General features: G+C 63.1%; 46 protein-coding genes, 1 tRNA gene and 2 pseudogenes. 27 read left to right on the top strand and 22 right to left on the bottom strand.

What is annotated here, in order from left to right; all coding sequences use genetic code 11:
• Nucleotides 1-102 precede the first annotated feature (102 nt).
• A pseudogene (locus tag NKJ13_RS28205) lies at nt 103-1,182 on the bottom strand (transaminase); the annotation flags it as partial.
• Nucleotides 1,183-1,340: 158 nt separating this feature from the next.
• Here NKJ13_RS28205 and NKJ13_RS28210 point away from each other — a divergent pair.
• A complete protein-coding gene (locus NKJ13_RS28210) occupies nt 1,341-1,796 on the top strand; it encodes a hypothetical protein (protein WP_352505894.1) in 456 nt (151 codons plus the stop codon).
• 8 nt (nt 1,797-1,804) lie between these two features.
• Here NKJ13_RS28210 and NKJ13_RS28215 read toward each other — a convergent pair whose 3' ends face one another.
• Both NKJ13_RS28215 and NKJ13_RS28220 read right to left on the bottom strand, forming a co-directional pair.
• Nucleotides 1,805-2,779 carry a WD40 repeat domain-containing protein gene (locus NKJ13_RS28215; protein ID WP_352740482.1) on the bottom strand — a complete coding sequence of 325 codons (975 nt, stop codon included), beginning with the start codon at nt 2,777-2,779 and terminating at the stop codon, nt 1,805-1,807.
• Nucleotides 2,780-2,930: 151 nt separating this feature from the next.
• On the bottom strand, nt 2,931-3,998 hold the full coding sequence (locus NKJ13_RS28220) for a CobW family GTP-binding protein (protein ID WP_352740484.1): 1,068 nt from the start codon (nt 3,996-3,998) through the stop codon (nt 2,931-2,933).
• A 199-nt stretch (nt 3,999-4,197) separates the two neighbouring features.
• On the opposite strand from NKJ13_RS28220, the gene NKJ13_RS28225 reads away from it, so the two are divergent.
• Entirely contained in the window at nt 4,198-4,920 is a 723-nt protein-coding gene (locus NKJ13_RS28225; protein WP_352686615.1) for an intradiol ring-cleavage dioxygenase, read from the top strand.
• A 202-nt stretch (nt 4,921-5,122) separates the two neighbouring features.
• Nucleotides 5,123-5,605 (top strand): MarR family winged helix-turn-helix transcriptional regulator, encoded by a 483-nt coding sequence (locus tag NKJ13_RS28230; RefSeq protein ID WP_352686618.1) that lies wholly within the window; start codon nt 5,123-5,125, stop codon nt 5,603-5,605.
• A 1-nt stretch (nt 5,606) separates the two neighbouring features.
• On the opposite strand, the gene NKJ13_RS28235 is transcribed toward NKJ13_RS28230, so the two are convergent.
• Complete coding sequence (locus NKJ13_RS28235) at nt 5,607-6,467, bottom strand: AraC family transcriptional regulator (RefSeq protein WP_352740486.1); 861 nt, start codon at nt 6,465-6,467, stop codon at nt 5,607-5,609.
• A gap of 49 nt (nt 6,468-6,516) precedes the next feature.
• On the opposite strand from NKJ13_RS28235, the gene NKJ13_RS28240 reads away from it, so the two are divergent.
• The 5 genes from NKJ13_RS28240 (at nt 6,517) to NKJ13_RS28260 (ending at nt 10,601) form a co-directional block, all read left to right on the top strand.
• The gene (locus NKJ13_RS28240) at nt 6,517-6,924 is read left to right on the top strand and encodes a DUF2000 family protein (RefSeq protein WP_254816031.1); all 408 of its coding nucleotides are present in this window, start codon (nt 6,517-6,519) and stop codon (nt 6,922-6,924) included.
• A gap of 176 nt (nt 6,925-7,100) precedes the next feature.
• Nucleotides 7,101-7,985, top strand: a complete 885-nt coding sequence (locus tag NKJ13_RS28245) for a DMT family transporter (RefSeq protein ID WP_352740488.1) — start codon at nt 7,101-7,103, stop codon at nt 7,983-7,985.
• Nucleotides 7,986-8,053: 68 nt separating this feature from the next.
• Entirely contained in the window at nt 8,054-9,076 is a 1,023-nt protein-coding gene (locus tag NKJ13_RS28250) for a LacI family DNA-binding transcriptional regulator (RefSeq protein ID WP_023676245.1), read from the top strand.
• Complete coding sequence (locus NKJ13_RS28255) at nt 9,073-10,053, top strand: 2-hydroxyacid dehydrogenase (RefSeq protein ID WP_352740490.1); 981 nt, start codon at nt 9,073-9,075, stop codon at nt 10,051-10,053. The genes NKJ13_RS28250 and NKJ13_RS28255 overlap by 4 nt, the downstream gene beginning before the upstream one ends.
• Before the next feature lie 152 nt (nt 10,054-10,205).
• Entirely contained in the window at nt 10,206-10,601 is a 396-nt protein-coding gene (locus NKJ13_RS28260; protein WP_352740492.1) for a hypothetical protein, read from the top strand.
• A gap of 6 nt (nt 10,602-10,607) precedes the next feature.
• On the opposite strand, the gene NKJ13_RS28265 is transcribed toward NKJ13_RS28260, so the two are convergent.
• On the bottom strand, nt 10,608-11,381 hold the full coding sequence (locus tag NKJ13_RS28265) for a gamma-glutamyl-gamma-aminobutyrate hydrolase family protein (RefSeq protein ID WP_352480083.1): 774 nt from the start codon (nt 11,379-11,381) through the stop codon (nt 10,608-10,610).
• 284 nt (nt 11,382-11,665) lie between these two features.
• On the opposite strand from NKJ13_RS28265, the gene NKJ13_RS28270 reads away from it, so the two are divergent.
• A complete protein-coding gene (locus NKJ13_RS28270) occupies nt 11,666-12,775 on the top strand; it encodes a TRAP transporter substrate-binding protein (RefSeq protein WP_352740494.1) in 1,110 nt (369 codons plus the stop codon).
• 66 nt (nt 12,776-12,841) lie between these two features.
• On the opposite strand, the gene NKJ13_RS28275 is transcribed toward NKJ13_RS28270, so the two are convergent.
• The 4 genes and pseudogenes from NKJ13_RS28275 to NKJ13_RS28290 all read right to left on the bottom strand — a co-directional run.
• Nucleotides 12,842-13,864, bottom strand: a complete 1,023-nt coding sequence (locus NKJ13_RS28275) for a zinc-dependent alcohol dehydrogenase family protein (RefSeq protein ID WP_352740496.1) — start codon at nt 13,862-13,864, stop codon at nt 12,842-12,844.
• A 32-nt stretch (nt 13,865-13,896) separates the two neighbouring features.
• A complete protein-coding gene (locus NKJ13_RS28280; RefSeq protein ID WP_352506052.1) occupies nt 13,897-15,675 on the bottom strand; it encodes a TRAP transporter large permease in 1,779 nt (592 codons plus the stop codon).
• Complete coding sequence (locus NKJ13_RS28285) at nt 15,675-16,259, bottom strand: TRAP transporter small permease subunit (RefSeq protein WP_352700890.1); 585 nt, start codon at nt 16,257-16,259, stop codon at nt 15,675-15,677. The genes NKJ13_RS28280 and NKJ13_RS28285 overlap by 1 nt, the downstream gene beginning before the upstream one ends.
• A gap of 42 nt (nt 16,260-16,301) precedes the next feature.
• Nucleotides 16,302-16,868, bottom strand: a pseudogene (locus tag NKJ13_RS28290) (ABC transporter permease subunit); the annotation flags it as partial.
• A 138-nt stretch (nt 16,869-17,006) separates the two neighbouring features.
• On the opposite strand from NKJ13_RS28290, the gene NKJ13_RS28295 reads away from it, so the two are divergent.
• The 11 genes from NKJ13_RS28295 to NKJ13_RS28345 all read left to right on the top strand — a co-directional run bounded on the left by NKJ13_RS28295 (nt 17,007) and on the right by NKJ13_RS28345 (nt 30,707).
• Nucleotides 17,007-17,615: a CGNR zinc finger domain-containing protein gene (locus tag NKJ13_RS28295; protein WP_254816039.1), complete on the top strand. Its 609-nt coding sequence runs from the start codon at nt 17,007-17,009 to the stop codon at nt 17,613-17,615.
• Nucleotides 17,608-18,138: a hypothetical protein gene (locus tag NKJ13_RS28300; RefSeq protein ID WP_352700888.1), complete on the top strand. Its 531-nt coding sequence runs from the start codon at nt 17,608-17,610 to the stop codon at nt 18,136-18,138. Before NKJ13_RS28295 ends, NKJ13_RS28300 begins: the two co-directional genes overlap by 8 nt.
• 224 nt (nt 18,139-18,362) lie before the next feature.
• Nucleotides 18,363-21,842, top strand: coding sequence for an indolepyruvate ferredoxin oxidoreductase family protein (locus tag NKJ13_RS28305; RefSeq protein ID WP_352740499.1), 3,480 nt, complete (start codon nt 18,363-18,365; stop codon nt 21,840-21,842).
• Nucleotides 21,843-21,994: 152 nt separating this feature from the next.
• Nucleotides 21,995-24,316, top strand: a complete 2,322-nt coding sequence (locus NKJ13_RS28310) for a putative bifunctional diguanylate cyclase/phosphodiesterase (protein WP_352505881.1) — start codon at nt 21,995-21,997, stop codon at nt 24,314-24,316.
• Between the two features lie 149 nt (nt 24,317-24,465).
• The gene (locus NKJ13_RS28315; RefSeq protein WP_352480090.1) at nt 24,466-25,248 is read left to right on the top strand and encodes an N-acyl amino acid synthase FeeM domain-containing protein; all 783 of its coding nucleotides are present in this window, start codon (nt 24,466-24,468) and stop codon (nt 25,246-25,248) included.
• 116 nt (nt 25,249-25,364) lie between these two features.
• Nucleotides 25,365-25,514, top strand: a complete 150-nt coding sequence (locus tag NKJ13_RS28320) for a DUF3096 domain-containing protein (protein WP_352480107.1) — start codon at nt 25,365-25,367, stop codon at nt 25,512-25,514.
• Nucleotides 25,515-25,687: 173 nt separating this feature from the next.
• Entirely contained in the window at nt 25,688-25,912 is a 225-nt protein-coding gene (locus tag NKJ13_RS28325) for an aa3-type cytochrome c oxidase subunit IV (protein ID WP_254816044.1), read from the top strand.
• Between the two features lie 81 nt (nt 25,913-25,993).
• Nucleotides 25,994-27,268, top strand: coding sequence for a Re/Si-specific NAD(P)(+) transhydrogenase subunit alpha (locus tag NKJ13_RS28330; protein ID WP_352686627.1), 1,275 nt, complete (start codon nt 25,994-25,996; stop codon nt 27,266-27,268).
• Complete coding sequence (locus tag NKJ13_RS28335) at nt 27,268-27,690, top strand: NAD(P) transhydrogenase subunit alpha part 2 (RefSeq protein ID WP_302893582.1); 423 nt, start codon at nt 27,268-27,270, stop codon at nt 27,688-27,690. Before NKJ13_RS28330 ends, NKJ13_RS28335 begins: the two co-directional genes overlap by 1 nt.
• Before the next feature lie 6 nt (nt 27,691-27,696).
• Nucleotides 27,697-29,094 carry an NAD(P)(+) transhydrogenase (Re/Si-specific) subunit beta gene (locus NKJ13_RS28340; RefSeq protein WP_352480092.1) on the top strand — a complete coding sequence of 466 codons (1,398 nt, stop codon included), beginning with the start codon at nt 27,697-27,699 and terminating at the stop codon, nt 29,092-29,094.
• Between the two features lie 92 nt (nt 29,095-29,186).
• Entirely contained in the window at nt 29,187-30,707 is a 1,521-nt protein-coding gene (locus NKJ13_RS28345) for a hypothetical protein (RefSeq protein WP_352505879.1), read from the top strand.
• Between the two features lie 95 nt (nt 30,708-30,802).
• Here NKJ13_RS28345 and NKJ13_RS28350 read toward each other — a convergent pair whose 3' ends face one another.
• The 4 genes from NKJ13_RS28350 to NKJ13_RS28365 all read right to left on the bottom strand — a co-directional run bounded on the left by NKJ13_RS28350 (nt 30,803) and on the right by NKJ13_RS28365 (nt 37,878).
• Nucleotides 30,803-31,720, bottom strand: coding sequence for a hypothetical protein (locus NKJ13_RS28350; RefSeq protein WP_352480094.1), 918 nt, complete (start codon nt 31,718-31,720; stop codon nt 30,803-30,805).
• Between the two features lie 245 nt (nt 31,721-31,965).
• Nucleotides 31,966-34,437, bottom strand: a complete 2,472-nt coding sequence (gyrB, locus tag NKJ13_RS28355) for a DNA topoisomerase (ATP-hydrolyzing) subunit B (protein ID WP_352740501.1) — start codon at nt 34,435-34,437, stop codon at nt 31,966-31,968.
• A 146-nt stretch (nt 34,438-34,583) separates the two neighbouring features.
• The gene (locus tag NKJ13_RS28360; RefSeq protein ID WP_352740503.1) at nt 34,584-37,250 is read right to left on the bottom strand and encodes a caspase family protein; all 2,667 of its coding nucleotides are present in this window, start codon (nt 37,248-37,250) and stop codon (nt 34,584-34,586) included.
• A 58-nt stretch (nt 37,251-37,308) separates the two neighbouring features.
• Nucleotides 37,309-37,878 (bottom strand): NADPH-dependent FMN reductase, encoded by a 570-nt coding sequence (locus tag NKJ13_RS28365; protein ID WP_352740505.1) that lies wholly within the window; start codon nt 37,876-37,878, stop codon nt 37,309-37,311.
• Between the two features lie 185 nt (nt 37,879-38,063).
• On the opposite strand from NKJ13_RS28365, the gene NKJ13_RS28370 reads away from it, so the two are divergent.
• Nucleotides 38,064-39,437, top strand: coding sequence for a cytochrome P450 (locus NKJ13_RS28370; protein ID WP_352740507.1), 1,374 nt, complete (start codon nt 38,064-38,066; stop codon nt 39,435-39,437).
• A 21-nt stretch (nt 39,438-39,458) separates the two neighbouring features.
• Here NKJ13_RS28370 and NKJ13_RS28375 read toward each other — a convergent pair whose 3' ends face one another.
• The gene (locus tag NKJ13_RS28375; protein WP_352700878.1) at nt 39,459-40,433 is read right to left on the bottom strand and encodes a complex I NDUFA9 subunit family protein; all 975 of its coding nucleotides are present in this window, start codon (nt 40,431-40,433) and stop codon (nt 39,459-39,461) included.
• Between the two features lie 243 nt (nt 40,434-40,676).
• Between NKJ13_RS28375 and NKJ13_RS28380 the strand changes: the two genes are divergently transcribed.
• Complete coding sequence (locus NKJ13_RS28380; RefSeq protein ID WP_352505873.1) at nt 40,677-40,946, top strand: hypothetical protein; 270 nt, start codon at nt 40,677-40,679, stop codon at nt 40,944-40,946.
• Nucleotides 40,947-41,000: 54 nt separating this feature from the next.
• On the opposite strand, the gene NKJ13_RS28385 is transcribed toward NKJ13_RS28380, so the two are convergent.
• The 5 genes from NKJ13_RS28385 to NKJ13_RS28405 all read right to left on the bottom strand — a co-directional run bounded on the left by NKJ13_RS28385 (nt 41,001) and on the right by NKJ13_RS28405 (nt 45,362).
• A complete protein-coding gene (locus NKJ13_RS28385; protein WP_352686637.1) occupies nt 41,001-42,002 on the bottom strand; it encodes an Ldh family oxidoreductase in 1,002 nt (333 codons plus the stop codon).
• A 33-nt stretch (nt 42,003-42,035) separates the two neighbouring features.
• Complete coding sequence (locus tag NKJ13_RS28390; protein WP_352778977.1) at nt 42,036-42,845, bottom strand: ABC transporter permease; 810 nt, start codon at nt 42,843-42,845, stop codon at nt 42,036-42,038.
• On the bottom strand, nt 42,845-43,576 hold the full coding sequence (locus tag NKJ13_RS28395) for an ABC transporter permease (protein WP_254816058.1): 732 nt from the start codon (nt 43,574-43,576) through the stop codon (nt 42,845-42,847). The genes NKJ13_RS28390 and NKJ13_RS28395 overlap by 1 nt, the downstream gene beginning before the upstream one ends.
• A 126-nt stretch (nt 43,577-43,702) precedes the next feature.
• Entirely contained in the window at nt 43,703-44,497 is a 795-nt protein-coding gene (locus tag NKJ13_RS28400; RefSeq protein ID WP_352741072.1) for a transporter substrate-binding domain-containing protein, read from the bottom strand.
• Between the two features lie 55 nt (nt 44,498-44,552).
• Nucleotides 44,553-45,362, bottom strand: a complete 810-nt coding sequence (locus NKJ13_RS28405; RefSeq protein ID WP_352741070.1) for an ABC transporter ATP-binding protein — start codon at nt 45,360-45,362, stop codon at nt 44,553-44,555.
• A gap of 218 nt (nt 45,363-45,580) precedes the next feature.
• On the opposite strand from NKJ13_RS28405, the gene NKJ13_RS28410 reads away from it, so the two are divergent.
• The 3 genes from NKJ13_RS28410 to NKJ13_RS28420 are packed head-to-tail and all read left to right on the top strand — an operon-like array spanning nt 45,581 to nt 48,771.
• Nucleotides 45,581-46,429 (top strand): dimethylarginine dimethylaminohydrolase family protein, encoded by an 849-nt coding sequence (locus tag NKJ13_RS28410; RefSeq protein ID WP_352741075.1) that lies wholly within the window; start codon nt 45,581-45,583, stop codon nt 46,427-46,429.
• Nucleotides 46,426-48,006, top strand: coding sequence for a 5-guanidino-2-oxopentanoate decarboxylase (locus tag NKJ13_RS28415; RefSeq protein WP_352741068.1), 1,581 nt, complete (start codon nt 46,426-46,428; stop codon nt 48,004-48,006). The genes NKJ13_RS28410 and NKJ13_RS28415 overlap by 4 nt, the downstream gene beginning before the upstream one ends.
• Nucleotides 48,007-48,063: 57 nt before the next feature.
• A complete protein-coding gene (locus tag NKJ13_RS28420) occupies nt 48,064-48,771 on the top strand; it encodes an SDR family NAD(P)-dependent oxidoreductase (RefSeq protein WP_352778980.1) in 708 nt (235 codons plus the stop codon).
• Nucleotides 48,772-48,877: 106 nt separating this feature from the next.
• On the opposite strand, the gene rpsA is transcribed toward NKJ13_RS28420, so the two are convergent.
• From rpsA to aroA, 3 genes are all read right to left on the bottom strand, one after another.
• Complete coding sequence (rpsA, locus tag NKJ13_RS28425; protein ID WP_023676278.1) at nt 48,878-50,575, bottom strand: 30S ribosomal protein S1; 1,698 nt, start codon at nt 50,573-50,575, stop codon at nt 48,878-48,880.
• Between the two features lie 203 nt (nt 50,576-50,778).
• Nucleotides 50,779-51,429, bottom strand: a complete 651-nt coding sequence (gene cmk / locus NKJ13_RS28430; RefSeq protein WP_352741064.1) for a (d)CMP kinase — start codon at nt 51,427-51,429, stop codon at nt 50,779-50,781.
• 260 nt (nt 51,430-51,689) lie between these two features.
• On the bottom strand, nt 51,690-53,048 hold the full coding sequence (gene aroA / locus NKJ13_RS28435) for a 3-phosphoshikimate 1-carboxyvinyltransferase (RefSeq protein ID WP_352741063.1): 1,359 nt from the start codon (nt 53,046-53,048) through the stop codon (nt 51,690-51,692).
• Nucleotides 53,049-53,242: 194 nt separating this feature from the next.
• On the opposite strand from aroA, the gene NKJ13_RS28440 reads away from it, so the two are divergent.
• Nucleotides 53,243-53,632: a TIGR02300 family protein gene (locus NKJ13_RS28440; protein ID WP_254816066.1), complete on the top strand. Its 390-nt coding sequence runs from the start codon at nt 53,243-53,245 to the stop codon at nt 53,630-53,632.
• A 163-nt stretch (nt 53,633-53,795) separates the two neighbouring features.
• Nucleotides 53,796-53,871 (top strand) — tRNA-Ala (locus tag NKJ13_RS28445).
• Nucleotides 53,872-53,983 lie beyond the last annotated feature (112 nt).

A 53,983-nucleotide genomic window follows, 5' to 3' on the forward strand; every position in this document is an offset into this window, starting at 1 on the left:
TCACCGAACACTCTCTCCACGGCATCAACACCTCCCGGCAAAAACCGAAAAGTGTTACCTATGTGTCCGGTACAAATCGTCACCTATGTCTCGGGCCGCTCAAAGATGATCCATATGGCCGTAGGCCTCGTCGGTCATCACCTCTTCCAATGTGGCGCGCATCGCCGCGAATTGCAGCGGATTGCCCGACAGTGTCGTCCCCATGCCTGAATAGCCCGGTTCCTTCACCCTGTTATAGGCGGCATAGCGGGTCGCGACGTCCTCGCTCATCCCCCACACACTGGCCGGCACGCCGCCGGCGATCGGCTTGCCGAGCACGAACAGATCAGGCTCCAGCCCGAATTTTCTCGTATAGCCGCCGGGATCGGTCGAGATGGTATGCGTCTCGTCGGTTAGCAGCAGCGTGCCGGTCGCACGAGTAAGACGCCGCAACCCATCATGAAAGCCGGCTTCGGGCAGCACCATGCAGGAGTTGGTCAGCACCGGCTCGGTGATGACGCAGGCGACATCGTTGCCCCGGAGTGCCGCGTCGAGCGCCGGCAGATCGTTGAACTCGACGACATCGGCTGCCCGCGTCAGGTCGCGGAACTCGCCGGCCAATCCCGGCCGGTTGACCGGTCTGCCGTCGACCAGCCGCACCATAGTCTCGTCGACCGAGCCGTGATAGCAGCCGTTGAAGACCAGGATCTTCTCGCGGCCGGTGACGGCGCGGGCAATCCGCAGCGCAAAGCGGTTGGCGTCGGTCGCCGTCGTTGCGATCTGCCAGAAAGGCAGGCCGAAGCGCTGTTGCAGCAGCGGTCCGATGGCCAGTGCGTCTTCGCTGGGCAGCATATAGGTCAGGCCGCGTCCGGCCTGCCGGCGGATGGCGCGGGCGACCGGCGGCGGCGAATGGCCGAACATCGAGCCGGTGTCGCCAAGACAGAAATCGTCCAGTCGGTTGCCGTCGATGTCGGTGATCGTGGCGCCCCTGGCGCTGTCGACCAGAATCGGGAAAGGCGTCGGCCAGTCGTTCATCCAGTGCATCGGCACGCCGCCGAAGAAGCCGGGCAAGCCATTGCCGATTATGGCCATCGATTTCGGCCGCGCCTGGCGGAAGACTTCTGCCTCGGTCTCGTACAACTCGGCGATCCGGGCCGGGCCGATGCCGCCGATGGAAGTCCTTGCATGGTCGATGACGTTCATGGCGGCCCCTCTCAGTCGCAGTTTAGACAATCGGCATCCGCCACCGCAATTGGCCGGGCGGCTGCCCTGTGTTGGGTCAGCGGTCATTTAAATGGAAACAGGCGCTTGACCGCGAGCCGCCTTCGGGCGCCAATGGTACTTCGGCCGGAGGGGACAAGATGGTGCGGGCGATCGTCTGCGCAGCAACGCTGCTGTCGTCGGTTGGTGCGGCTCTGGGGTCGGGCGGCATCTGGTGTTCCGCCGAGGATGCAGCCGTCAAATTTCAGGTCGGTGCCGGGGTCACCAGAGGCATGGGCGGGCCGACCTTCAATTTTAGCGGCGAGCTCGAAATTCTGGGCAGGCCGGCTGCCGACAGTCTGCGCAAGACGGTGTTCGGGGATCAGAACCTCACGCAATATTGGCTCGACAACAAGGAACTGCGGCTGCTCGTCTACCACGAACGGCAGGTCGAGAACGCCTACGGCTATGTCGAACTGGCGATCCTGACCAAGGCCAGCGACGAAGGCGTCTATGACGGCCGCTATTTGCTCTCAATCTATGATGTTACGGCTGATGCCGAAAAGGACGGCAAACCGGATGAATTGACCGGCAAAGTATCTTGCGGAGCCGAGTAAGTAACAGGCTACGCCGAAATATCGATGACGCCGCAGTCACCCGCGGCGCTGCCAAAGGCGACGCGGCGCTCTTGCCTGTCCCACATCATCGAGGTGACGGCGCCCTTGCCCGGCCGGCGCAACAGCACTTCCCTGGCGTCCGCGAAGCGCACCGCCATCACCATGCCGTCATCATAGCCGACAGCAACGACGTCCTGGCTCGGGTGACAGGCGACGGAGGTGACCATCGCATTGCCGCGCGTGCCGAGTTCCAGCGGCGCCTTGCCCATTGGCCCGTCCTTGCCCGAAAACGGCCAGACGATCGCCGCCGGCGCGCCGGAACTCGCCAGCCATTTGCCCTTGGCGCTCCACGACAGGCTTTTGACCTTGCCGGGGTAGCCGGACATCCGCATGTGCTTGCCGTCGGCGAGCTTCCAGCCATGCAGCGCGTTTTCCTGCATGGTGGTGACGACGAAGCCGCCGTCCGGCGAGAAGGTGATGCCGGTGTGGGCACCGGCCCATTCGAGTTCGACCGGCTTGCCGTCGGCGGCCGGGAAATGCAGCGTCGCGCCATTGTAGCGGGCAACGCCGAAGCGCATGCCCTTGGGCGAGAAGGCCAGCCCCTCGACCGAGCGCGGATGCGAGAATTCCCTGGTTTTGCCGTCGGCAAAGCGCACATAGACAATCTTGCCCGAAGCATAGGCAACAGCGCCTTGCGGCCCGGCGGCGACGCTGGTGATCCATTTTTTGCCTGCGGTCGCCAATTCCGCGGTATTGCCGCCAGCGGTCACGCCAAAGATCCTGCCGTCCTCACCACCGGTGATCAGCCGGTCGTTCGCCGCATCATGGAAGGCGGCGAGCATCCCGTCATTGGCCTGCACCGTCTTGTGGCCGTGGTCGAGCCGATGGATTGTGCCGTCAGCCAGCGCAAAGTGCGGCACGTCGCCGAGGAACACGGCGGCGAGGCAGTGGCCTTCGAGATCGAGCGGGGCGACTGTGGGCATGAGAGATAGTTCCGTCCGAGGTTTCTGCTACCTCACCCTTAAGGGGTTGAGCTGCCCGTCTCAACCCGTGCTTCGGATCGTCGTGAGTAGAGAGCGCCAGCGTTGCGGCTGCCCCTCCTCCCACAAGGGGGAAAGGAAGAAGGCAGCTAAATCAAGCGGCCTGGCAGGCCTCGAAGCTTGTCTTCAGCCGCTCGGCATCGAGTTCGCGTCCGATGAACACCAGCCGGCTCTCGTGTTTCTCGCCGTCCTTCCAGGCGCGCTGGTGGTCGCCCTCGATGATCATGTGCACGCCCTGGATGACATAGCGCTCGTCATCGCCTTTCAGCGCGATGATCCCTTTCAGCCGCAGGATGTTCGGGCCTTCCATCTGGGTGACCTTCTCGATCCACGGGAAGAACTTTTTCGGGTCCATCTCGCCACCGCGCAGCGACACCGACTGCATGGTCACGTCATGGATGTCGGAAGGGTGCGCATGATGATGGCCGTCATGATCGTGGTGATCATGGCCGTCGTGATCATGGTGGTGGTGGTCATGATCATGATCATGATGGTCGTGATCGTCATGAGCCTCGAGGAAGTGCGGATCGTTCTCCAGCGCTCGGGACAGGTCGAACGCACCGCGATCCAGCACCTCGGACAGCGCCACGCTGGCGCGCGTGGTGCGATGGATGCGTGCCGCCGGGTTGATGGCGCGGATCGTTGCCTCAACCTTGCTCAGCTCTTCGGGGGTGACGAGATCGGTCTTGTTGAGCACGACGACGTCGGCAAAGGCGATCTGGTCCTCGGCCTCGCGGGAATCCTTGAGGCGCAGCGGCAAGTGCTTGGCGTCGACCAGCGCCACCACCGCATCGAGCCTGGTCTTGGAACGCACATCGTCGTCCATGAAGAAGGTTTGCGCTACCGGCACGGGATCGGCGAGGCCTGTGGTCTCGACGACGATGGCGTCGAAGCGGCCGGGTCTGCGCATCAGGCCTTCGACGACGCGGATCAGGTCGCCGCGCACGGTGCAGCAGATGCAGCCGTTGTTCATCTCGTAGATTTCCTCGTCGGATTCCACGATTAGCTCGTTGTCGATGCCGATCTCGCCGAATTCATTGACGATGACCGCGTAGCGCTTGCCATGGTTTTCCGAAAGGATGCGGTTGAGCAGTGTCGTCTTGCCGGCGCCAAGATAGCCGGTGAGGACGGTTACGGGGATCTGCGTCTGTGCGTCGCTCATATTGTGCCTCGAATAGGGATTGTCGGCTCCATATAGGATGTGTGCTCGGCTTTTGCACGAGCCAAACCGGTGGACCAAAGAGAGGCTGGTATTGCCGAACTTTCCTCACATTGCCGAACTTTCATTGGCGCGGGTTGGCGGTGGGCTTAGACAGGCAAAGGGTCATTCACGAGGGCTGTTCGCATTGAAGAGACGCCAGATGTCCGACAAGTCCTTGCCACTAAGCCGTCGGCAGGCGCTCCGTCTCGTTGCGGTTACCGCTGGCGGCATATTCCTGCCCGCCGGTGCAAGGGCCGGGAAGGTTTCGCCCTATGCCGGGCTTGCTTTGTTCGAAGCAGGTGCCGGCGTCTGCGCCATCACGCCCGAGGTCGCCGAAGGGCCGTTCTATTTCGACCCGAAGCTCGAACGCGCCGATATCACCGAGGGCAAGAAGGGCATCGCCCTCAATGTGCGGCTGCAAATCGTCGACGCCGCCTGCCGGCCGCTTCCCGGCGCACGCGTCGACATCTGGCATTGCGACGCCCAGGGCGCCTATTCTGGTTATCCCGGACAGGGCGACGGGCAGGATATCGACACGTCCGGCCAGAGTTTTCTGCGGGGCTGGCAGAGAACCGATGAAAGCGGCATCGCTTCTTTCGCCACCATCTATCCCGGCTGGTATCGCGGCCGCACCACCCACATCCATTTCAAGATTTTCCCTGACGACCGCTCGGTAATGACCGGCCAGATGTTCTTCCCCGACAGCCTCAGCGAGCAGATATTCGCCACCGTCGCGCCCTATAAAGATCGCCCGGGCAAACGCGATACATCGAACGCGCGGGACGGCATTGCGCGGCAGGCCGGGCTGCTGTCGCAGGCAGCGCTGCGGGAAATGGCGGACGCCTTTCAGGCCTTGATGGTGGTCGCGGTGAAGGCCGGTTGAGAACGCCTCGTCATGTCCCATCCAGCCCTTCCAGAAAGTCGTTTGTCATCTAACTGAAATAAACATCTGGCATTAGCCACGGCGAACACCGCGATGCTTGCCGGCAAAGCTATTTTCCGAGCCGGAATGTTTTCGATGGTCATTGCCAACCGGCGGCCTGCTTCTATGCTGTCCGCTCCGGTTCGGCCGAGGAGGGATGAGCATGGCCAAGGCGGACAAGACTGCAACAATGAGCCGGCTGCATTCGGCGGCGCGGCTGGCGCGCACGGCGCTCGCCGCCCGGCTTCTGGCGCATGGTTTCTATGCCGGCCAGGACCAGATCATGCTGGCGCTCGACCGCGAGGACGGGCAGACGCCCGGCAACCTTGCCGGCCGCCTCGGCGTGCGTCCGCCGACCATCACCAAGACCATCAACCGGCTGCAGGCACAGGGTTTTCTGGAAAAGCGCGCCTCCTCCGCCGATGCCCGCCAGGCGCATATTTTCCTCACCGACACCGGCCGCGAAATCATCCACGCCATCGAGAAATCGGTGAAGAAGACCGAAAAGCAGGCATTGAAGGGTCTCGACAAGAAGGATCAGAAAGCGCTGTTCAAGCTGCTTGCCCGCGTCGAGGCGAACCTGTCGAACGGCGAAATGGTGCTCCCGGATGACGACCTGGATATAGAAGAAAAGATGCTTGAATAGCTCACGCGTTCGCCGCTGACGGCCGCCGCGTCAGTGCCGACCAACGTCCCGGTGTGACGCCGAACGCCTTCTTGAAATGCCGATTGAAATGGCTTTGATCACTGAAGCCGGCGGCGATGGCGATTTGCGCCAGCGGCTCGTCGGCTTCGATCATCCGACGGGCTCGCTGAAGCCGGCGCATCAACAGGAACCGGTGCGGGCTGGTCGAGAAGGTCGCGCGAAAATGCCGCGACAGGGCATAACGGTCCAACCCGGTTATCGCCTCCAATTCGTCTGAACGTACAATCCGCGCGACATTTTCCTCCAGATAGTCGCGCGCCAGGCTGGCGGCGCGCCACGCCGTTTTCGCTACCGGTTTCGCCGGCTGACCGGCGTGCCGGGCCAGGCTTTGCATAAGCTGCGTCATGAAATCGACGACAAACAGCTCGTCCAGTTGCTGATCCAGCGGCCCGAGCGCCGAAAGCAGATCGCGGTCTGTCACAACGGCATTCCTGACGAACGGCAGTGATCCGCCGCCGAGACAATCGAGCATCAGGGACGGCTCCAAATAGAGCATTCTGTATCGCAAGCCGTCTTCGGTGCCGGCACCGCCATCGTGCAGTTCGTCGGGATGAAGGATAATGATCTGGCCAGGCAGGCTCAGATGCATTTGGCCGCGATAGCGGAAGCGCTGCACGCCATAAAGCGTCACCCCGATCGCATAGGTGTCGTGGCGATGGAGATCGAAGGCGTTGCCGTGGAACCGGGCCTCGATGCGTTCCATGCCGGCAGCACGGGGTGCCGGTACGATGCAGTTTTCGGCTGCATCCACGCACAAACGTCCAAGACCCTGAAAGGCTTCCCCGTCTAGACCGTGCGGCATCGCTTTTCTCGCAGCCTCGGATTGGCCCCTTCGGATTGGAAACTGTCGCATGTTCGATACGAAATTTGCAATCGTGCTCAAGGATGATCTTCCCGTCTGGCAAAAGCTCAATGTCACCGCCTTTCTGACCAGCGGCATCGTCGCGCAATTTCCCGACATTATCGGCGACCCCTACCGTGATCGCGCCGGCAACATCTACAACCCGCTGTCGATCCAGCCGGTCATCGTGCTTTCGGCGGACGGCCAGACACTCGGCGCGATCCAGCGGCGGGCGCTGGAGCGTGGTGTGACGGTATCGCTCTATGTCGAGGAAATGTTTTCGACTGGTTATGATCTGGCCAACCGTGCCGTCTTTGCCGAATTTGCGCCGGAGGATGCCAAGGTGGTCGGCATTGCGCTTCGCGCCGAAAAGAAACTCGTCGACAAGATCACCAAGGGCGCCCGCATGCACGCCTGACTCGCCGGCCACCAGCAACAAAACGTGAGCCTGTCGTTGTGCCAGCCTCTTTTGGCTTGCCCGCGGGCGACAATTCCCGCATGGGTGAAGGACTGCCTTGCTTCCCGTCCGGCCTGAAATTGAATGCTTCCCCAAGACATGACGAAAGCGCGACATCGCCGGCGGCGATCCTGTGCATGCTTTCCGTCTATGTGTTTTTCACCTTCCTCGACACCAGCAGCAAGTACCTTGTCCTGGCCGGCGTCTCGGCGCTGATCGTCGCGTGGACCCGCTTCGCGGTCCATGTGCTGATCGTCGGCGTTTTTCTGCGCGGATGGCGTGAGCCGCTGCGCTTTCGTCCCGCCAACCTGCCGGCGCACATCACGCGCGGTCTGCTCCTGTTCGGATCGACGATGTTCAACATTCTGGCGCTGCGGACGCTGCAACTGGCGGAAACCACCTCGATCTACTTCTTCGGCCCGATGGTGATCACCGCGCTTGCCGGTCCGTTGCTCGGCGAATGGGCCGGCTGGCGGCGCTGGCTGGCGATCATGAGCGGCTTTGTCGGCGTCCTCGTCATCACCCGGCCGGGCGTCGGCGTTTTTGGCGTCGGCCATCTCTTTGCGCTCGGCTCGATGCTGTCGAACAGTTTCTACGTCATCATGACGCGCCGCATGTCGGCTACGGAAACCTCGGAAAGCCTCATCCTGTTTTCGGCGCTGGCGCCGGCCGTGCTGCTTTTGCCGACACTGCCGTTTTCGCCTTCGCTGCCGCAGGATGGCTGGCACTGGTTCATATTGCTGATGCTTGGCGTCTTCGGCGCCATCGGTCATTGGCTTCTTGTGCAGGCTTATCGCCTTGCCACCACCACGGCCCTGGCTCCCTATCCCTATTCGCAGATGATCTGGATGATCATCTCCGGCCTGATCGTCTTCAACCAGTTTCCCGATCGCTGGACGCTGGTCGGTGCCACAGTCATCGTCGCCAGCGGCCTCTACATCGTTCACCGTGAGCACCGGCTTCGTTTGCGCAACCGCGCAACGCTGGACGCGGAGGCGGAAGCGCTGGCAAAAAAACTTTGATTTGCTCGGAATCGATGGCATAAGAGCCGGCCTTTAAACAGTTTAAATTGCTTCGGGAGCCCAGGGCGCTGGCACAGAAGATCAAGCTTTCGACCATCGCGGATGCGCTCGGCGTGTCCACGGCCACGGTCTCGCTGGCCTTGCGCGACAGCCCGCTGGTCGCCGGCGGCACCCGCGACCGCATCAAGGAACATGCCCGCGCCATCGGCTATATCTACAACCGCCGCGCCGCCAGCCTGCGCACCTCGCGCTCGGGCATAGTCGGCGTCGTCGTCCACGACATCATGAACCCGTTCTTTGCCGAGATATTGCGTTCGATAGAGAGCGAGCTCGACCGCAGCCGGCAAACCTTCATCCTGTCGAACCACTACGACCAGCTCGAGAAACAACGCACTTTCATCGACACGCTTCTGCAGCTCGGCGCTGACGGGGTCATCATGTCGCCGGCCATCGGCACGCCGCCCGAAGACATAATCATGGCCGAGGAGAACGGTCTCCCGGCAGTGCTGATTGCACGCACCGTCGAAGGTGCCGACGTGCCGGTGTTTCGCGGCGACGATGCCTATGGCACCGGGCTTGCCACCAACCATCTGATCTCGCTTGGCCACAAGCGCATCGCAATGATCGGCGGTACCGATCAGACGTCGACCGGCCGCGACCGCTATCAGGGATATGTCAACGCCATGGAGGCGGCGGGGCTTGAGGTCAGGCCGTCCTGGCGTATCGCGGGCCCGCGCACCAAGCAGGCCGGCTTCGAGGCTGCCGGGCAGTTCCTGGCGCTAAAGGACAGGCCGACCGCGGCCTGCTGCTGGAACGACCTCGTAGCCATCGGCCTGATGAACGGCATTGCCCGCGCTGGTCTGGTGCCGGGCATCGACATTTCGGTCACGGGCTATGACGACCTCGAGGAGGCGGCGATCGCGACGCCGGCGCTAACCACGGTCTGGAACGGCCAGCGTGAGGTTGGCCGCCGCGCTGCCAGCGCGCTGCTCGACAAACTCAACGGACAGACGGTGCGGCCGTCGCAGGAACTGATCAAGCCGGAACTGCATGTGCGCCAGTCGACCGGCAAACCGGTGGAACGTGCATGACAAAAACCGACCAGCAAGCTGTTACCATTCTGGTGCCGGGCCAGTTCAACGACCATGCGGTCGGCCGCATCGACGGGGCGTTCAGCCGCGTCCGGATCGAACGCGCCGATCCGTCGCTGGTCACCGACGAGATGCGCCTTACCGTGCGCGGCATAGCCGCCTTTGGCGGCATAAGCGCCGCGTTGATGGACGCGCTGCCAAAGCTCGAGATTATCGCCAATTTCGGCGTCGGCTATGATTCGGTCGATGTCCACCACGCCGCACGGCGCGGCATCATGGTCACCAACACACCGGATGTGCTGACCGAAGAGGTCGCCGATACGGCGCTCGGCCTGTTGATCAATACCATCCGCGAACTGCCGCGCGCCGAGGCCTGGCTGCGCGATGGAAATTGGCTGCGCAACGGCAACTATCCGCTGAGCCGGCTGACTTTGCGCGGTCGCCATGTCGGCATCTTCGGCATGGGCCGCATCGGCCTCGCCATTGCCCGCCGGCTCGATGCTTTCGGACTGCCCATCGCCTATCACAACCGGCGCCGCGTCGAAGGCCTGCCCTATGACTATCACCCGACGCTGAAAGGTCTCGCCGAGGCGGTCGACACGCTGATCTCGGTGGCGCCCGGTGCGGCCTCGACGGACAAGGCCGTCAATGCCGAAATCCTCTCGGCTCTGGGGCCGAACGGCGTCTTCGTCAATATCGGCCGGGGCAGCACGGTCGACGAACCAGCTCTTGCCGCCGCACTTGCCGGCGGCAGCATCGCCGCTGCCGGGCTAGACGTTTTTGCCGACGAGCCGAACGTGCCTGCGGCGTTGCTTGCCGCGCCCAACACCTCGCTTTTGCCTCATGTCGGCTCGGCCTCGCAGCACACCCGCCGCGCCATGGCGGACCTGTGCGTCGACAATCTGGTCTCGTGGTTTTCGCAGCGCAAGGCGCTGACGCCGGTGCCGGAGACGGCAAACGTCAAGGCGAGGCCGTGACCGCCCTATTGTTAACTTCAGCTTAACCCTTCGGAATCATTCTGCCTCCTTGGCTAGTGTATGTCCCCTTGACAGCACATGGCAGCAAGATGAAGCGCGCCTCCTCCTGATGACATCGAACACGGCGCGCTTGAAATGCGCGGAGAAACAGGATGAAAACGCTTCCCGCATTGATGGCGATTGCTGCGCTGTTAGGCAGCGCCCAGCTGTTTTACGCCGGTAGCGGTCAAAGCCGCGCAGCCAGTGAGCCAGCACCTTCGTCCAGCACCTACAGGCTGGTAGCCCATGGTGACGAGGCGTCTTGTGCGGTCACCCGTGGCGCCGAGATTTCGCAAGGCCTGTCGCTGTTGACGGTCGCCGCGAATTGCCGCCGGGTGTTGCCCGGTGTCGAGCAGGCGAAGTTCTGGCGAGAGCAGGATGACGGCACGGTCACATTCAGCGCCAACGGCAACGATCCGATCGTCATGTTCTCGGTCGCCGATGGCGACGGTTACGAATCCTACGCGCCGGTGCTGCCGCTGCTGACCCTGGCGTCGGCCGGCAACTGACGAGCCCTATTCTGCCGCAGCGCGCGCACCCGATTTCGCCGCCTGATGCAGCCGCACGGCGTCACCGAAAGCGCGAAATATCTTTACCGAGATGCTGTCCGATTTGACCCAGTATTCGGGATGCCACTGGACGCCGACGGCGAAAGCCCGTGCATCGCGCACCGAGACCGCCTCGACAGTGCCGTCGGCGGCGACCGCTTCGACCTGCAGCTTTGGGCCAAGCCGGTCGACAGCCTGGCGATGCACCGAATTGACCATGATGTCGCCGGCGCCGAAGACCCCGGCCAGGCAGCTGCCGGGTTTTATCGACACGCTCTGGCGGATGGCGAAGCGTTCGTCCTGATTGTCGCTTGCAGGCGCACGATGATCGAGCGAACCGGCGCGTTCCTGGATTTCAGTGGCCAGCGTGCCACCCAGCGCCACATTCATCTCCTGGATGCCGCGGCAGATCGCGAGCAGCGGTACTCCGCGCTCCACCGCCCTGCGGATCAGCGGCAGCGTGGTGGCGTCGCGGGCGGGGTCGTAGGGACCATTGGCTTCACTGGCGTCACCGCCGTAGAGCGAGGGATGAACGTTGGACTTCGAACCGGTGACCATGACGCCGTCGACGGCGGAAAGCAGTTCATCGAAGTCGAGCCGGTCGCCGAAGGACGGTACCAGCAGCGGGAACACGCCTGCCCCTGAAAGCGCCGCTTCAAGATATTGCTGCGGCGCGGCATGCCAGGTGTAATTGTCGAACTGGCGGACGTCGGTCGATATGGCGACGAGCGGCTGGTGCATTTGGTCCGGATCCCATCGGGTGCAACGAATTATCTGCCTGCAAAATAGGCGATCCGAAGGCGCATTTCCATGGCAAGTTTCGGCGTGTCGCGTAGGCCAGTTAATCGACGTTAGACTATAGTTGCAAGATCTGGCCCAACGCCGTGAATTTCTCCGAAATGCGCCACTCAAACCGGGCTGCCGCGCTGGACTCGACTCCTTGCCTGTGTATTGTCGGCTCGAAGCCGATGCGGGCGCCGAAGCGTCCCGAACGTCGGTCAGTTGATCCAAACGGGAGGAACTTCATGGATCGTCGTTCGTTCATCCGCAAGGCCGGCACCACGGGTTTCGGCGCTGCGGCCGCTGCCGCGACACTTGCTGCGCCGGCCATCGCCCAGTCCAATCCGAAAGTAACCTGGCGGCTGGCGTCGTCCTTCCCGAAGTCGCTCGATACGATCTACGGCGGTGCCGAAGTGTTTTCCAAGATGCTTTCGGAGGCGACCGACGGCAACTTCCAGGTCCAGGTCTTCGCCTCCGGCGAACTCGTTCCCGGCCTGCAGGCCGCCGATGCCACCACAGCCGGCACGGTCGAGGCCTGCCATACTGTGGCATACTATTACTGGGGCAAGGACCCGACCTGGGCGCTGGGAGCGGCGGTTCCGTTTTCGCTCAACGCGCGCGGCATCAACGCCTGGCACTATCATGGCGGGGGCATCGATCTGTTCAACGAGTTCCTGGCGACGCAGGGTCTGTTCGGGCTGCCGGGGGGCAATACCGGCGTGCAGATGGGCGGCTGGTTTCGCAAGGAGATCAAAACGGTTGCCGACCTTTCCGGCCTCAAGATGCGCATCGGCGGTTTTGCCGGCAAAGTGGTGCAAAGGCTCGGCGTGGTTCCGCAGCAGATCGCCGGTGGCGACATTTATCCGGCGCTGGAAAAGGGCACGATCGATGCCGCCGAATGGGTTGGCCCTTATGATGACGAGAAGCTCGGCTTCTACAAGGTTGCGCCCTATTACTACTATCCCGGCTGGTGGGAAGGTGGACCGACCGTCCATCTGATGTTCAACAAGGCGAAATACGACGAACTTTCGCCGGCTTACAAGTCGCTGGTGCACACTGCCGCCCAAGCGGCCGATGCCAACATGCTGCAGAAATACGACTACCTCAACCCGGCGGCGGTGAAGCGGCTGGTTGCCGGCGGCGCCAAGTTGAGTCCGTTCAGCCAGGAGATCATGGCCGCCTGCTTCGAAAAGGCCAACGAGGTCTATGCCGAGATGGAAGCCTCGAACGCGCCGTTCAAGAACATCTGGGACTCGATCAAGGCGTTCCGCAAGGAGCATTATCTCTGGGCGCAGGTGGCCGAGTACAACTACGACACCTTCATGATGGTCCAGCAGCGCAACAGCAAGCTCTGAACCTTGCTGCTCTGCGGCGCCGGCGTTCCTTCGGGACGCTGGCGCCGCAGCGCATTCCGTTTGCGATCAGCCGGGCACCACCAGAACCTTGACTTCGCCTGGCGCAGGCGGATTGGCGATCACTGCAGCTGACTCTTCAAGCGTGACCTGCCGCGATATCAGCCGGTCTACCTCGATAGCCCCCGAAGCGATAAGATCGGCGGCCCGGCGATGGGTAAAGGGATTGAGGAAGGAGCCCAGGACCTTCAACTCGCGGAACAGCAGGTCGAACGGTTCGAACGCCGCTTTCATGCCTTGCGGCATAACGCCGACGACGACAATTGTGCCGCCCGCTTTGGCCAGCCGCATCGCCTGCTCAACAGTGTCTTTCACGCCTGCGCATTCGAACACCACGTCGACGCCGCCCGGCATCAAACCCGACCGGCCGACGATCGCATCGGTGACATCGAAGGCGCTGGGATCGACCGTCGCCGTTGCGCCAAGTCGCTCGGCAAGAGCCCGCCGCGAGGCCTGACGCGTCGACAGGATGATGGTCGTCGCACCGGCGAGCTTTGCCAGCTGAACGGTGAGCAGGCCGATCACGCCGCCGCCGAGCACCGCGACCGACGAGCCTGGTTTGATCGCGGCAAGGTCCACGCCATGCAGGCAGCAGCCGAGCGGCTCGCAGAAAGCACCATGCGTAGGCTTCAGATCGGCTGGCAAGGCGAAGGCCTGTTTCTGCGGCAAGGCAAGATATTCGGCAAAGCCGCCGTCGCGATGGATGCCGATGGCACGCAGATTGCTGCAGAGATTGACTCGGCCCGCTTGACAATGCGCGCAGCGCCCGCAGGCAATATTGGGATCGCCGGTGACGCGGTCGCCGACCGAAAAGCCGGATACCGCAGGTCCGATCGCCTCGACGATGCCGGAGAATTCATGCCCGAGCGTCACGGGCGGCGTGCACGGGAATTCACCATGGAAAAGATGTCTGTCGGTGCCGCAGACGCCGCACGCCTCGATCCGTACCAGCAGATCGCTCGGCCCGGCGGTCGGTTTCTCGACCTCGCACACGGCGAGGCCGCCCACCCGCTCCAACCGAACCGCCTTCATGGCTGCAGGGCCTTCCTCAGTTGAAACTCGCCTCAGTTGAAACTCGGGGGTTGCGACAGATCGATTGCCGGTGCCGCCGGCTTCGCGGGCGGCTTTTCGTCGAAGCTCGGCGGCTGCGACAAATCCGGTGTGGAAGGTGAGGCCGGGGCAGTGCCGCCGTTGGCCGGCGGCGTGCCAAGCGGCGACAAGCCGATGCCAGGCGTTTCCGGCACCTGGTAGTTGATGGTGCCCGGATCGACGACGGTGCCTTTGTAGTGCATCACCATCTGCGGGAAGGCGATGGTCAGGCCGATCATGATTACCTGGATACAGACGAAGGGCACTGCGCCCCAATAGATCTGCCCTGTGGTGACCGGCGCGATCTGCTTGCCGGTGAGCCGGTCGAGATAGGGCACGCGCGCGGCGACCGAGCGCAGATAAAACAGCGCGAAGCCGAAGGGCGGATGCATGAAGGAGGTCTGCATGTTGACGCCTAAAAGCACGCCGAACCAGATCAGGTCGATGCCGAGCTTGTCGGCCGCCGGCGCCAAAAGCGGCACGATGATGAAGGCAAGCTCGAAAAAGTCGAGGAAGAAGGCGAGCACGAAGACGAGGATGTTGACGCCAATCAGGAAACCGACTTCACCGCCCGGCAGCGAGGTCAACAGGTGCTCGACCCAGATGTGGCCATTGACCCCGTAAAAGGTCAGCGAGAACACCCGCGCGCCGATCAGGATGAACAGAACGAAGGACGACAGCCTGGTCGTCGAGGCCAGCGCCTGCTTGACCACGTCGAGCGACAGCCGCCCCTTCATCGCGGCCATTGCCAGCGCGCCGACGGCGCCCATGGCGCCGCCTTCCGTCGGCGTGGCGATGCCGAGGAAGATGGTGCCCAGCACCAGGAAGATCAGCGCCAGCGGCGGGATCAGGACGATGATCACCTGCTGCGCCAGCCTCGACATCAGGTTGATCTTCAGGCGCTGGTCGACGATCGCCACGACATAGATGAAGATGACGCCAATAGTGGCGCCGAGGATATCGGCGTCGCCGCCATGGTTCGGCGCAAGGTAGCGATACGCCGCATAGGAAACCACCACCGCCGCCAGCACCGCCGCCAGCAGCGACAGCACGCCGTGGCCGAGCGTGCGGGCCTCCAGCGGCAGGGCCGGCATCGACTTCGGCCGGAAGATCGACATGAGCAGGATGTAGAGCATGTAGATGCCGGTCAAAATGAGCCCGGGGATCAGCGCTCCCTTGTACATATCGCCGACCGAGCGGCCGAGCTGGTCGGCCAGGACGATCAGCACCAGCGACGGCGGGATGATCTGGGCGAGGGTCCCGGACGCGGCAATGACGCCGGATGCCAGCCGCCGGTCGTAGCCGTAGCGCAGCATGATCGGCAGCGAAATCAGACCCATGGCAATGACGGAGGCCGCCACCACGCCGGTCGTCGCGGCAAGCAGCGCGCCGACGAAAATCACGGCATAGGCAAGGCCACCACGGACCGGTCCGAACAGCTGGCCGATGGTGTCGAGCAGGTCTTCGGCCATGCCGGATCGTTCGAGCACGATGCCCATGAAGGTGAAGAACGGGATCGCCAGCAGCGTATCGTTCGACATCACCCGGCTGCCATAGAAATTATCCGGCAACGCGTGCAGCAACGGCCAGGCGAGATTGATGGAGCCGCCCGAATAGGGCGACAGCAGCACGCCGATGAAGAAGAACATCAGGCCGTTGGCGGCGAGCGAGAAGGCGACGGGGTAGCCGATCAGCAGGAAGACGACCAGCGAGGCAAACATGATCGGCGCCATGTTCTGGGCGATGAACTCGATCACGAGCGCACCTCTTCCACGAGCGCCTTGGCTTCTAGCTCGGCCTGCTCATGCACCGATATGAACGGAGTGGGATCGTCCATCTGACCGCGCATGATGGCGATCTTTTTGATGATCTCGGAAATGCCCTGCAGCGCGAGTAGAAAAAAGCCGGCCAGCAGAATCGCCTTCGCCGGCCAGATGATCAGCCCGCCGGAATTGTTCGACATCTCGCCGCTGCGATACGACAGCGACACATAGGGAACGAAATAGACGACCATCAACGTCACGAACGGCATCAGGAAGAAGACGTGACCGAAAAGGTCTATCCAGTGCTGCACACGGCGCGAGAACATGCCGTAGACGATATCGATGCGGATATGGTCGTTCTGTTTCAGAGTGTAGGCGGCGGCCAGCATGAAGGCGGCGCCGAACAGATACCATTGCAATTCCAGCCAGGCGTTCGAGGACATGTCGAACACCTTGCGGATCACGGCGTTGGCGGCGCTTACCAGGATCGCCAGCAGGATCAGCCACGAAACCCATTTGCCGATGAATTCGTTCAAACGGTCAATGGCTCTGGAAAGAGCGAGAAGCCCTGCCATGCATTCCTCCCTTGTGTCGGAGCGCGCCGGTTCCCTGTCCGTCGCGTTTGGATCGTCGGATACGGCACGCCAGCTTCGGCCGAAGCTGGAATGTGTGAACCCCCACGCAGCCAGCGAAATAGCCGCCAGGACGGCGGCGCAATCGAGCAACTGAATCAGTGTCAACGTCGCCTTGAAGCTGGCATTCTGCGCGAAGACGATGGTCTGGGCCAGCATTGGCGGCAACCATAGGTCATGGGTATCGGCGGCGATGCGGCTGGCTTCCGACAAGACCAGCAATATGCCGAGCGTGGTCACCACGATGGCGTTGGGCGAGCGGGCGGCCAGCGGTTCGAAGATGCTTCGCGACAGGACATGGCTGAGCAGCGCCGCATAAAGGAATGCCGCCACTACGCCGAGCGCGACCGATGCAAACAGCGTCAACCACAGCGCCTGATAGCCGAACGCCGCGGTGAGGATCATCGTATGCCCGCAAAAGGCGAACAGCGCGCCATAGGCAAGATTGGTGCGGTGCAGGATGCCGTTGGTCAGCACGTAGCCGAAGGCAAGCAATGCGTAGAGCGCGCCCGAATGCAGCCCGTTCAGAACCTGCTGGAAGAAATAGAGCATGCAAGACCCTCGATGCATGCCCCACAATCAGGGCGGGGCTTGAGACGACGACATTCTCGATACGGCGATCGCCTCACTGACGAGCGTTGCACCCGGAATCTAACTTGTCAAACGCGATTTATCGGTCAGATTCGCGATATGACAGTATCCTGGACTCCGCACCGCTTCACCGGTGGTATGCTGGCGCTCGACACGGCGAACACCGTCGTTTTGCGGAACGATCCGGAGGAAACTTTCGACCGTTTCGACGATCCGGCCGAGATCGCCCGCTTTGCCGAAGCCGCGAGTGGCTTTCGCGCCGCCGAGCTCGGCGGCAGGCGGCTCGTAGCGCCGGCGCCTGAAAAGATCGCACCGGTGGTGCTGTCGATTCGCGAGACGACCGATCGGCTGTTTCGCGGCGCGGTATCGAAAGGTGCGATCGACACCGCCGACATGCCTGAATTCCTGGAAGCCTGCGCCGATGGCCTCGCCCATGGCCACACCGAAATCGGCATGCCCGGAAAACCGTTCGGCGATCCGGCAACGCCGATCGCCTTCGAGGCGGCGCTTGCGGTCTCGGCGCTGTCGCTGCTGCGCAGCGACACCATCGCCAGGCTGAGGATATGTCCGAACTGCAGCTGGCTGTTTGTCGACAAAAGCCGCAATTCCAGCCGCCTCTGGTGCGATATGGCGGTGTGCGGCAACCGCCAGAAGGCAAACCGATACTATCGCCGCCGGACCGCGGCCAGGGAGGTCACCAATGCCTAAGAAATATTCGCGCGCGATGATCGTCGTCGCGGCGTTATTCGCGGCGACCGCGCTCGGCGCCTGCCGTGATTCCGGCAAGGACCAGCTGTTCGCCATTTCCGGGAAGCTGTTCGAGTTCAACTACCGGCTGGGTATCGCCACCTACGTCATCACCCTCAATCCGCTGCGGCCGGTGGGTGAGGGGCAGGTCGCCGTGGTCTCCTTCCAGAACCCGGCCGGTGGTGATCCGATCATCGTCACCCAGAAAATATGGCCGAAGCTGCCGCATGTGACGCTCACCAGCCCGCCGCTCACCTGCGTTGTCAAGGACAAGCCCTATGCGGTGTCGATCCGCATCGAGGATTCCAGCGGCCAGTTGCTGCAGAGTTTCGAGACCACTCTGACGTCCTCGCTCGACCAGTCGGTCCTGCCCGACCGGCCCCTGGTGGTCGGGCCAGTCTACGAGCTCAACAAGGACTTGGCCGGCCATGTCGACGGCAAGCTGCCCGGTGAACCGAAGCCCAGTTGCCCAAAGGCTGCATGATGCGTCACCAGCGGCACCGACCGCCGCCGGAGTTTTCGTGCTCGGCCATCCTCCCCGACAGGCGTTTCGTGGCGCCACACGGCCGCGCACCGATCGTTTGTTGCGGACCGCCTGGCACCTTCGATTTCGTTTGACCTCCCCGGCAAGGGAAGAAAGACTGTAGGCACTCGACTCCGACGTTGGCCGTGCACCTCCTGGCACGGTCTCCGCACAGGAAACGCCTGATGACGCTGCACAACGTCGCGCTCGACGACAAGTTCGACCTGGCAAAGGAGCGCATCTTCCTGTCGGGCGCCCAGGCAGTCATCCGCATGCTTCTGATGCAGCGCGAGCGCGACCGCCGGGCTGGCCTGAACACCGCCGGTTTCGTCTCCGGCTATCGTGGCTCGCCGCTCGGCGGCCTCGACATGCAGCTGTGGAAGGCCAGAAACCAGCTCGCGCAGTCGGACATCGTCTTCCAGCCCGGTCTCAACGAGGAGCTCGCCGCCACCGCGTGCTGGGGCTCGCAGCAGGCGGAATTGCTGGGCGAGGGTACCCATGACGGCGTTTTTTCGGTCTGGTACGGCAAGGGTCCGGGCGTCGACCGCTCCGGCGACGTGTTCCGCCACGCCAATCTCGCCGGGTCGTCGAAACATGGCGGCGTGTTAGCCCTGATGGGTGACGACCACATGGCCGAATCCTCGACCAACGCGCATGCCACCGAGTTCCTGTTCGTCGACACCATGGTGCCGATCCTCAATCCGGCCGGCGTCCAGGAGATCATCGACTACGGCCTCTACGGCTTTGCCATGTCGCGTTTTGCCGGCACCTGGGCGGCGATCAAATGCGTCAAGGACAACATCGAATCGACGGCCTCGGTCGATGCCGCGCTCGACCGGCTAGATATCGTCGTCCCGGACTTCGACATGCCGCCCGGCGGCCTCAACATCCGTAACGAGATCGACATGCTCGGCCAGGAGGAGCGGTTGCATGAATACAAGCGCGCCGCAGCTTCCGCCTTCATCCACGCCAATGGGCTGAACCGGATCGTCTATTCGGGCGGCAGCAGCGCCAGGCTTGGCATCGTCACCATCGGCAAGAGTTATCTCGACGTTCGCCAGGCGCTGGAGGATATCGGCATCGACGAAGCGGCCGCCAATCGTATCGGCATCAGGCTGTTCAAGGTCGGCTGCCCGTGGCCGCTCGACCTGCAGCACGTCGCCGACTTTGCTCGCGGCCTCGATACCATCGTCGTCGTCGAGGAGAAACGCTCGCTGATCGAGGTGCAACTGCGCGAGAACCTTTACGGCACCGCGACGCAGCCGGTCATCGTCGGCAAGAAGGACGAGCGCGGCGACTGGCTGTTCCCGGCCAAGGGCGCGCTCGACCCCAACGACATTGCCATCGCGCTCGGCGAGAGGATTTTGCGAACGATCGGCCCGTCAGAGGAAATCGCCGCGCGGGTGGCGAAATTGCGCCAGTTCCAGGCGATGCTGGCCGACACGTCAGACATCGCCTCGCGCACGCCGTTCTTCTGCTCCGGCTGCCCACACAATTCCTCGACCAAGGTGCCGGACGGCTCGCTCGCCGCCGCCGGAATCGGCTGTCATTTCATGGCGTTATGGATGGACCGCAATACCGTAGGCTTCACCGCCATGGGCGGCGAGGGCGCGCAGTGGGTCGGCCAGGCGCCGTTCTCGAAGCGCGAGCACATCTTCCAGAACCTGGGCGATGGCACCTACAACCATTCGGGCGTGCTGGCGATCCGCTTCGCGCTGTCGACCGACGCCAACATCACCTATAAGATCCTCTACAATGACGCCGTCGCGATGACCGGCGGGCAGCCGCACGAGGGCGGCCTGACGGTGGACATGATCGCCAGGCAGGTGCGCGCCGAGGGCGTCCAGCGCATCGCCATCGTCACCGACGAGCCGGACAAATATACCGGCAAGGTGGAATTTCCCGCCGGCGCCACTATCCATCACCGCGACGACCTCGATCTCATCCAGCGCGAGTTGCGTTCGGTCAAAGGCGTCTCGGTGCTGCTCTACGACCAGACTTGCGCTGCCGAGAAGCGCCGTCGGCGCAAGCGCGGCACCTTCCCCGATCCCGACAAGCGTATCTTCATCAACGAGCTGGTCTGCGAAGGCTGCGGCGATTGCGGCGTGCAGTCGAATTGCGTCTCGATCCAGCCGGTCGAGACCGAATTCGGCCGCAAGCGCAAGATCGACCAGTCGAGCTGCAACAAGGACTTCTCTTGCGTCAACGGTTTCTGCCCGTCCTTCGTCACCGTCCACGGCGCCAAAATCAGGAAAGCCGAAGGCATAGCCGGCGCGGCCGACCCGCTCGCGGGGGTGCCGGCGCCGGCGCAATTTACGCTCGGTGAACAAGGCTGGGCGGCGATCATCGACGGTGTCGGCGGCACCGGCGTCGTCACCATAGGCGCGGTGCTAGGCATGGCCGCGCACCTGGAAGGCAAGGGCTGCGGCATGATCGACATGGCCGGCCTCGCCCAGAAGGGCGGCTCCGTGTTCACCCATGTCCGCATCGCCCGCACGCCGGACGACATCCACGCCATTCGGGTATCGGCCGGCAAGGCCGACCTCGTGCTTGGCTGCGATCTCGTCGTTTCGGGTGCCAAGAAGGTGCTGGCCGCGGTGCGCGAAGGCCATACCATCTTCCTCGCCAACACCGCCGAGATCATGCCGGGCGAGTTCGCCCGTTCGGCCGATTTCTCGCTGCCCGTCGAGCGGCTGAAGAAAGCGATAAGAACGGCCGCAGGCGACGACAAGGCGCATTTCTTCGACGCCACCCGCACCGCCACCGCGCTGTTCGGCAGCTCGCTTGGCGCCAACATGTTCATGCTCGGCTTCGCCTTCCAGCATGGCGGCCTGCCGCTGTCGGCGGAGGCGGTCGAGAAGGCGATCGAACTCAACGGCGAGGCGGTGGCGATGAATGTCGCGGCATTTCGCTGGGGCCGCCGCGCCGCCCACCAGCCGGATTTCGTGCGTGGCCTTCTCGCCCAGCCGGGCAAGGCCACGCAGCCTGCCGCCATTGCCGAGACGCTGGACGACATCATTGCCCGCCGCGTCACCTTCCTGACCGCCTATCAGAACGCCGCCTATGGCAAACGCTATGCCGACAGACTGGCGGCGCTGCGCAAGGCCGAAACCGATGCTGTGCCCGGGTCGACCGTGGTGACCGAGGCTGCCGCAAAGAACCTGTTCAAGCTGATGGCGATCAAGGACGAATACGAGGTGGCGCGGCTTTATACGGACGGCTCCTTTGCCGCGGAGCTCGCAAAGCAGTTCCAGAGCTACGGCAAGCTCGAATTCCATCTCGCACCGCCGATCATGGGCAGGCGCGGCAGTGACGGGAAGCCGAAGAAATCGAGCTTTGGCCCGTGGATGATGAACGGGTTCCGCCTGCTGGCGGCGATGAAGGGCCTGCGCGGCACCGCTTTCGACCTGTTCGGCTACAGCGCCGAGAGGCGTATGGAGCGGCAGCTTCTTGCCCTCTATGAAGCCGACCTGGAGCTTGTCGCCGGCGCGCTGACGCCGGGCAAGATCGAGGCCGCTGCCGCGCTTGTTTCGGTACCGGCGCTCATCCGCGGCTTTGGCCGCGTCAAGCAGGCCAGTGCCGAAAAAGCCGCCGGCGAACGCCAGCGTCTACTCGACCGCCTCTCGAGGGCGCCGCTGCGGCCGCAACTTCAAGCCGCCGAATGATTCCGCGCTCTGATACCCCTTGTTTACCTGAACTGTAGTTTCCCTGCTTCCGCAGCGTCACCAATGGATGACGGCAGGGCTCGAAACGCCGCTCTAAACCTTTCTTAAGGCCAATGTGACACTGCTGGGTTCCCCAGGGTTGGGATCCAGGCGTGCATCTGAGACGAAAAAACGAGATTCCGGTCGACGTTTACATTCCGTTCGTGGAAACACTGTTTCGCGACGGGTTCACGCTGTCGATCGGCCTTGTTGCGCAGACACTTCTCGTCATTCTGGTCTATTGGAAGACCATGGACCTGGCGTATCTTTTGGTTGCTGCTGGGCTCATCATCGTCGGTACTCTGCGCCTTCGCAACATCCGGAAATACGGGCGACTTCCTTCCCCGACGACGTGGGAAGAAGCCCATGATCGCGAAAATGATTACATAATTTTCGGTTCGATGCATGGTTTTATGCTTGGCGCGTTCTGTTTCGTTAGTATCTATCTGGCAAATGACAGCCACGACAACTATGCCGAAATAGCCTCTGTCTGCGTCACTCTTGCATCGGTCACGTCGATTGCCGGCCGCAATTATGGGTCGCCGCGCATGGTCATGATTTTTATCATTACCACCACATGGCCCATATCGCTTGGCTTTATCCTGCGCGGCGATATCTACCACATTATCCTCGGTCTGATGTCGGCCCCTTTTCTGTTTGCAATCAAGCGATTCGCCGACATCGTCCGCGAAGTCCTGTTTACCGCCCTGTCGGAGGAAAAGAAGGCGAACCGCATCGCGCAGCGTTTCAACCGCGCGCTCAATACCATGTCGCATGGCCTTGTCATGCTTGGTCCCGACGGCCGGGTTGCGGTGGCCAATGCCGAAGCCGCGCACCTGATGTCGCTCAAATCGGCCGATGCGCTGCTCGGCCGCTCGATCCACGGTCTGCTGATGCGCGGCGCTGCAGGCGGCATGCTGGCGCCGAAAGATTGCCGTTACATCGAAGCCCAACTGACGCGTGCGTTGCGCGAGGGCCGCGACCGCAAGGTCCTGGTCTCGCTCACCAACGGCCAGCACTATGAATTTTCGGCGCGCGAAGGCAGCCAGGAACTGGGCGTCGTCACTTTCGAGGATGTGACCGCCCGGGTCGAGGCGGAAGACAAGATCCGCTTCATGGCGCGCTACGACAGTCTCACCGGCCTGCCCAACCGCGGCTACTTCCACGAGTTGGTGGTGGAAGCCATGGCCTCAGGGGATCCCGCGCGTCTCTGCGGGCTGGTGGTGCTCGACCTCGACGATTTTAAGAGCGTCAATGACACGCTCGGCCATCCGGTCGGCGACGGATTGATCTACGCCGTTGCTGAGCGGCTGGCCGCGGTCGCTGGGCCAGGCATCACCGTCAGCCGCTTCGGCGGCGACGAGTTCATGATCTTCTTCGAGCGCATCGAGGATGAAAGCCACCTGATCGGCCAGGTTGATGAGATCTTTGTCAATCTACAGGGCGAGGTCGATGTCGCCGGCCACGGATTACGCATCCAGGCCAGCGGCGGCGCGGTGCTGTCGCGGGTCAAGGATACCGACGTCGACGCCATGATCGTCAAAGCCGACCTTGCACTCTACAAGGCCAAGGAGCTTGGCAAGAACGGTTGGCGGCTGTTCGAGGCCTCCATGGATGCTGCCTTCCGCAGCCGTCAGCTGATGAAGGCGGACCTGCGCAGCGCCGTGGAAAACAACGAATTGCGGGTGGTCTATCAGCCGATCGTGGCGATGAGCACGATGCGTATCGCCAGTTGCGAAGCGCTGTGCCGCTGGGATCATCCCGATCTCGGGCCGATTTCCCCCGGTATCTTTATTCCGCTGGCGGAGGAAATGGGGATTATTTCCGACATCAGCACCTTCGTCCTGCATGCGGCCTGCACGGAATGCGCGAAATGGCCGGCCCAGACCAGCGTGTCGGTCAATCTCTCGGCCAAGGATTTCCGCAACCGTGATGTCATCCAGAAGGTTCGCGACGCGCTAGCTGAATCCGGTCTTTCCGCCGGACGTCTGGAGATCGAGGTCACCGAGACGGCGCTGCTCGACGACAAGTCGCTGACACGCCAATATATCGAGGAGTTGAAGCGGCTCGGCGTGCGCATTGCGCTCGACGATTTCGGTACCGGCTATTCGAGCCTGAGCTATCTCCACAAGCTGCCGCTCGACAAGATCAAGATCGATCGCTCGTTCCTGATCGACGTCACCCAGAACAGCCGGTCGCTCGAATTGCTGAAGGGCATCGTCAACCTGTCGCGACCGCTGGGACTTTCAGTCACTGTCGAAGGTGTCGAGACCTTCGAACAGCTCAAGATCCTGGCATTGCAGGTCAAGCCGGACCTGGTCCAGGGCTTTCTGTTCGGATCTGCGCTCAGCGCGTCCGGCATCGAGACCATGTCGAGCACCGTCTGGCCTTTCGCCAAGGACATCCAGACGGCAAGGAAGGCGCCGCGGCGCTGACTTCGCGCTGAAAACCGCGTATTTTAGTATAATTTTATTAATTATTAACCTTAACGGGCGGTAAACGACCTCCTACTTATTTTCATCTTTACATCTCATGACCCGTCCGTAGTGTCGGCTGGTGGCGGCAATCGCGGGGAATAGAGTTCATGTGTGCCCAGTTGAGTTCGCTCGGCCATGCGGCGGGCGCTGGTGGGAAAGATGCGTCCGAGACCATGTCCAGCTTCGCGCAACATGTCTATGCGCTGCTTGACCGGACGGAGTACCGACGCTGTGAAAGCGGCGAGGACTTCGAAAGCATTTACAGGCTGCGCTACAATTCCTATCGGATGAACGATCTGGTGCCCGAGAATGCGTCCCGTCAGGTCCATGACGAGTTTGACGAACTGCCCAATTGCCATACGTTTGGAATCTACATCGAGGGGCGGCTGGTCAGCACGATGCGCCTGCATGACGTGTCTGCTGATAACGCCACATCACCAGCGCTCAGCGTATACAAGGACTTGTTGATGCCGCGTCTGGCGGCCGGCGAAGTCTTTATCGACCCGAGCCGTTTTGCCGTGGACGCCGAATGGTCACGGCTTTACCCTCAGATCCCGTATGTGACGCTGCGCCTTGCCGGCATGGCGTGCTTCCATTTCGGCGCGCCTTATTGCATATCCATGATCCGTGAGGACCATGCGGCTTTCTACAAGCGCATCTATCGGGCGCGACCGATCGGTGATGCGCGGCCCTATGCCGGCGTGATCAACTGTTTTGCGCTGCTTTATCAGGCCGATGTCCTGGCGATCAAGAATGAAACCTACGCTCGCTTTCCGTTCTTCCGTTCGACGCCGATGGAGCAGCGCATGTTGTTCGATAAGCCCGGCGCCGGCGAACTCGCGCCGCTGACCATCCTGCCCACCGCCAAGTATTTTCGCGAAGCCGCCTGAACGAGCCCATGGAGCCTTCCGATCGCTTCGGCGTTCTGGGCAAGGGTGTTGGTAGGTCGGCATGGCCGACATCCATCACGCACCGCTTCGATAGCGATCCGATCAAAGGAACCGATATGACCATTTCCACGCTCGCCCTTACCCCGCTTATCTCGCTGATTGCAGGCGTGCTGATCCTGGTGATCCCGCGGCTACTCAATTATATCGTCGCCCTTTATCTGATCGTTGTCGGCCTGCTCGGTCTGTTCCCGCATCTCGCCGGCTAACGACATCGGCAATAGCGGACCTGCCATCCATTAGGATTGGTATCGCCGCGCTCCGCGCAGCGATTTCAAGTTTTGCTTGAGATTGTTGGCTGCGGCGATGCGGCAATAGCGCCATTGCCCTTAACGCGGCTTTTCGCTATGTGCCTGAAAGATGTCTTCGAAGGGGTATTCCAATGGCTGAACATACGCCGACCGGTCCTGTCGAACTGGGCGCGAAGATGGACTATGCCGAGCACGACCGCACCTATGCCGGCTTTGTGATGCTGGCCAAATATGGGTCGCTATTTTGCGCCGCCGTGCTTCTTGCCATGGCGTTCGGCTTCTTTGTGGGCGGCTTCTTCTCGGCGACTATCCTGTTCGTGCTGATCCTGGCCATCGGCGCCTTTATTCTCCGATAACTCCTCCAACCTTTGTCGAAGGCGCCGCCGCGGACGGTCGGTGTCTTGCGGTAACAGGGTTCCGGCCGAAAGGATCGTGCGGTGGGACAGACGGTTTTCATCCCTCGTGAGCTCGACGCAAACGAGCCTCGCGTCGCGGCCTCGCCCGATACGGTGAAGCGGCTGGCAGCGCTGGGTTTCGACGTAACCGTGGAAACCGGCGCCGGCACGGCGTCGCGCATTCCCGACGAGGAGTTTGCCAAGGCGGGCGCCGCGATCGGCAAAGCCGGCGATGCTGCCAAGGCCGACGTGGTGCTAAAGGTGCGCCGCCCCATGGACGTCGAGCTGAAGGGCTACAAGTCCGGCGCCGCCGTCATCGCCATCATGGATCCCTATGGCAACGATGCTGCCGTCGCAGCCCTTGCCAGGGCCGGTGTTACTGCCTTCTCCATGGAGTTCATGCCGCGCATCACCCGGGCGCAATCGATGGACGTTCTATCCAGCCAGGCCAACCTCGCCGGCTACCAGGCGGTGATCGATGCGGCTGCCGAATATGACCGGGCGTTGCCGATGATGATGACGGCGGCTGGCACGGTGCCGGCTGCGAAGGCGTTCGTCATGGGCGTCGGCGTCGCCGGTCTGCAGGCCATCGCCACCGCGCGCCGCCTCGGCGCCGTGGTCACCGCCACCGACGTGCGCCCGGCCGCCAAGGAGCAGGTCGCCTCGCTCGGCGCAAAATTCCTGGCCGTCGAGGACGAGGAGTTCAAGGCGGCCGAGACGGCTGGCGGCTACGCCAAGGAAATGTCGAAGGAGTACCAGGCCAAGCAGGCGGCGCTGACCGCCGAGCACATCGCCAAGCAGGACATCGTCATCACCACGGCGCTGATCCCCGGCCGGCCAGCGCCGAAGCTGGTTTCGGCGGCGATGGTCGCGTCGATGAAACCCGGCTCCGTGATCGTCGACCTCGCGGTCGAGCGCGGCGGCAATGTCGAGGGCGCCGTGCCCGGGAAGGTGGTGACCACCGCCAACGGGGTAAAGATCGTCGGCCATCTCAACGTTCCCGGTCGCGTCGCCGCCTCGGCCTCGCTTCTCTATGCCAGGAACCTCTATGCCTTCCTTGAGACGCTGGTCGATAAGGCGACGAAGACGCTTGCCATCAACCGCGACGACGAGCTGGTCAAGGCAACCATGCTGACCGATGCCGGCAAGGTCGTGCATCCCGCGTTCGTCAGGGCTGAACAGGAGCCACCAAAGGGCCAACATGTCGAACCACCGGCCATTCCGGCGAGGACGATGGTTGCCGAGGCTTCGGCGAAGCCGGCTGCGAAGAGACCAGCCGCTTCGAGGAAGCCCAAGACCACCGGAGGGATCGCGTGATGGATCAGACTCTGCAGAAAGCCCTCGACCAGCTCGACCAGGCGACAGCTGCCGTGCGGCTCGCGGTTCAGAACCTAGCCGCCGCGCCCGGCACCGAAGCGGCGGGTGACGCCGCTCACGCGCTGTCCGGCGGTGCCATCGATCCCTTCGTCTTCCGCTTCGCCATCTTCGTGCTGGCGATCTTCGTCGGCTACTACGTCGTCTGGTCGGTGACGCCGGCGCTGCACACGCCATTGATGGCCGTCACCAACGCCATTTCCTCCGTCATCGTAGTCGGCGCGTTGCTGGCCGTCGGCATCTCGGCCTCGGGCATCGCCACCGGCTTCGGCTTCGTTGCGCTGATGCTGGTATCGGTCAACATCTTCGGCGGCTTCCTCGTCACCCAGCGCATGCTGGCTATGTACAAGAAGAAGGAAAAGTAGGCCGCTATGAACGCCAACTTCGCTTCCTTCCTCTATCTGGTCTCCGGCATCCTGTTCATCCTGGCATTGCGCGGCCTGTCGCATCCGACCACCAGCCGCCAGGGCAACATGTACGGCATGATCGGTATGGGCATTGCCATCGCCACGACGCTGGCTCTGGCCACCCCTTCCGCCGGCCGCTTCGCGCTGATCGTGCTCGGGCTGCTGATCGGCGGCTCGGTCGGTGCGGTCACGGCACGGCGCATCGCCATGACCTCGATGCCGCAGCTGGTCGCCGCCTTTCACTCGCTGGTCGGTCTTGCTGCGGTCATGGTGGCGGCCGCCGCCATCTATGCACCGGAAAGCTTCGGCATCGGCACCGTCGCCGATATTCATGCCCAGGCGCTGATCGAGATGAGCCTCGGCGTTGCCATCGGCGCCATCACTTTCACCGGCTCGGTCATCGCTTTCTTGAAGCTCGACGGCCGCATGTCGGGCAAGCCGATCATGATCGGTGGCCGCCACTTCATCAACGCGGCCCTGGGCATTGCGCTGATCGTGCTGATCGTGCTGCTCGTCACCACCGAGTCCAAGCTGGTGTTCTGGCTGATCGTTGCCGGCTCGCTGGTGCTGGGCGTCCTTCTCATCATCCCGATCGGCGGCGCCGATATGCCGGTGGTGGTGTCGATGCTGAATTCCTATTCCGGCTGGGCCGCCGCCGCACTCGGTTTCACGCTCGGCAATCTGGCGCTGATCATCACCGGCGCTCTGGTCGGTTCATCGGGCGCCATCCTGTCCTACATCATGTGCAAAGGCATGAACCGGAGCTTCATCTCGGTCATCCTCGGTGGCTTCGGCGGCGAGACATCAGCCATTGCCAACGACGGCATCGAGCGCACGGTCAAGCAGGGCTCGGCCGAGGATGCCGCCTATCTGATGATGAATGCGCAAAAGGTCATCATCGTGCCGGGCTACGGCATGGCCGTCGCCCAGGCGCAGCACGCGCTGCGCGAGATGGCCGACAAGCTCAAGGCCAACGGCGTCGACGTCAAATACGCCATCCACCCCGTCGCCGGCCGCATGCCCGGCCACATGAACGTGCTCTTGGCCGAAGCCAACGTGCCTTATGACGAAGTGTTCGAGTTGGAGGACATCAACTCTGAGTTCGCGCAGGCCGACGTCGCCTATGTCATCGGCGCCAACGACGTCACCAATCCCTCGGCTCGTGACGACAAGTCCTCACCGATCTACGGCATGCCGATCCTCGACGTCGACAAGGCGCGCACTTGCCTGTTCGTCAAGCGCTCGCTTGGCTCCGGCTATGCCGGCATCGACAACACGCTGTTCTACAAGGACGGCACCATGATGCTGCTCGGCGACGCCAAGAAGATGACCGAGGAGATCGTCAAGGCCATGGATCACTGAAAAGGCCTCATTGCCAATTCACTGCCGATCGTCGAATACAGCTCGGCTCCGCGCCGGGCTTTTTCTTGGCTGTTACCGGTTCTGAAGCTACGATGCCGACCCGTCGTCTTGCAAACGGCGTCATCGTGGAGGTGCTGGTGCCCGACCCTGGTTCTGCTGCATCGCCGGCCGCCGATCTGACCGCAGCAGAGAAGGCGCCACGCAAGCGCAGCCAGGCGGTAGTGGTCGTGCACGGCATGGGCGAGCAGCGGCCCATGGACACGTTGAGGGAGTTTGTCCAGGCCGTATGGAGCCACGATCCGGCCCGTGCACCGTTCTATGCCCATGTCGCCGATCCGGCCGACCCGATGGGTGCGAAGATCAACCAGAGCTGGATCACGCCCGACAGCCGGACCAATTCGCACGAACTCCGCCGGATCACCACGCCCTATGATGTCGATGGCCGCCGCACCGATTTCTACGAGCTTTACTGGGCCGACATCACCCAGGGCACGACCCGAAGCCGCCTTGCTGCCTGGGTGACGACCCTGCTCTGGCGCAAGCCCGTCGATATTCCGCGCGATGTGCGCAAACTCTACGTCGTCACGCTTTTGGCCACCATCGTCGTCCTCGGCGCGGCGCTGGCGCTCGCAACGTCGACCTGGCAAGGCTACATCTCCTGGACGACCGGTGTGCTTGTCACGGTTCTGGCGTCGTTCGTCATCTGGTCGGTGGACCAGTTTGGCTTGCCTTATTTCGGCGACGTCGCCGCCTATGTGCGGGCCGAAGCGGCAACGGTCGAGAAACGGGCGCTGGTCCGCGAGCGTGGCCTCAAGCTGCTGAAGCGTCTCATGATGGACGATGCCTATGATCGCATCGTGCTGGTCTCGCACAGCCTCGGGTCGATCATCGCCTATGATCTGTTGCAGATCTTGTGGGCTGATTTCAGGCCTAGAAAGCTGGAAGCCATTCGCGACAAAGCGCGGCTGAAGGCGATCCACGCCGTCGACAAGGCGACGCTGGCCGCCGATGCCTCCGCCTGGCCCGACAGCCTCAATGATCTCCCCGCATTCCGGCGCCACCAATGGGAGCTCTACCGGCAGCTTCGCGTCGGCGACGCCGATCATCCGCTGCCGTGGAAGATCAGCGATTTCGTCACGCTCGGCAGTCCGCTGACCCACAGCGAGTTCCTGGTGACCTACAACCTCGCCGAATTCAGGCGCGGCATCGCCGAGCGCCTGTTTTCGGCATGCCCGCCGATCGCCGACAGGGCGGCGGGCGGGACCATGCTCTACCAGGAAGGGCGCAGCCATTCCGGCAAGCCGCAGCGGGCGGTGCATCATGGCGCGGTGTTTGCCGCAACGCGCTGGACCAATATTTTCGACAGGGGCAATGGCTGGCTGACCGGCGACCCGATCTCAGGGCGGATGACGGAAAACTTCGGTCCCGGCGTGGAAAACATCCAGGTCGAGCTGCGCGGCTCGCTTGGCCGCGTCTTCACGCACAGGCTCTATTGGTCGCTGACGGCGAGCGGCGTCGAAGTCAATGCGCCGGTCGGCGCACGGCCGCGCTCGCACCTTGCCGTGCTGCGCGATGCGGTCGATCTCGGCCGCAAACTGGAAGCTGAGCTGTAGGCGGTGAGCACGACAATGCCGCGGCGGCACTTCAAGGCAAGGGTCCGCTTCGGGCGTAATCTTCCCGAAGCGGACCGAGTTCGCCTAGTCACCGATCAACGATTGGTCAGGAAAATTGCTTCCTCGTCGTCGCGCTGCCTGCCGCCAAGTGCTGCGGCCGCACTGGCAATGAAGGCGCCGATGACCAGCGACAGCGCGCCAATCAGCGAGAAGGTGGCGCCTGCCTTTCTGGCGGTGTCGGCCGCCTGCTGCGCCTTGACCTTGGCCTCCTGCGCTCTGGCGATTACTGCATCGACGCGAGCGGTGGCATCCGCTTCGGACAGGCCTGTGCGGGCGGCCACCAGCCGCGACAGATAGGTCTTGTCGTCGGCCGATATTTCGCCTGCTGCGGCACTCGCGATCAGAATGCGCGATGCCTGCGCCGATGCCGCGGCGTCGCTCTCCGGATTGGCGGCAGCGAGCCTTGCCGGATCGGCCGGGCGAAACAGCGTATCGACGAAATACGACGTGGCGTCGTTAGTCGAGGCGCCACCAGCGTTTGCGGCAGCACCTGCCGAAGCGCCCATTGCCGCGCCCGATGCCACAGTCGAAGCAGCCTGGACACCGCTGCCTATTGCGGCCGAAAGCGCCGTGCCGAGCACGCCGGCGACGAGCAACGTCGCCAGCGCCCAGGCCAGGAAACCGTGAGCGGTATCGCGGAAGAAGACTTCATCGGTGTGGATGCCGACCCATTTGGTGCGCAGGCGTCCGGCGAGGTAGCCGCCCAGCGCCGACGACAACCACTGCACGACGATCAGCCAGACGGCAGTGGAAACTGCGAAAGTGGTGACTGACGCACCCGAGCCGGACCATGGCGACACCATGCTCAGCCCAAGCCCGGAGCCGAGCAGCATCAAGATGAAGGTAAGCGTCGACGCAGCAAAGGCGCCGGCGACGATTGGCCCCCAGCTGACAGCGGGGGAAGCGGATTCCGTCGGTGCGGAAACGTCGGCAGTCGTTAGGGTGGACGGCATCGAAGCCCCCTACCTTGCAAACAGCATGATCAGAATAATGATCGGAATCGGGACTCCGAGAAGCCAGAGCAAAATGCCACGTCCCATGGATGCCTCCTGCGGCGATTGTGATCAACTACAATGCCTTGAAAGCCTTTCCGTTCCGGCGGTCCTGCTGATCTCTGTTGCTTGCAACAGTCGGCATCGGTGCGCCAAGGCGCACCAATGCACTTCATGCCTGCTGGCTGGGTATCTGAGATCGTGGCTCAGATGTCCAGATTGGCGACCGACAGCGCGTTTTCCTGGATGAATTCGCGCCTGGGCTCGACCTCGTCGCCCATCAGCCGCGAAAACAAGCTGTCCGCATCCGTTGCGTCATTGACCTTGACCTGCAAGAGCGAGCGCACATTCGGGTCAAGCGTCGTTTCCCAGAGCTGCTCGGCGTTCATTTCGCCAAGGCCCTTGTAGCGCTGCATGGTGAGGCCCTTGCGGCCGGTGGCAAACACGGCATTGAGCAGTGCCAGCGGCCCCGAAATGGTTTCCGAGACATCCTTGCGGCGCAGCACCGGCGGCTCGCCATAGATTTCCGCCAGACGCGGCGCATAGCGGTCGAGCTGGCGTGCGTCGGCGGAATTGATCAGCGCCAGGTCGAGATGTGCGAACTCCTTGACGCTGCGCACCGTTCGCTCGAAGACATAGCCGCCAATGCCCTCGTTCGAGGTCGACATGCGGCCGATCCAGCCGCGCTCGGTGTCCTCGGCGATAATGTCGAGACGGCGGGCAACACGCTCGGCCGTCTCATTGGCGCGGCCGAGGTCGGTGAAGATCTCCGGGTTGAGCGCGCCGGCAATCGCTGCCTGCTCGACCACGCCTCTGTTATAGCGGGTGTGCAATCCGTTGATGAGCTGGCGGACAGCCAAGGCGTCGTCGATGGCACTGCGCAGGTCCTGCCCGGCCCGCACCTCGCCCGTGCTGAGCGCAAGCGACGCTTCTTCCAGCCCGGAGCCGATCAGGAATTCCTCGAAGGCGGCTTCGTCCTTGATGTATTGCGAGCTCTTCCCGCGCGTCACCTTATAGAGCGGCGGCTGCGCGATGTAGAGATGACCGCGTTCGATCAGTTCCGGCATCTGGCGAAAGAAGAAGGTCAGCAGCAAGGTGCGGATGTGGGCGCCGTCGACATCGGCGTCGGTCATCAGGATGATCTTGTGGTATCGCAGCTTGTCGGCATTGAACTCGTCCTTGCCGATCGAGGTGCCGAGCGCAGTGATCAGCGTGCCGATCATGTCGGAGCCGAGCATACGGTCGAAGCGGGCGCGCTCGACATTGAGGATCTTGCCGCGCAGCGGAAGAATGGCCTGGTTCTGGCGCGAACGGCCGCCCTTGGCCGAGCCGCCGGCGCTGTCGCCCTCGACGATGAAGATCTCCGATTTTGCCGGATCGCGCTCCTGGCAATCGGCCAGCTTGCCGGGCAGCGAGGTGACGCCGAGCGAACTCTTGCGGGTAATGTCGCGTGCCTTGCGCGCGGCTTCACGCGCGGCCGCGGCCTGGATGACCTTCTCGATGACCGCCTTGCCCTCGGTCGGGTGCTCCTCCAGCCAGGTGCCGAGCGCTTCGTTGACCAGCCCTTCGACCACCGGACGGACCTCGGACGACACCAGCTTGTCCTTGGTCTGCGAGGAGAATTTCGGGTCGGGAACCTTGACTGACAGCACCGCCGTCAGCCCTTCACGGCAATCGTCGCCGATCAGCGCCACCTTTTCCTTCTTGGTCAGGCCCGAAGAGTCGCCATAGCCGGTTATCTGGCGTGTCAGCGCACCGCGAAAGCCTGCCAGATGCGTGCCGCCGTCGCGTTGCGGGATGTTATTGGTGAAGGCCAGCACGTTCTCGTGGTAGCTGTCGTTCCACCACATGGCGACTTCGACCGTGATGCCGTCGCGCTCGGCGCGGATCGATATCGGCTTGTCGAGCAACGGCTTTTTCGTCCGGTCGAGATATCGGACGAACTCTTCGAGGCCGCCATCGTAGTGCAATTCATGGCGCACGATGTCGGCATGGCGGGCATCGGTCAAAACGATGCGCACGCCGGAGTTCAGGAAGGCGAGTTCGCGCAGCCGATGCTCCAGCGTACCGTAGTCGAATTCGACCATGGTGAAGGTTTCGGACGACGGCAAAAACGTGATTTCGCTGCCGCTGCGGCCTTCATAGGTGCCGGGGACCTTGTCTTGTTCATAACTGCCGGTGACGCGCAGCGGCGCGTCGGCATTGCCATGCGTGAAGCTCATCTCGTAGATCTGGCCGTTGCGGCGGATCTTCAGTTTCAGCCAGGCCGACAGCGCGTTGACGACCGACACGCCGACGCCGTGCAGGCCGCCCGACACCTTGTAGGAGTTCTGGTCGAACTTGCCGCCTGCATGCAGCTGCGTCATGATCACTTCGGCCGCCGAAATGCCTTCGCCGGTGTGGATATCGGTCGGAATGCCGCGGCCATTGTCGATGACCGTCACCGATCCGTCCGGATTGAGCGTCACCGTCACCAGGTCGGCATGGCCGGCCAGGGCTTCGTCGATGGCGTTGTCGACGACTTCATAGACCATGTGGTGTAGGCCCGAGCCATCGTCGGTATCGCCGATATACATGCCCGGCCGCTTGCGAACGGCATCCAAGCCCTTCAAAACCTTGATGGAATCGGCGCCGTACTCGGCTTCAACGCCGTTGGCGATGTCGGTCTGTTCGCTCATGAAAACCTGTCTGATTGATGCCGTGTGCAGAGCGCGAAAAATCGGCTTCGAATCGCGCATTTCTAATGTCGTAGATATAGGCGCAAAAGGCGGTTTTTCCAAGGTTTGCAGGCATTTCCGGACGGAATGACGGTCGCGTCGGCCGGCTACTGGCGCTTGGCTTCGATCCTGGCCAGCCGCTGACGCAGGAACTTGATCATGAATTTGTATCGCGGCGCCAACCGCCCGCTTCGGTCGAGCTCGAGCGTCATGTCGAGCGCCTTGGAAAGCACGGCTTTCGGATTCTTAGCGACTTGCGCGTAGTCGATATAGGCGACCACCAGGTCGCGCTGCCAGGTGGCGTTGTTCGGATCGGACCGGGCAAGTTTCTCGCGAATGGCCAGGCTGTCCTGAAAGGCTTGCCGGGCTCCGCTGACGTCGCGCTGCTTTAGGCGCAGGGTGGCGACTTCGGACAGCGTTATCGACAAGTCCCGCTGCCAGTCGGAATTGGCGGGATCGAGCTTGGCCAGCCGCTGTGCAATCGCGTAGCTGTCCAGATAGGCTTTCAGCGCGCCTTTGTGGTCGCGCTGTATCGCCAGGACGCCGGCGACTTTCTCGAGGCAGACGGATAGGTCGCGCTGCCATTCGGTGTTGTTCGGGTCGCCGACGGCGAGCGCGCTGGCCTGCGAAAGTGCCTCACGATAAGCCGAAAGTGCCGCCGGCCAATTCTGCTGGTCGCTCAGCGCATTGCCGATCTTGGCGTTGCCGACCGACAGGTCGCGTTTCAGCTCGGTGTCGCCCGGATCGCGTTTCGCCAGGTGCTTGACGATCGCGAGGCCTTCCCTGTAAGCCGCCAGCGCCCCGGCGGCGTCGCCGCGTTCGCGCAGCAGGTCGCCTATCGTATCGTGGCTGACCGAGACGTCACGCTGCCGGTCGGCGTCTCCCGGTTTGTCCGCCGCCAGCGCCAGCCGCACCTTCAGGCTCTCTTCATAGGCCGCCTGTGCGTTGTCCAGTTGGCCTGCGACATGGGCAAGGTGACCGATCTCATCGTAGGTGATGGTCAGGTCGCGCTGCAGTTCGGCACGGTCGGGCTCTCCGGCGGCGAGCTGTTTCTTGATCGACAGACTTTCCTGGTAGACCTCTGCGGCGCCGGCCAGATCGCCTTGCGTCGCCAATACGTTGCCGATCTTGTCATTGGCCATGGCGAGGTCGCCGAACCACTCCAGATTGTCCGGTTCTGCCTCGGTCAGGCCCTGCAGAATGGTCTTGGCGGTCTCATAATTCTGCAGCGCTGTCGGCAGATTGCCTTGCGCCATCCGCACATTGCCGAGCTTGACGTGGCTGACGGCGAAGTCGCGCTTCACGTTGGGATCGGTTTCATGATGCAACCGCCGTTCGAGATCGGCTTGCAGCGCCTCGAAGGCGCGGCCGGCCGCCTCGATATTGCCGACCGTGGTATAGAGCTTGCCGAGTTCGTCCAGCGTGCGGATCAAGCGGTCGGCATCGTCGAGCGACAGCACCACCTGTCCGGCTTCGCCATAAAGCGCGAGCACGGACTCGTAGTCCCTGATGGCTGTGGCGTAGTCGAGGTCGGCGCGCGCCGCCCCGCCGGACAGATAGCGCGTTGCGGCCTCGGAGAGCGTGCGGCTGACGAAATTGGCCTTCAAAGCGTTCCGAGAGACATTATCGATCTCGGCTGCCTCGGCGAGCTTTTTACGCGCCGCATCGAACGCTCCCAGCGAAAGCTGCTCTTCGGCCTGCCGGCGCAACGCTGCCACCCGCAGATCGTCGGATCCAAGCGTCTGCATTTCGCTCCGCACCTTGACGAAGGCGTCGGCTGCCTCACGCAGCCTGGCGTTCAGACTGTCGGCGGAGAGGTGGCCGGAATCGGAACTGATCAACGCGCCATAGAGCGGTGCCAGCGGCATGTCGGCGTCGCTGGCGATCTTCTCCACCTCGCCGCGCATCTGAGGCGTCACCTCAGCCATAGCGAGCAACAGGCGTTCGCGCTCGGGCAGTTTCTCCTTGGCTGTCGTGGCAAAGAACAGCTGCGGCAGGCCGCTCTCGACATAGGGCAATTGCTTGCCGCGCGAGAGGTCGTAGACCTCCTGCTGCACGAGCGTCAGCACGGAGCGGATCTCGAGTCCATCGGTGCCGAGATATTTCGTCAACGCCGCAGTGAACGGCGAATTCTGGCCGGTCCCATCCGCGGCGGTCTCGCCGGGCGCCGCCGAGAAGGCAAACAGAATGTTTTCTGCCCGCCCGACGCGGCCAAGACCCGGCCGGACCTTGACGCCGACCTCTTTTGCAAGCGCCGTTGCGCCGCGGCCTTCGCCGCCCGTAGCCGCAAACGGATCGCTGCGGCAGGCATCGAGCACGATCAGTCCGACCTTGCTGGTGGCGGCGACGGTCGTGCGGATCTCCTCCAGCGGCAGGCTGGTCTTTTCCAGTGCGTCGAGCGACGACGCGTCTGCATCGACCGGCAGGAGCCGATTCTCGCCGGCGATCTCGACCCCGTGGCCGGAAAAGAACACCAGTACCACGTCGGCGCCTTTGGCATCCTCGCGGAAATCGTCGAGCGCCCGGCGCATGCGCCGCAGGTCGCGGTTGGTTTCGAGGAAGACCTCAAAGCCGAGCTTCCTCAGCACCGTTTCCATCACCTCGCCGTCGTTGACGGGATTGGCGAGCGGCCGGATCAGCCGGTAGTCGTTCTCGGCGATGACCAGCGCAACGCGCCGCTCCGCCACGGCAGCGGAGGCCGTCGAGAGGATCAGCAGTAAGGCAAACAGAAGACGCAAATCGAACCGCCCCGGCCCGGTCGTTTGCCGGAGCATTCCATCTCTTTATGGCATGAGCAAGTTATGGCATCGGCAAGCTCGGCCGTTCGCGTTGTCAGCCGATCCGCATCGGCTTCAGCGCTTCGCTCCAGCGGAACAGCTCGTCCAGCATGGTCCTGGCCCCGCCGAGCACCTGCTCGCTGGGCAGGAAGGCGCCGGTCTCGTCGAGCAGCTTCTGGTACATCGGCAGCGCCACGCCCTCCGGGATCGGCATGACGCCGACGGAGGTCAGCAACGGTTTGACCGCCTGCGCCGCACGCAAGCCGCCGGAGACACCGCCGTAGCTGAGGATGGCGGCCGGCTTGTATCGCCATTCCCTGAGCAGGTAGTCGACCGCGTTGATGATCGCGGGGGCGGCGAAATAATTGTATTCCGGCGCTACGAAGACGAATGCGTCGGCGGCGTCGATTGCTTTCGACCAGGCTTTCGTGTGGCTGTTTTCGTATTTGCCGAGTCTCGGATGGTGCGGCTCGTCCAGCACCGGCAGGTTGAAGGCGGCGATATCGGTGAGCAATGGCTCGAATTTGCCGTGTTCGCGCGCAAAGCTTTCCAGCCACTTTGCGAAAATCGGTCCAGCGCGGCCCGGCCGCGTGCTGCCGATGATGACGTTCAACTGGTGCTTCAAGGCGGGGCTCCTGCCGGTTTCTGACATCTGTGGTGCTGCCACCTAAGACACGCAGCCGGACACAGCAAGCAGGCACTTTCCGGTGCCCGGGTCACATTCCAGAGAGCGGATGCATCACCTTGTCGTCCGCTCACATGGACGCCTGCCTTGCCCGCCACTACATTGAGGTGTCAGCGGAGCAAGTCATGGACAGTCAGCCCGTCCCCTTCGTCCCGCCGGCGCCGAAGCCGCGCACCGCGCCGCCCTCGACGCTGGAGATGATCCGCATCGTCTACCGCAATCCGCTCGAACTGTGGGGCGAGCCGACCTACAACGAGCCCTGGATTTCGGTGACCGGCATCGGCGGGCCGCTGGTCATCGCCAACGACCCCGGTCTCATTCGCCACGTGCTGGTCGATAACGCCAAGAACTACAAGATGGCGACGGTTCGCCAGTTGATCCTGCGGCCGATCCTGCGCGACGGCTTGCTGACCGCCGAGGGCGAGGTGTGGAGGCGTTCACGCAAGGCGATGGCGCCGGTGTTCACGCCGCGCCATATCTTCGGTTTTGCCGAGCCGATGCTGAGGCGCACGCGGGAGTTCGTCACGCGCTACGAGGGCGGCGGCACGTTCGACATCGCGCACAACATGACGCTGCTCACCTTCGACATCCTGGCCGAGACACTGTTTTCGGGCGAGATATCGGGCGAGCCCGGCAGCTTCGCCAAGGAGATCGATCGCCTGTTCGAGACGATGGGCCGGGTCGATCCGCTCGACCTTTTGCGTGCGCCCGACTGGCTGCCGCGCCTGACCCGCATCCGCGGCCGCAAGACCATGGCCTACTTCCGCAAGATCGTCACCGACACGGTGCAGATGCGCGAGGCGCGGTTGAGGCGTGCTCCGGACACGGTGCCGCAGGATTTTCTCACGCTGCTGTTGCGGGCGGAGGGACCGGGCGGGCTAACCCGGTCCGAGGTCGAGGACAACATCATCACCTTCATCGGCGCTGGCCACGAGACTACGGCCAGGGCCCTCGGCTGGACGCTCTACTGCCTTGCCGAAGCGCCGTGGGAGCGCGAAAAGATCGAGCACGAGATCGATGCGGTGCTGGCGCGTGAGCCCGACCCGACGAAATGGCTCGACGCCATGCCGCTGACACGCGCCGCCTTCGACGAGGCGCTCAGGCTCTATCCGCCGGCGCCGTCGATCAACCGCGAACCGATCGAGCCCGAAACCTGGAACGGCCTCTACATACCGCGGCGTGCCGCGGTGCTGGTGATGCCGTGGGTCGTCCACCGCCATCGGAAATTGTGGGACCGGCCGGACGCTTTCATGCCGGAACGCTTCCATCCGGGGAATCGCGAAAAGATCGACCGTTTCCAGTATTTGCCGTTCGGCGCCGGGCCTCGCGTCTGCATCGGCGCCAGCTTCGCCGTGCAGGAGGCAATCATCGCGTTGGCGATCATGCTTTCGCGCTATCGTTTCGATACCACCGCGCAAACCCGACCCTGGCCGGTGCAGAAGCTGACGACGCAGCCGCAAGGCGGGCTGCCGATGCAGGTCACCAGGCGCGCGCCGTAGGCAACCGGACGTCCGTTCGTGTTATACGGCGGACTTGCGCTGGAACTGGCCGGCGGCGCGGTAGCGCCAGAGATAGCTTGGCAGGATGGTTCCGATCGAACGCGGCTGGATACCGAGGCCGGCAAGCGTCCTGTTGTCCTTGACGGCGTCATCCGACACGACATTGTGCTGGCGCAACAGCAGGACCTGGTCCTTGGTCAACAATGGATTGGGCAGCAGCCCGAGAATTGATGCCTGGAGGTTCGCCAGCCACCATGGCACGGGCAGCAAAAAACGCTTGCGTTCGATGATGACAAGCAGCTCTTGCATGCACTCCCTGAAGGTAAGCACCTGCGGCCCGCCGAGTTCATAGATCCGGCCGCCTTGGACCTTGCCGTCGACCGAGTGCGCCACCGCCTCGGCGACGTCGCCGACATAGACCGGCTGGAATTTCGTCTGCCCGCCGCCGATCAGCGGCAGCACTGGGGAAAAGCGGGCCATGTTGGCAAAGCGGTTGAAGAAACCGTCCTCCGGCCCGAAATTGATCGATGGCCGCAAGATCACGGCGTCTTGGACCGTCTCAAGAACGGCCTTTTCGCCGAGCGCCTTGGTACGCGCGTAGTCCGATTGCGCGTGGAGGTCCGCTCCCAGAGCCGATATGTGGGTGAGGCCGGCGCCGACGGCGCGCGCCGCTTCGGCAATAGCGCGCGCGCCGAACTCGTGGACGGCAGTAAATTTCTGCCGGCCGGCCTCATGTGCGATCGCCACCAGATTGACGACATGGTCGGCGCCTTGCACGGCGCGGTCGACCGACCAGCGCACCCGGACATTGGCCTGCACCGGCTGGATCTGCCCGACATTGCCAAGCGGTTGCAAATGACCGGCGAGATCGGGCCGGCGGCAGGCAACCCGGATGCGGTAGCCGCGCTTGGCCAGCGCCCGCACGACATGACGACCGACAAAGCCGGAGCCGCCGAAAACGACGACGAGCTTTGGGGTCTGAAGGATTTCGGTCATGGCTGGCTCCGGCGGGCTATCCAGATGGCTTGATTGAAGCCGTTTCATAGTCGGTTTCGCGCCAAAGGCAAAGGGCGACCATAGGTCGCCCGGCACTGTTGAAGCATGATTTTCCGGATCCGTTCGAAATGGCAGAAAACGCCGTCGAGGCCCGGCTTTACGGCAACTCCATTAGGAACAGGAACCTTTGTTCGCTAGGCGATTTTAGATGTATGGTTTGATTCCGAATGGAGGATATTGCCGATGACGACAAAACGCGTTGCGATCTTCGCTCTGGCTTTCGTAACAGGCTGCAGCATTGGTGCCCCGGCATTCGCGGCAAACCGGCATCACCAAGCGCAACCCGAACGCTACGTTCCCGCCAACGGCGACATCATCGACATTCTGTTCGGTGGCCCGCGCTACTATGACAACCCCCTGTTCACGACGGCCGCCGAACCCTGCTCCTACAACAGGGTAGGACCGGACGCGAATGCGGTGAACGTCATCAACGATCATCATTGCGGGAAGTAGGCTCGCGCTCCCGGATCGGCCGGCCTCTGCCGCTCATCGTACAAACGAATTTCTTTAGGACGAATAGCGCGCGGCGAATTCGGAAATGCGTTGCACCACGGCTTTCGGCGCGCTTATGCCGCGCGCCGCCGCCTTCTCTGCCGCTTCTGCCCGGGCACGCCCCGGCACATGCACGCCATAGCGCCGCCGCAACCTGTCGAGTTGGTCCTTCATCCGTTTCTCGAAGTTCGGATCGAGCAGCTTGGGCTCGACGGCGAGCACGAACAGGCCGGTCCCCGGACTGTCCGGCCCGCCGCTGAACCATGGCGCATCGAGCGACCAGTTGGCGCCCGACAGGCCCGCAGCCAGCACCTCGACCATCAGCGCGATGTTGGCGCCGCGCTGGCCGCCGAAGGCAAGCATGGCGCCTTTCATGGCGGCTGCCGGGTCCGTGGTTGGATTGCCGCTGGCGTCCAGTGCCCAGCCTTCGGGGATCTTCTTGCCGTCCTCGGCCGCCTTGCGGATGTTGACGAAGGCAGTGGCGCTCGACGACTGGTCGATGACCAGCGGCGCCCCGTCCGTGGTGGGTGCGGCAAAGGACATCGGGTTGGTGCAGTAGACCGGCTTGACCGAGCCCGAGCCGGCAAGCACGGCCGGGCCGTTGGTGGCGGCGAACGACACCAATCCCTGCGCGGCCAGCCGTCCGGTGAAATAGCCGAGCGCGCCGCAGGTATAAGCATTCTTCTGCGAAAAGATGGCGACGCCGAACAGCCGCGCCGCCTTGGCGAGGTCATCGATCGTGCGGTCGAAACCGGTATGCGCTAAGCCGCCGCGCGCATCGGAAAGATAGACCGCGAGCGCCGGCCTGGTGATCACCGGATCGGCGTTGCCGTCAATACGGCCGGCTTCCAGTGCTTCGAGATAATCGATGAAGTGCGACAGTCCGACTGTCGACAGTCCTTCAGCCTCGGCCGCGACGATCGAGGCAGCCAGCGACTGCGCCGCCTCTTCGTTGGCGCCGGCGCCAAGTGCGGCCATCCGGCACAGCCCTGTCGCCTGGTCGAGACTGAGTTGCATGGCAGCTGCCCTGAATTCGCGACTTTAACAGCTTTAGCCTAGCTTGCTCGGGATCCGCGCCTCGAGCCTGCGGAAACCGAACACCAGGATACCGGTGATGGACATATAGACCAACGCCAGAAGCAGCAAGGGTTCGTAGGTGATGAATAGATCCTGGCGCACCCGCGAAGCTACGGCATAGATGTCGACCATAGTTATCGTTGCCACCAGCGGTGTCGCTTTCAGCTGGAGAACAGTTTCACCCGCCAGCGTCGGCAGTGCCCGGCTGATCGCCTGCGGGAGCCATATGCGCCTGAAGATTTTCCAACGGCTCATGCCGAAAGCGCGGGCCGCTTCGAGTTGGCCAAGCGGTACCCCGGCGAAGGCGCCACGCATTACTTCGCCTTCATAGCCGGTATACGAGATCGTCAGAGAAAGAACGGCGTAGGGCCATGCCTGCCTTAGAATGGGCCAGAGGAACGACTCGCGTATCCAAGGAAATTGCGGAAACAGCGAACCCAGTCCGTAGTAGAGCAGCCAGAGCTGGAGCAGCAGCGGCGTGCCGCGAATAATCGTGCAGAACACCTTGGCCGGCGCACTCAAGATCGGCGGGCCGATCACCTGCGCAAGGCCGAGGGGAATGGCCAGCGCGATGCCCAGCACCGACGTTACCACGAGCAGCCAGATGGTCCGCCATATGCCTTGCAAAGCCAGCGGCAGATAGGCGGGCAGCCAATCCCAGCGCATGAGGAAAATCGATGCCACTACGACAACCAGCGCGATCAGGATCAGCGCTATGCGGTGCGGCTGCACCCACAGCGAGGCCCGTGCGGCGGCGTCAATGACCGGAGTTTCGGCGGCCATCAATGCGATCCCGCGATCGAGGGCATGCCGCGTCGTGCCCAGCGCTCAACGCGCCCGATAGCGATGTTGGAGACGAGGGTCAGGACGAGATAGAGCGCGCCCGCCGCCATGAAGAAGGTGAAATAAGCCTTCGTCGCGCCGGCTGCTGTCCGTGTGGTTTGGGTCAGTTCATTGACGCCGACGATCGCGAGAAGCGCGGTGTCCTTGGTGGCGATCAGCCACAGATTTGCCAACCCCGGAATGGCGAAGGGCAGCATCGCCGGCAGCGTTATGCGCCTGAGAAGCAGGCCGGGAGGCATTCCATACGCCCGGGCGGCTTCGATCTGGCCTTGCGGAATGGCGCGGATCGCGCCGCGCAAGACTTCGGTGGAGTAGGCGCCCTGCACGACCCCGAGCACACCTATGCCGGCCACAACCCCGTTGATATCGATCGCGGCATAGCCGAGCGCGGTAAGCAACTGGTTGATGAGGTCGGTACCAGCGAAATAAAGCAGCAGGATCAGGACCAGCTCGGGCACGGCGCGGACCACTGTGGTGTAGACTTCCAGCAGGTCACGGACCACCGGCCCGCCATAGAGCTTGCCATAGGCGCCGCCGACGCCGATCACAAGACCGACCCCAAAGGAACCGAAGGCAATTCCGACCGAGTTTGCCAGCCCGTGCAGAAGGTTGAGACCCCTGCCGTTCGGCGGTTCGAAGGACAGCAATTCCAGCGAACTGGCTCCGAACATGGTGGCGAGAACGTCGCTCAGCTTATGTCCCCCTGGACTTCCGGGTTGAGGCGCCAATGATGTATCAAGCCGGACGTGCCATCGCGACGATGGCGGCTAGGCCTGCCCGGCTTGATGCCGCTGCTGTCAGTTGGACTGCGACTCGCCGCCGTAGATGTCGAAGTCGAAGTACTTCTTGGTGATTTCGGCATACTTGCCATTGGCTCGGATGGCCTTGATTGCGGCATTGAGCTTATCCTTGAGCTCGGTGTCGCCTTGACGTACGCCGGCGCCGACGCCAGGCCCGAGCACTTCCAGGTCCGGTGCGACATAACCCTTGAGGTCGCAGCACGCTTTGCCTTGATCCGACTTCAAAAATGCGTCGAGCGCGATCGAATCGGCCTGGGTGGCATCGATCCGGCCGGCGGCGAGATCCTGATTTGCCTCGTCCTGCGTCTGGTATTCCTTGATTTCCGCAGCGTCGGTGAAGTGCTTCTTGGCGTAGGCGGCGTGCACCGTGGAGGCCTGAACGCCGACTATCTTGCCCTTCAGCCCCTCTGGCGTCGCATCGAATTTCTGATCCTTGGCGCCGATCACCGCGGTCGGCGTGTTATAATATTTGTCGGAGAAGTCGATTTCCTTCTTGCGTTCGTCGGTAATGGACATCGAATTCATGATTGCATCGATCTTCTTGGTTTTAAGCGCCGGGATAAGGCCGTCCCATGGGACCGGCGTCAATACGCAATCCAGCTTGGCTTCGCCGCAGATGGCGTTGACGATGTCGACTTCCCAGCCGCCCCACTTGCCGGAGGCATCCTGCGAATAAAACGGCGGATAGGCTTCAGGCGAAAATCCCACCTTGATCTGTTCGGCGCTTGCCGAAAATGTACCCGACAATGCGATCAGCGTGGCCGCGAGCACCGTTTTGAGAAAAGGTTTCATTTCTTTCAGTTCTCCCATTTTTTGCTTTGACGTTCCCGTCTGCTTTTCTCGCAAGTCATCCAACATTGCGCAGAAACTGCTTCAGCCTTTCGGATTTTGGTGCGCCGAAGATCTGTTCCGGCGGCCCTTCTTCCTCGACCAGCCCATTATGGAGGTAGACGACATGCGTCGCGACCTCGCGGGCAAACTTCATCTCATGGGTGACCAGCACCATGGTGCGGCCTTCGCGCGCCAGGTCGCCGATCACCTTCAGCACCTCACCGACCAGCTCCGGGTCGAGCGCCGAGGTCGGCTCATCGAACAGCATGACGCGCGGATTGATGGCCAGCGCCCTGGCGATCGCGGCGCGCTGTTGTTGGCCGCCCGACAGATAGGCGGGATAGACGTCGCGTTTTTCGGCAAGGCCGACGCGGGCGAGCAGCTTTTCCGCCTCGCCGATCGCCACATCGCGCTTGACGCCGAGCACATGCACGGGAACCTCGATGACGTTCTCGATCAACGTCATGTGGCTCCACAGATTGAAGTTCTGGAAGACCATGCCGAGCTTGGAGCGGATGCGTTCGATCTGCTTGCGGTCGGCGGGCACGGTGTGGCCGTGGCTGTCGGCCTTCAACCGGATCTGCTCGCCATTGACGCGGATGATGCCGCTGGTCGGGTTCTCCAGGCAGTTGATGCAGCGCAGCAGCGTGGATTTGCCCGAGCCTGAGCCGCCGATGATTGCGATCACCTCGCCGTCGCGCGCCGACAGCGAAACGCCCTTCAGTACGTGCAGGTTGCCGAAATTCTTGTGCAGGTTCTCGACGTGGATGGCTTCGGCAGCGCCGTTCTGCGCCGGATCCTTCAGGGCGGTGACGGGCGCTGTCATCGTCGCGGCGCCCCGCGGAGCAACCGAGGCAGTCCTTGCTGGAATTTTTTACCCATTACCCGTCACTGGACAGCGTTCCGATTCTCAAGATGGACCGTTCCCCTTGCCTCCGTCAACCGCAGTTTTTGGACCATTGATCACCGCCTGCCGAGTGGCTATTGGCAGGAGGGGCGCGTTTAAAGGAGAATTTAGTGGGCAAAGCATACGGGTCGCAGTCGATGGCCGGGACGCTGCAGCGCGTGCTGATGCGCTCCGCCGCCAGCGCCATGCGTCGGGCCGAAGCGCTGGATTGGCACTATGGCCCCGGCTTCGATCCGCAAAAAGCGGCGGCCCAGCATGATGCGCTGGCCAGGCTGATTTCTGTCTCAGGCGCCGAAATCGAATGGCTGAGCGACGCCGATGACGGGCTTGCCGATTCGGTCTTCACCCACGATCCCTCGCTGATGACCGACCACGGCGCGGTTATCCTCGCTATGGGCAAGGCGCTGCGCCGGCCCGAGCCAGGCCTGCACGAGGCAGCCTATGGGCGCATGGGCATCCCCATCCTCGGCCGTATCGAGGCTCCCGGCCAGGTCGAGGGCGGCGACTGCGTGTGGGTGGATGCAAACACGCTGGCCGTCGGCCGCGGCGTGCGCACCAATCAGCTCGGCATCCAGCAGCTCTCCAACCTGCTTTCGCCCAAGGGTATCCAGGTCTACGGCTTCGACCTGCCGCTCTGGCAAGGCGAAGAGGCCTGCCTGCACCTGATGTCGGTGATCAGCCCGCTCGCCGACGATCTGGCGCTGGTCTATGCGCCCCTCCTGCCGGTCGCCTTCCACCAGATGCTGCGCGAACGCGGCATTCGGCTGGTCGAGGGCGACGCCGACGAATTCTTCGCCTCGAATGGGCTCAGCCTCAACGTCCTGCCGACCGCGCCGCGCCAGGTTATCGCCGTTGCCGGTTTTCCGAAGACGGCGGCTGCCATGCAGGCCGCTGGCTGTACGGTCTCGACATTCGAGGCCGATGCTCTGTGCATTGCCTGCGAGGGCGGCCCGACCTGCCTCACACGCCCGGTGCTAAGACAATGACGACCATCGGCGAAGCGCTCATCACCTTGCTCGAAGCGCACGGCGTCGACACAGTCTTCGGCATTCCCGGTGTACACACGGTCGAGCTCTATCGCGGGCTTGCGCGGTCGAAGATCCGTCACGTCACGCCGCGCCACGAGCAGGGCGCCGGCTTCATGGCTGATGGCTATGCGCGCGCCAGCGGCAGGCCGGGCATCGCCTTCGTCATCACCGGGCCGGGGCTGACCAACACCATCACCGCCATGGGCCAGGCGCGCGCCGATTCGGTGCCGATGCTGGTAATCTCGGGCGTCAACGCCACACCGACGCTGGGCAAAGGCCTTGGCCATCTGCATGAACTGCCGGACCAGCGCGGCATGATGGAGAAGGTGGCGCTGTTTTCGCACCGTGTCACCGACGCCGGCGAGCTGCCCGGCGTGCTCGCCCGCGCCTTTGCGCTGTTTTCATCCTCGCGTCCGGGTCCGGTGCATATCGAGATCCCGACCGATGTCATGAGCCTGCCTGCCAACGACATCGTGCCGCTGCTGCGGAATTCAGCGCCGCCCGAGCCGGATGTGGCGGCAATTGCCGGGGCGGCAAGGCTGTGCGCGTCTGCCCGCCGGCCGCTTATCCTGGCCGGCGGCGGCGCCAAAGCGGCCGAAGCGCCGTTGCAGCGCCTTGCCGAGAGGTTGGGAGCGCCGGTCGTCCAGACCGCCAATGCGCGCGGCCTGCTCTATCGCCACCCGCTTGGCGTGCCGGCCAGCCCCAGCCTGAAGGCGGTGCGTACGCTGATGGCCGACGCCGATCTGGTCATTGCCGCCGGCACCGAATTCGGTCCGACCGACTATGATGGCTATGGCGACGGCGGTTTTGTCCTGCCTGCCAATCTGATCCGCATCGACATCGGCGCCGACCAGCTTGCCCGCCGGCCGGCCCGGATTTCGATCCAGGCCGATTGCGGTGCAGCGCTCGAGGCGCTGCGTGCCGAACTCGGCACGGGCCAGGCGCAATCGGTCGACGGCGCCGCTCGCGCCGCCGCGACGCGGCAAGCGGCCTTTGCCGAGATCGGCCCGGCTATGCAGGCGCAACTGCGTGCCGTCGAGACGATCCGCGATGCGCTGCCTGGCGCGATCATCGTCGGCGATTCGACCCAGCCGGTCTACGCCGCCAACCTCTATTACGATCATGACCGGCCGGGCGGCTGGTTCAACGCGGCCACCGGCTTCGGCGCGCTCGGCTATGGCCCGGCGGCGGCGATCGGCGCCGTCCTTGCCAGGCCTGAGGCGCCGGTCGTTTGCCTCACCGGCGACGGCGGCTTCCAGTTCACCCTGCCGGAACTGGGCGCCGCGCTCGACGCTGCGGCGCCGGTGATCTTCGCCGTCTGGAACAATCGCGGCTACCGCGAGATCGAAACCTCGATGCTCGACGTCGGCGTCGAGCCGGTCGGCGTCTCCCCGGCACCGCCGGATTTCTGCAAATTGGCCGAAGCCTACGGCATTGCCGCCGAGCGGATTTCCGGCGCCGGCGGCTTGGCGGACGCGCTTGGGCGCGCGCGGGCGACTGGACGACCTTACGTCATAGAGATTTCGGTTGAGTGATCGCGCGAAAGGCGCGACCTTCCGGATCGGCGGCGCGCAATGACGGAGCGGTCGAATATGACGGAAACACTGGACGGCAGACATATCGTGGTGACCGGCGGCACCGGTGCCCTTGGCGGCGCGGTCGTAGGGAAACTGCTGGAGCAGGGCGCGATCTGCCATGTGCCCAACGCTCACGCTGCCGCGCCTGCACATTTCCCCTTCCCGGCGCATGACCACGTCAGGCTGGCCCATAACGTCGACCTCGCCGACCCTGCCAAGGTCGACGCCTTCTATGCCAGCGTTCCGAATTTATGGGCATCGGTGCATCTGGCCGGCGGCTTCACCGCCGCGCCGGTCGAGAAGATCGAGCCCGCCTCCTTCGCCGAGATGATGGACACCAACGCCCGCACCACCTTCCTGTGCTGCCGCGCGGCGATACGCTCGATGCTGGAATCGTCCGTGCCGGGCCGCATCGTCAATGTCACCGCGCGAGCCGGGCTCGACCCGCGGCGCGGCTCCGGCAAGGTGGCCTACGCCGCCGCCAAGGCGGCAGTCGCCGCGATGACCGTGGCAATGGCCGAAGAGCTGAAGGGCAACGGCATTCTGGTCAACGCCGTGGCGCCCTCGACGCTCGACACGCCGGCCAACCGGGCTGACATGCCGAACGCAGATTTCAGCAGATGGGTCAGCCTTGAAGCGGCCGCCGAGGCCATTGCCTATCTCGCCTCGCCGGCCAACATGGCCATCAGCGGCACGCTGGTGCCGCTTTACGGCAGGGCCTGAGCCTGCGGCCCGTCACAAGCAAAAGGTCACAAGCAAAAGCCCCGCCGGATCGTTCCGGCGGGGCTCTTTTGTTTCGTTTATAACCCACGCGAAGCGCGGTGTTGGCTTAGCTGCCCTGCTTCTTCAGCGCGGCGCCAAGGATGTCGCCCAGCGAAGCGCCGGAGTCGGTCGAACCGTATTGGGCGACCGCTTCCTTCTCTTCGGCGATTTCCAGCGCCTTGATCGAGACCTGCAGTTTGCGGGTCTTCTTGTCGAAGGCGATGACGCGGGCGTCGACCTTCTGGCCGACGGTGAAGCGCTCGGGGCGCTGCTCGTCGCGGTCACGGCTGAGGTCGGAGCGCTTGATGAAGGTCTCGATGCCGCTGTCGACCAGCCGCACTTCCAGACCGCCATCCTTCACGCCGATAACCTCGCAGGTGACGACTGCGTTCTTGCGCAGTTCGCCCGACGTCGCGGCTTCGCCGACCGTGTCCTTGGCCAACTGCTTGATGCCGAGCGAGATGCGCTCCTTGTCGATGTCGACGTCGAGCACCTGCGCCTTGACCATGTCGCCGCGATTGTACTCCTCGATCACCTGCTCGCCCGGACGGGTCCAGTCGAGGTCGGAAAGGTGGACCATGCCGTCGACGTCGCCTTCGAGGCCGATAAACAGGCCGAACTCGGTCTTGTTCTTGACCTCGCCCTCAACCTGGCTTCCGACCGGATGGCTGCGCGCGAAGGCTTCCCACGGGTTTTCCAGCGTCTGCTTGAGGCCGAGCGAGATGCGGCGCTTGGCCGGATCGACTTCGAGCACCACCACGTCGACTTCCTGCGTCGTCGACAGGATCTTGCCGGGATGCACGTTCTTCTTGGTCCACGACATTTCCGAAACGTGGATGAGGCCTTCGATGCCCGGCTCCAGCTCGACGAATGCGCCGTAGTCGGTGATGTTGGTAACGGTACCCTTGATCTTCTTGCCGATCGGGAATTTGGTGCCGATCTCGGACCACGGATCGCTCTCGAGCTGCTTCATGCCGAGCGAGATGCGGTGGGTTTCCTGGTTGATGCGGATGATCTGCACCTTGACCGTCTGGCCGATGTTGAGGATTTCGGTCGGATGGTTGACACGGCGCCAGGCCATGTCGGTCACGTGCAGCAGCCCATCGATGCCGCCGAGGTCGACGAACGCACCATAGTCGGTGATGTTCTTGACGACGCCTTCGACTACTTGGCCCTCTTCGAGGTTCTGCACGATTTCCGAACGCTGTTCGGCGCGGCTTTCCTCGAGCACGGTGCGGCGCGACACCACGATGTTGCCGCGGCGGCGATCCATCTTGAGGATCTCGAAGGGCTGCGGGTTGTGCATCAGCGGCGAGACGTCGCGGATCGGGCGGATGTCGACCTGGCTGCGCGGCAGGAAGGCCACGGCGCCGTCGAGGTCGACGGTGAAGCCGCCCTTGACCTGGTTGAAGATGACGCCTTCGACGCGTTCGCCCTTGGTGAACTTCTCTTCGAGACGGACCCAGCTCTCTTCGCGGCGGGCCTTCTCACGCGACAGCATGGCTTCGCCAAGCGCATTTTCGATACGCTCGACATAGACCTCGACCGTGTCGCCGACCTTGAGCGTCGTGTCCTTGCCCTTGACGCCGAATTCCTTCAGCGGCACGCGGCCTTCGACCTTGAGGCCGACGTCGATGATAGCCATGTCCTTCTCAATGGCGGTGATGATGCCCTTGACGACCTGGCCTTCGCCGGAATGGCCGGCGGAAAATGATTCTTCGAGCAGGCTCGCGAAATCATCGCGAGTGGGGTTTGCAACTGACATAGTTTCTCCTGGAATGCCTCGCATCTGTCGCGGGGCGGGCGCCGTGGGTTAGCGTTGCGTTGGCCTGCCGGCGTTCCGGGCAAAAAGCCCTTGGCCGCCCTTGAGCGGCAATTCCGGCGCATGAAGAATGCTGGCAGGCTGGTTCACGCCCAATATGGGAATTCTTTGGTCGCCGGCAATCGGCGGCGGCAGGAAAACCCGGCTCAGGCTTCGTTTCTCTTAGCCAGGACGTCGTCGATGATCGCCTGAGCTGCCAGAAACGCGGCCTCTATAGCCATTTCCGACGTGTCGAGCAAGTGCGCGTCGACAGCCGGCTTCAATGGCGAGTCCACGCGGCCCATGTCGCGCTCGTCGCGGCGCACGATATCGGCAAGGATTTCGTCGAAATTGGCAGTGCCGCCGATGCTCTCGATTTCATCCAGCCGCCGCTTTGCCCGCACCTCGGCACTGGCCGTGACATAGAGTTTTACGTCGGCATCGGGACAGACGACGGTGCCGATGTCGCGGCCGTCGAGCACCGCGCCAGGCGGTGTTCTTGCGAAGTCACGCTGTTTCTCTACCAGGATGCGCCGCACCGACGGGATCACTGCCACTTTCGAAGCCGCCTCGCCAACGGCGTGTGCCGAAAGCACTGCGCGGTCGAGCTTTGCCGGATCGACCTGCCGGGCCGCGGTTTCAGCGGCCGAAACATTGTCGAGCGGCAGGCCGAGCCGGAGCAGCGCATGCGCCACCGCGCGATAGGTAAGGCCGGTGTCGAGCAGGTTCAGCCGATAGTGATCGGCCAGCCTGCGGGCGAGCGTGCCCTTGCCGGCGCCGGCCGGGCCGTCGATGGCGATGGTAAAAGGGATGCTCATTGGCAGTGGACCAGCCCTCGCGCCTTCGTCATCCCAGGGCGGAGCAGGAGCGAAGCTCCGTCGCGGAGACCCTGGGATCCATGCCGTGACATGTACCGAGGGATGCGGCGGGCCAGAATTCTGAACCGTTGCGATGCTCTGACGTCACGGCATGGCTCCTGAGGTCTTCGCTGCGTCGCTTCGCTCCTTGCTTCGCCCCAGGATGACGAAGGGAAGGATGTTGGCGCCCAATCTCCAAGGTTTGCGATTGCCATCAACTGTCACTCGATCTCCGCCCCCAGCCCCTTCATCAGCCCCATGAATTCCGGAAAGCTCGTAGCAATCATCGCCTGGTCGTCGATGGTCACAGGTTTTTCCGTCGCCAACCCCATCACCAGAAAACTCATGGCGATGCGGTGGTCGAGATGGGTCTGGACGATGGTGCCCTGTCCGTTGGGGTGCTGGCCGAGGCCCTTGCCGCCCGGCTTTCCACGCACGACAAGCGAGGCCTCGCCCTCGGTGCAGTCGACGCCGTTGAGCGTTAGCCCGTTGGCGACCGCCGACAGCCGGTCGGATTCCTTCACCCGAAGCTCTTCCAGCCCGAGCATAAGCGTTTCGCCCTCGGCGAAGCTCGCCGCCACGGCAAGCACCGGATACTCGTCGATCATGGTCGGCGCCCGTTCGGGCGGCACGGTGACGCCCTTCAGCTCGGAATAGCGCACGCGCAGGTCGGCGACATCCTCGCCGCCTTCGTTGCGCGGGTCGATTATGTCGATTCGCGCGCCCATTTCCTGCAGCGTCAACAGAAGTCCGGTGCGGGTCGGGTTCATCAGCACGTTTTCGATTGTAATGTCCGAGCCCGGCACGATCAGCGCCGCCACCAGTGGAAAGCCCGCCGAGGAGGGGTCGCCTGGCACCGCGATGGTCTGCCCGGTGAGCTTGCCCTGGCCTTCGATGAAAATGTGGCGCACGCCGCGCTCGTCGGTCTCGACCGACAGATTGGCGCCGAATCCCTTGAGCATCTTTTCTGTGTGATCGCGCGTCATCACCGGCTCGATGACGGTGGTGATGCCCGGCGTGTTCAGCCCAGCCAGCAGCACCGCCGACTTGACTTGTGCCGATGCCATCGGCACGCGGTAGGTGATCGGCGCGGCGTGCTTAGGCCCGTGCAGCGTGATCGGCATGCGGTCGCCAGGCGTCGCCTTCAGCACCTGCACGCCCATCTGGCGCAGCGGCTCGAGCACGCGGCCCATCGGCCGGCCGGACAGCGAGGCGTCGCCGATGAAGGTGGTCTCCATGTCATAGGTGCCGACCAGGCCCATGGTGAGGCGGGAGCCCGTGCCGGCATTGCCGAAATCGAGTGGGCCTTCCGGCTGCAGCAGCGCGCCATTGCCGGTGCCGCGGATCACCCACTCAGTGCCATGCTTCTCGATATGAGCGCCCATCGCCTTCATGGCAGCGCCCGTACGCATTACGTCCTCGCCTTCCAGCAGCCCGGTGATGCGGGTTTCGCCAGAGGCCAGGCCACCGAACATGAACGAGCGGTGCGAGATCGACTTGTCGCCCGGCACCCGTGCCGCACCTGAAAGGCCAGATGATTTGCGGGCGGTGGCCGGTTTCGGGGCAGCAGCGTGCGACATGGTTCTTTCCTGGAAACGCCGGCGCCCGGCTATTTTCTTCTGGTTTGCGCGGTCTCCTATCATGGCGGACCGAAATGGTCATCCCCTTGGTACGCAGGCCTTCGAATTCACGCTTTTTGGGACGCCGGCTTTTCGCTTTGACAGCGCCGTAAACTCTGGTTAAGGGGACCAAACTTTCATCGACGAGGCTTGCTGTGGCAAAACCCGAACTTGGCACCAAACGCATCGACCCGGAGACGGGTCGAAAATTCTATGACTTGAACAAGGACCCGATCGTCTCGCCTTATACGGGCAAGAGCTATCCGCGCTCCTATTTCGAAGAAGGCAAGATCGCCGCCCTCGAGGAAGAAGAGGAAGTTGCCGAAAAGGAAGTGGACGCCGAGGAGGAAGAGGGCGTCGAGGTCGTCTCGCTCGAAGAGGCGGACGAGGACGCGAAGGCCGACGAACTTCCCGATCTCGCCGATGACGAGGACGACGTCGACCTTGGCGATGATGAGGATGACACGTTCCTTGCCGACGAGGAGGAAGAAGACGACGACGTTGCCGACATGATCGGCGTCGGCGACGACGACGACGAAGTCTGAGCGAACCGCATTCGCCGGCTTTCGCCGCGCCGCCTAGAAAAAGCGGTTGTTGAAGGCTTGATATTGACTGAAGGCGGGGTTAGAAGCCGCCTGCACTAACGGCGCGGTCTAGAACCTGCGCCGGATCTCTTCGCCGGAAACGGCGCCGGCGAACTGCCGGAGTGGGGCCATAGCTCAGTTGGGAGAGCGCTTGAATGGCATTCAAGAGGTCGTCGGTTCGATTCCGATTGGCTCCACCAGTTCTCTCCGGTACGACCCGGAGACATGGGTAACAGAATGTACCTAAGACATGGGTGACAACCTCGTGCCGAACGGGTTGTCGATGGTCTGCAAGGTTCTCTGTTCCAGGTC

The sequence above is a fragment of the Mesorhizobium sp. M0174 genome (assembly GCF_040322275.1).
GTDB lineage: Bacteria > Pseudomonadota > Alphaproteobacteria > Rhizobiales > Rhizobiaceae > Mesorhizobium.

Coding starts and splice junctions, on each gene's coding strand:
- NKJ13_RS28210 (WP_352505894.1), top strand. CDS start 1,341: ATGGTGCGGGCGATCGTCTGCGCAGCAACGCTGCTGTCGTCGGTTGGT.
- NKJ13_RS28215 (WP_352740482.1), bottom strand. CDS start 2,779: ATGCCCACAGTCGCCCCGCTCGATCTCGAAGGCCACTGCCTCGCCGCC.
- NKJ13_RS28220 (WP_352740484.1), bottom strand. CDS start 3,998: ATGAGCGACGCACAGACGCAGATCCCCGTAACCGTCCTCACCGGCTAT.
- NKJ13_RS28225 (WP_352686615.1), top strand. CDS start 4,198: ATGTCCGACAAGTCCTTGCCACTAAGCCGTCGGCAGGCGCTCCGTCTC.
- NKJ13_RS28230 (WP_352686618.1), top strand. CDS start 5,123: ATGGCCAAGGCGGACAAGACTGCAACAATGAGCCGGCTGCATTCGGCG.
- NKJ13_RS28235 (WP_352740486.1), bottom strand. CDS start 6,467: ATGCCGCACGGTCTAGACGGGGAAGCCTTTCAGGGTCTTGGACGTTTG.
- NKJ13_RS28240 (WP_254816031.1), top strand. CDS start 6,517: ATGTTCGATACGAAATTTGCAATCGTGCTCAAGGATGATCTTCCCGTC.
- NKJ13_RS28245 (WP_352740488.1), top strand. CDS start 7,101: ATGCTTTCCGTCTATGTGTTTTTCACCTTCCTCGACACCAGCAGCAAG.
- NKJ13_RS28255 (WP_352740490.1), top strand. CDS start 9,073: ATGACAAAAACCGACCAGCAAGCTGTTACCATTCTGGTGCCGGGCCAG.
- NKJ13_RS28260 (WP_352740492.1), top strand. CDS start 10,206: ATGAAAACGCTTCCCGCATTGATGGCGATTGCTGCGCTGTTAGGCAGC.
- NKJ13_RS28265 (WP_352480083.1), bottom strand. CDS start 11,381: ATGCACCAGCCGCTCGTCGCCATATCGACCGACGTCCGCCAGTTCGAC.
- NKJ13_RS28270 (WP_352740494.1), top strand. CDS start 11,666: ATGGATCGTCGTTCGTTCATCCGCAAGGCCGGCACCACGGGTTTCGGC.
- NKJ13_RS28275 (WP_352740496.1), bottom strand. CDS start 13,864: ATGAAGGCGGTTCGGTTGGAGCGGGTGGGCGGCCTCGCCGTGTGCGAG.
- NKJ13_RS28285 (WP_352700890.1), bottom strand. CDS start 16,259: ATGGCAGGGCTTCTCGCTCTTTCCAGAGCCATTGACCGTTTGAACGAA.
- NKJ13_RS28295 (WP_254816039.1), top strand. CDS start 17,007: ATGACAGTATCCTGGACTCCGCACCGCTTCACCGGTGGTATGCTGGCG.
- NKJ13_RS28300 (WP_352700888.1), top strand. CDS start 17,608: ATGCCTAAGAAATATTCGCGCGCGATGATCGTCGTCGCGGCGTTATTC.
- NKJ13_RS28305 (WP_352740499.1), top strand. CDS start 18,363: ATGACGCTGCACAACGTCGCGCTCGACGACAAGTTCGACCTGGCAAAG.
- NKJ13_RS28315 (WP_352480090.1), top strand. CDS start 24,466: ATGTGTGCCCAGTTGAGTTCGCTCGGCCATGCGGCGGGCGCTGGTGGG.
- NKJ13_RS28320 (WP_352480107.1), top strand. CDS start 25,365: ATGACCATTTCCACGCTCGCCCTTACCCCGCTTATCTCGCTGATTGCA.
- NKJ13_RS28325 (WP_254816044.1), top strand. CDS start 25,688: ATGGCTGAACATACGCCGACCGGTCCTGTCGAACTGGGCGCGAAGATG.
- NKJ13_RS28335 (WP_302893582.1), top strand. CDS start 27,268: ATGGATCAGACTCTGCAGAAAGCCCTCGACCAGCTCGACCAGGCGACA.
- NKJ13_RS28340 (WP_352480092.1), top strand. CDS start 27,697: ATGAACGCCAACTTCGCTTCCTTCCTCTATCTGGTCTCCGGCATCCTG.
- NKJ13_RS28345 (WP_352505879.1), top strand. CDS start 29,187: ATGCCGACCCGTCGTCTTGCAAACGGCGTCATCGTGGAGGTGCTGGTG.
- NKJ13_RS28350 (WP_352480094.1), bottom strand. CDS start 31,720: ATGCCGTCCACCCTAACGACTGCCGACGTTTCCGCACCGACGGAATCC.
- gyrB (WP_352740501.1), bottom strand. CDS start 34,437: ATGAGCGAACAGACCGACATCGCCAACGGCGTTGAAGCCGAGTACGGC.
- NKJ13_RS28360 (WP_352740503.1), bottom strand. CDS start 37,250: ATGCTCCGGCAAACGACCGGGCCGGGGCGGTTCGATTTGCGTCTTCTG.
- NKJ13_RS28370 (WP_352740507.1), top strand. CDS start 38,064: ATGGACAGTCAGCCCGTCCCCTTCGTCCCGCCGGCGCCGAAGCCGCGC.
- NKJ13_RS28375 (WP_352700878.1), bottom strand. CDS start 40,433: ATGACCGAAATCCTTCAGACCCCAAAGCTCGTCGTCGTTTTCGGCGGC.
- NKJ13_RS28380 (WP_352505873.1), top strand. CDS start 40,677: ATGACGACAAAACGCGTTGCGATCTTCGCTCTGGCTTTCGTAACAGGC.
- NKJ13_RS28385 (WP_352686637.1), bottom strand. CDS start 42,002: ATGCAACTCAGTCTCGACCAGGCGACAGGGCTGTGCCGGATGGCCGCA.
- NKJ13_RS28390 (WP_352778977.1), bottom strand. CDS start 42,845: ATGGCCGCCGAAACTCCGGTCATTGACGCCGCCGCACGGGCCTCGCTG.
- NKJ13_RS28395 (WP_254816058.1), bottom strand. CDS start 43,576: ATGTTCGGAGCCAGTTCGCTGGAATTGCTGTCCTTCGAACCGCCGAAC.
- NKJ13_RS28400 (WP_352741072.1), bottom strand. CDS start 44,497: ATGAAACCTTTTCTCAAAACGGTGCTCGCGGCCACGCTGATCGCATTG.
- NKJ13_RS28405 (WP_352741070.1), bottom strand. CDS start 45,362: ATGACAGCGCCCGTCACCGCCCTGAAGGATCCGGCGCAGAACGGCGCT.
- NKJ13_RS28410 (WP_352741075.1), top strand. CDS start 45,581: ATGGCCGGGACGCTGCAGCGCGTGCTGATGCGCTCCGCCGCCAGCGCC.
- NKJ13_RS28415 (WP_352741068.1), top strand. CDS start 46,426: ATGACGACCATCGGCGAAGCGCTCATCACCTTGCTCGAAGCGCACGGC.
- NKJ13_RS28420 (WP_352778980.1), top strand. CDS start 48,064: ATGACGGAAACACTGGACGGCAGACATATCGTGGTGACCGGCGGCACC.
- rpsA (WP_023676278.1), bottom strand. CDS start 50,575: ATGTCAGTTGCAAACCCCACTCGCGATGATTTCGCGAGCCTGCTCGAA.
- cmk (WP_352741064.1), bottom strand. CDS start 51,429: ATGAGCATCCCTTTTACCATCGCCATCGACGGCCCGGCCGGCGCCGGC.
- aroA (WP_352741063.1), bottom strand. CDS start 53,048: ATGTCGCACGCTGCTGCCCCGAAACCGGCCACCGCCCGCAAATCATCT.